The organism is Pseudoalteromonas sp. APC 3893 (assembly GCF_030408095.1).
GTDB lineage: Bacteria > Pseudomonadota > Gammaproteobacteria > Enterobacterales > Alteromonadaceae > Pseudoalteromonas.
This window is the reverse complement of sequence record NZ_JASDCD010000001.1, coordinates 865,071-907,474: the sequence shown is the minus strand read 5'-3', so window position 1 is coordinate 907,474 and position 42,404 is coordinate 865,071. Positions and strand designations below refer to the sequence as shown.

The window sequence follows — 42,404 nt, the reverse complement described above, 5'->3', positions numbered from 1 at the left end:
TAAAAAGGCTTTTGTTCTAGTTCGTGTGGGCTGTCGCTATTTTCCACACGAAAAACCACAAACGCCCCGCCATTAGGATATTTTGGCGGGGCGTTTTCTCAACATAACACGTTTCAAATTATAGGTTATGGTAATTATACATCAAAGGCTGTGTTTGTTACCCGCTTACATACCATTGCTATGTCCAATACTAGACGGTATCGGACATTAATGCGGTTTATTTCAAATAGTTGGGTTTATTGCGGTATCTTTCTTGAGCTTCATTATCGCTTAGCTTAGTATTGAAGCTACAATTTTAAGCTGTATCACAAGAAGTAAACAATATGGAATTTGTGCGCCCGTTAGAACCTATTTTGATTATTGATGATGTTCAAGATATTCGTGACTACTTAAATCAAATCTTAACTGAGTTAGGCTTTGAAGATATTTTAGAAAGCCGTGATTTTGAATCTGCAAAATCATTAATCAAAGAAAAATCTCCTAATGTCATCTTTCTCGATATTGAGTTACCAGATACTGACGGAGCTGAAATCCTCGAGTTTTTAAATGATAATTACCCAAACACCCATGTTGTGATGTGCTCTGGACATAATAGTTTAGAGAATGTGCAAAATACTTGGGAGCTTGGCGCCAAAGGTTTTATTGCCAAACCATTCAACGCGAAAAAAGTTGATACAGTAATGAAGCGATTAGAAATAGTCGAACATTTTTAAGGTTACTATGCACTCTACAGTTACAGCTATTATTGATGATTTATCACAGGTAATTTTTGGTAAAAAAACACAAATTAAACTCGCCTTAACCTGCTTATTTAGTCAAGGCCATTTACTCATTGAAGACTTACCAGGTATGGGTAAAACCACGTTATCACATGCACTTGCTTCTGTTTTAGGCTTGTCATATCAGCGAGTTCAATTTACCAGCGATTTACTGCCATCAGATATTTTAGGTGCGAGTATATTTAATTCAAATGAACACACTTTCACTTTTCATAAAGGGCCTGTTTTTAGTCAAGTAGTTTTAGCCGATGAAATAAACCGTGCTGGACCAAAAACACAAAGTGCATTGTTAGAAGCAATGGAAGAAAAACAAGTGTCGATGGATGGTGATATATACCCCCTACCAACACCATTTTTTGTTATTGCTACACAAAATCCTTTATATCAATCAGGTACTTACCCTTTGCCTGAGTCACAATTAGACCGTTTTATGATGCGGATAAGTTTAGGGTTTCCACCAAAAAAAGCGGAAAGAAAGCTTATTTTAGGTGCTAATAATCGTGATTCTGATGCGCTTCCTAAACGGATCAATTTCTCTCAACTAATTGATATACAGTCTGAAACTAAAAAAGTGACTATTTCAGAACCGATCGTTGATTACATTATTGAGCTTGTATCTTATACCCGAGAAAGCGGTGTTTTTGCTAATCCGCTATCGCCAAGAGCCAGTATAGCGATGGGTAAAGCTGCACAAGCTTGGGCTTATATTGAAGGTAGAGATTTTGTAACTCCCGATGATGTACAAACTGTATTTAAAAGTGTGGCAGCTCATCGATTAGGAATTGATGAACAAACAAGTGAATTACAAATAAAACAGTTATTAAACGCTGTTCCAGTGCCCTTGTAAAATATGCTATTTGCAAAAATGCGAAACAACAAAAAGAATGGTTTTTTATTTGCTGATTTTAAACAAGCACTCTTTACTAAGCTATTAAAAAATAAACATACAGGTAATACACTTACCCTAAAACATAATACGATTTATGTTTTACCTTCAAAAATGGGCTGCGGTTTTTTATTTGTCACAGTTTTGAATTTTATATTAGGAATTAATTATCAGAACAACTTAATTTTGGCTATGGCTTATTTAATGCTGGTTGTTTTGGTATTGGCTATTTTAATTGGTTACTCCAATGTAAAAGGTTTAACTCTACGCTTTAAAGTAAAGAATAATAACTACTCCCCTATTTCACCCCGCTTAGTTTTCGACGTTTCAACCGATAAGTTATGTCAGTCATTACTTATTCTTTATCAAAATAAATTATTGCATCATCTCGATAACATAAAAGGTAAAACAAGCATTACAGTATCCTTACCTTATAAAAACCGAGGTAGCTACCCGTTAAAACGCATAAAATTACTTAGCCAATACCCATTTGGTTTAGTTTCTGTTTGGAGTTATATGCAAATAGAAGAAACTGTTTTTGTGTATCCAGAGCAAGTAAATCCACAGAAAAATAATAACTTAATGGTTGATGAGTATAACGGTGACGGCGATTTAAAACATCCCAATGGAATTGACGAATTTGATACCTTGGTTGATCATCAACATGGTATGGGACTGCAAAGAGTATCGTGGAAACATTATGCAAAGACACAGCAACTGATGGTGAAAGAATTTGTTAACTTTGCCTCCACACCAATGACCTACGACTATTCTCAATTACAAGGTAATGCCGAAACAAGATTAAGCCACTTAAGCTATTTGATCACCCAAGCCCATTTGCATGATCATGCTTTTGCCCTTAAGTTAAATAATCAGCTTTATTCAATGTCTAAAGACTCAGATCATTTTAATGCATGTTTAATTGCATTGAGTCGTTTTAAGGTAAACTCTAAGAATCAAGATGCCGAACGTTCATAACGAAAAAGCAATAAATCTTACTTTGTCGATAGTTTATGGCTTGGTCGTTTTATTTATTATGTCTGAACTGACTCTTATATTTACTGCGTTATTGGCCTTGTTATGTGCTTGGAATTTTACAATCACTTTAATGAAGAAGCCTAAACCAAGTACATTATATGCTAATATTTTGGCCGCTCTTTCTCTTGTATTACTTCTTCACGATGTTGGATTTGGTGATACGGTAACTTTATTTGTTGCTATGCTTATTTTGTCCAGCTTGTTTAAATTGTTACAAGCCAAAACCAAAAAACATTATCAAACAATTGTATTATTGAGCTTTTTTAGTCTCTCTACCGTTTATCTTTTTTCGCAGTCAATCATTGCAACATTATGCGTAAGTATCTTGTATGTGTTAAATTTTGCAGCGCTTGCACTTATTGAAAATAAACACAGTTTAAAAATTGCTTCTAAACAAAGCGGGAAAATGTTGTTACTCGCTCTACCTATCGCTGTTTTTTTATTGTTATTTTTACCAAAAATGCCTGCCTTTTGGCAATTACCAGGGCCCAAACTTGCTAAAACGGGCTTGTCTGAAAGTGTTAACCCCTTTGATATTGCAAAGCTTTCTCGTTCAGACGAACTTGTTTTTAGAGCGAAATTAAGTATAAATAAGCCCCCTGCACCACCATACTATTGGCGAGCTATAATTCATGATGAATTTGATGGGACTACGTGGTTAGTATCGGACTTATTAAAAAGCCAGCAACGAAATAAAACATCTGTAAAGGATGCACCCCAATTTGAATCGCAGTACAACATTATTGCTGAGCCCTCATCAAAGCCATGGTTATATGGTATAGGCCAAGCTTATTCAACAAACTCTGATGTGAAAAGTACAGAACAAGGTTTGCTTATTCGCAAACGGTACTTAAGTAATAATATAAATTATGAAGTAAAGACTTCGTCTTTCAATGATTCGCTATTAAATAAAATTAATCGCTATCAAAACTTAACACTTGGAAATTCTGAGCTAAATAATGTGCAATCTCAGCAATTAGCGCTGTCTTTATATAAAAACAGTAACAACGACAGTGAATTTTTAACTGCTTTGACAGAGCATTTCTCAAATCAAGGCTTTGCTTATACTCTTACGCCAGAGCCTATGACGGGTGGTAATACTATTGATGAGTTTATGTTTAATAATAAACGGGGTTTTTGTGGTCATTATGCCAGTGCAGCAGCGTTTATGTTTAGAACGGTAGGTATTCCTGCCAGAGTTGTATCGGGTTATTTAGGTGGAGAGCTAAATGAGCAAGATGAATATCTAAGTGTGTACCAGTATGATGCCCATGCATGGGTTGAGGTATTTATAAAAGGTAAAGGTTGGCAAATTTTTGATGCAACCGCCGTTGTTTCGCCTGAGCGTTTAACTGGCTCACTTTCACAAATGCAATCCCTTAATAATGAGTTCACTAACAATTTAGAGTTTAGTTTACTGAGGTTCAATCAAATACCTGGGTTTAATTGGTTGCGTTTAAATTTAGAAAACTTAGATTACAAATGGACAAATTGGGTGCTTGGCTTTGATCAACAAAAGCAAAGTTCATTTTTGAAACGCTTGTTTGGTAATAACCAACTATGGAAAATTTCATTGTTTGTCATTTTAACTATCATCATTATTTTTATTAGCTATTTTGTTTATTTAAATTGGCCTAAAAAAGCAATGCTGAATGAGCATCTGCTCGCTACGCACTATAAAGAAATTCAATTTTGGTGCGCTAAAAATGGTTTTAACCAAAAAGCCAATCTCACTCCACTGCAATATCTTAATCTAGCTAGAGAGCATTTCACTGAGAAAGGTTCACTTTTCATGCAGTTTGCTCAGTTATACAGCGATGTAAGATATAAAGGTGAGGAATTTACTCCGCAACGTAAAAATCACAGCTATGATCTGGTAAAATCAATTAAAACAAAAGCTAAGAGATCTCTATGAACGCAGTTGTAATTGGTGTTTTATTAATGCTTGGGTTAACTCTAGCCCGTGTAAATGTTATTGTTGCTATGACCCTCAGTGCTCTCGTTGCTGGGTTAAGCGCAGGGCTTGGCTTAACCGAGACATTAAATGCTTTTAACGCGGGTTTGTCTGGCGGCGCTGAAATTGCGCTTAGTTATGCCATGCTGGGTGCGTTTGCTGTTGCGATTTCAAAATCAGGTCTTACCAGAATTCTCGCCGCAAAATTGTTATCGAAAGTGAACACTTCAAATAAAGGCGAAACCGCCCTTAGTTACTTTATATTATCGATAATACTAGTATGTGCTATTTCATCACAAAACCTTATTCCGGTGCATATTGCGTTTATTCCAATTTTGATCCCACCACTATTAGTTGTGTTTAATAAGCTGCGATTAGACCGTAGAGCCATTGCCTGTATTTTAACATTTGGTCTTGCAACTTCTTATATGGTACTACCCTATGGATTTGGTGGAATTTATTTATATTCAATATTACATAAAAACTTAGTTGAGAACGGGCTAGAAATTATAAATACGCAAGTACCTATGGCCATGATAATACCTGCAATTGGCATGTTTATCGGGCTCTTGATTGCGGTATTTATCAGCTACAGAAAACGCAGGACTTATAAAACAAATGAATTAGAAGATCAAACTATTAACGTAACAGTGCAGCAACCAAAAAAAGTTTTACTGGTCGGTATTACCGCGGTATTAACATCATTAATAGCGCAGAATGTAAGTGGCTCTATGATATTAGGCGGCCTTGTTGGTGTGATGATTTTCAGCTTATTTGGTATTGTTAAATGGGAGCAAAATAACGACGTATTTAGTAAAGGTGTTGCTATGATGGCAATGATTGGCTTTATTATGATCGCAGCTCAAGGTTTTGCTTCTGTTATGAAAGCAACCGGTGATGTTTCATCTTTAGTGCAAAGTGCCGCGGGGGTTATAGAAGGTAATCAACCTTTGGCAGCGGCATTAATTTTATTAGTAGGCTTAATGATCACCATGGGAATTGGTAGTTCATTTTCAACGGTACCAATAATAGCCACCCTTTTTGTTCCATTATGTTTAGAATTAAACTTTTCTGTTATGGCGACTGCTGCTCTTGTTGGTACGGCTGGCGCTTTAGGCGATGCCGGCTCCCCTGCTTCAGATTCGACATTAGGTCCAACATCAGGTTTAAATGCGGATGGTCAACACGACCATATTTGGGACTCAGTAGTGCCTACCTTTATTCACTTTAACCTACCACTGCTTGCTTTTGGTTGGCTAGCTGCCATGGTGTTATAATCGTTTTGATAGAATCAAACATCACTCTCTTTGACCTTCTATTTTTACCTTTTTACTCGGTGTTTAGATTATAAAATGCCAAGGAAAAGTATGATGTGTTCTTTTGTATCTATAATAATAGCACTCACAAGGAGTGCTATTGAATATTCTATAGTTTAAAAACCGTATATCATTTTATCGCACACAACCGGTGTAGGTCTGTGATTATCATCGACAGCTACGAAGGTAAAACTACCTGTAATGGCTGAATGCTTGTCATCTTTGTGCATTGTTTCAAGAAAAATTTCTACATCAACACGTAAGCTTGTATTTCCTACATGAACCACTTTAGAAATAAGTTCAGCAAACGTACCTGCTGGGATAGCTTCTTTAAAATCGACTCTGTCCGATGAAATGGTTACTAAGGGTTTACGGCAAAAACGTGTTGCAGCAATAAAGGCTACTTCATCCATCCAAGCAAGGGCATCTCCACCAAATAACGTATTGTGGTGATTTGTACGGCCAGGAAAAACAGTTTTTGTTACTGATGTAGTTGAGTCTTTAATACGCTGTGCAATGATTTCATCGTGATTAACTTCAGTTGTCATGTTCTCTACTTTTTATTGGCTAAGGTGTCTAACATCATAAGTGCTGGATCGAGGCGTTCGCCCTTCCAGTTAAATCGCCAGTCTAAATGCGGGCCTGTTACACGCCCTGTAGCACCTATTTCAGCTATTTTTTCACCACGTTTTATCTCATCACCTACTTTTACATCTAATTTACTTAAATGAATATAGGTTGATGTAACACTGTGTCCGTGGTCTAAAATCAGTGTACCGCCAGAATAATATAAATCATTATTAGCAAAAACCACCGTTCCACTTACTGGTGCATACACTGGACTACCGGTTTTATTAGCAATGTCCAGACCAAAGTGAGGACGACGAGGTTCACCATTAAAGTAACGTTGGCTACCATAAACACCTGAAATACGCCCTTGGGCAGGTTTATAAACAGGGTCTAAAAAATACGTTAAATCAGAATCAACTTTGCGGGCATTTCTAACAGCCACGGCTTCGCGACTAATTCGCTCACTGACTTCTGTAGGTGGTGACACATATTTTTTTGCTACACCGGTAATTTTATCAATATCGTAATCGCGTTTGGTGATCAACAAAGGCTGTTTATGAGATTTACCTTCAGTGTCTACCCAGCTTAATTCATGATTTAGCTTTGCATCTCGACCAAAGCCGAAAACAAATGTACCATTTGCCGTGGTTTTTAACTTTTCACCGTTAAAGCTCACTGATTTTGCACCATCAAGCTGGCCTGTCACTAAACCACCTTGAGTTAGATTACCTTTTAGTTCAACGCCGTGAGCAAAAACGCTCAATGACGTAAGTACACTGGCAAGAATCAATTTACGCATAACAAATAGACCCCTTAGCAACACCCTCGTACGCTGTCACTTTCACATCAGAGTCACTGTATTGCGCCTTAATCTGCTGTGCTAAATAAGATGCTATGCATTCTACAGTGGTGTCTACCGGTAAAATATCACAACGCTCACTACTTATAGCCATTTCAAAATAACCTTGTGCTGCGCTGTACGCAAAACACAGATCAGACTCTTTGGCACGAATATGTTTCAATTGTGAGGCTTCAATTTGGTCCTCTGCAGTGGCTAAATAAATATCTTGCCATTTGTCAGCCCATTGCTTTTGAATGCGCGGCATGGACATACCATTTAATGAAACGCCCAACTGAGAACGATGACCATGAATAATACGCTGACAATTACCATCATGCTTTTTAAGTCCATGACTATAATGATAATAAAAGCTTTTGCTATGCTCAGGTTTTAATTCAATTTCGATTTTATCAATATTGCTTGGTAACTGCGGCATAATAGTCGCTATTAAAAAATCTATTACGGCTTGCTCATTGATAACAGGAGCATCAATTAAACAGTATGCTTGATTAGGTGCACTCATCGCTAAGTGATGATCATCGCCAAATGTACAATCAAGTGTTTTATAGTCCCCATGAGATACAACTTCACCATTTATTTGTGAAGGTATCGCTAATTTATGGTCTATGCATTCATCAATTATGCCTTTGATTTGTTTTTTAACTAACCCAAAATCAAGCACCATAGACTCTTCATTTAATTTGCCATGCAAAGTTAAATCAACAATCCAGCTCTCGCCAACTGCGCCACGTTTATTACATAGATAAGAAAAATCAATTACTGTAAGTGCGTTAACAAAAAGGATCATAAACTTCCTTTATACTGGTTAAAAAATCAAAGTGATTATAATGATTTTTACTCGTAATTGCGCGTTCTAATCGCACAATTAGCAAGTTCTTTACCTAATCGATGATATTTCATGCAGAAATATTGTTTTTTTAACTGCTCCGAGTTGTTTAGCGTACAAGTGTACGCTAAAGTACTCTGCAATTTCTAAGCGACGAAAAAGTGTTATGGAACCTAAAAATAGCTATACAAAAGAAGAATTGGTCCTTTGTGGTCAAGGTGAAATGTTCGGTGAAGGCAACTGCCGTTTACCTAGTGATAACATGTTAATGATGGACCGGATCATCTCAATCACTGATGATGGGGGCGAACATGGAAAAGGTCAAATCGTTGCTGAACTTGATATAGATCCAAGCCTTTGGTTTTTCGATTGCCACTTTAAGGGTGATCCAGTCATGCCTGGTTGCCTAGGGCTAGATGCAATGTGGCAACTAGTTGGTTTTTTCCTAGGTTGGTCTGGTGGTCCAGGTTTAGGCCGCGCGTTGGGTGTTGGCGAAGTTAAGTTTACAGGTCAAATTTTACCGACTGCGAAAAAAGTGACTTACCGCCTAGAAATGAAGCGTGTTATAAAGCGTAAATTATTTATGGGTATGGCTGATGGTACTGTTGAAGTAGATGGCCGCGTTATCTATGAAGCAAAAGATTTAAAAGTAGGCTTATTCCAAGATACAAGCGCGTTTTAATTAAAATGCAGATACAAAAACGCCCTCAATCGAGGGCGTTTTTGCTTAAAATTCGTTTATAAAATTACGTTTTGTACATGTTGCGATTTTCTATCGCTTCACGCCAACCACCTAACCACTCTGATTTAGGGTCTACTTGTTGATAAGGGCAAATATCTTTTGAACGTCCTGCCAAACCTGCTTTAAAACCTTGAGAATGAGCTCTTTCTAACCGATCTCTTTTCTGTCTCTTCATAGGTAAATCCTCACCTTTTATATTTATAAATTTGTAGTGTTAATGACATCTACAATTAATGAATAGTTAATAAAACTGTTAAATTCAAATCATAAAAGCAATTAAATAAATTGACTTTAACTAAGCTGCTGATGCAAAGATGAATTAACATTAAAAAATCACAGTGGTCATACCACCGATGTACATTCAATATTTATATAAAAAAATTACGACTATCTAATCGCTAACATGCAGTATCCTGCTTTAAATGTGACTACCTATGTAACGCAAAAGTTCATCCATAAATTGTAATTATGACAACTTTATTGCAAGCATTTAAAAACTAGGCTTTTATTGTTTTATTATGTGAAATTTAAAATTATGTGCAAATAAAATACAAATTACTTGCATATATAAATACGATCGGTCTAATATGGGTTATGCAAACAAACGAGCAAAATCCACCCAGACGTGGTCGCCCACCAAAAGTAGCTCGTAGTAATGCAGATACCAAAGCATTACTTATCGCTACAGGGCTTGAAACATTAACAGAATTTGGTTTTAGTGCCACGGGTATAGACACTATCTTAAAAAAAGTAGGTGTGCCTAAAGGTTCTTTTTATCATTACTTTGAAAGTAAAGATGACTTTGGCTTAGCTGTAATAGACGCATACAATGATTATTTTATTGCTAAATTAAAGCGATACTTAAATCAAGATGATGTCCCTCATTTAGAACGGTTAATAAATTTTACCCAAAGCGCCGCAACAGGCATGCAAAAGTATAATTTCAGCCGGGGTTGTTTAATTGGTAATTTAAACCAAGAGCTTAATCATTTATCAGCTGAATTTAAAACCAAGTTATTACACAGTTATGAGCAGTGGCAACTACAAGTACAGCAGTGCATTGAAGGCGCACAAGAGCAAAAGTTAGTCAGTAAGCATATTGATGCCGCACAGATGAGTGAATTTTTTTGGGTTGGTTGGGAAGGCGCAGTTATGCGTGCAAAACTAGTCAAAAACTCACAACCTTTAATGCTATACACAGAAATGTTTTTACGTGCGCTACTTAGGTAGTGCCTTTTTTTATCAATTTAAAGACGATCGGTCTAAAAGGATTCGTAATGGAAAATTTTTTCAACGCTATTGTTATTAATAAATCAGACGATACCCCCTACTGTGCAAAGCTCGACACTTTAAGCACTAGTTCGTTACCCGATAACGATGTAAGTATCGATGTATTGTACAGTACACTTAATTATAAAGATGGGCTTGCTATCACTGGCAAAGGACCTGTTGTGCGCAGTTTCCCAATGGTGCCGGGAATTGATCTAGTAGGTAAAGTATCAAACTGCAAAACTGATGAGTTTCAATTAGGTGATACGGTAATTTTAAATGGTTTTGGAGTAGGAGAAAAACATTGGGGCGGACTTGCACAAAAAGCCAGTTTAAGTGCCGACTGGTTAATACCTAAGCCATCAGGTTTAACCGCAAAACAAACCATGCAAATAGGAACGGCAGGCTATACGGCGATGCTCAGTGTAATAGCGCTTGAAAAACAGGGTATCACCCCCGCTTCTGGTGATATTTTAGTTACAGGCGCAAATGGTGGTGTTGGTAGTTTTGCTATTTATTTACTTAACAAACTTGGTTTTAGTGTAATTGCAGTAACTGGTCGGCCAGAGCAAACAGACTATTTAACTCACCTAGGCGCAAAACAGATCATTCATAGAGATGAATTTTCAAAACCAGGCAAGCCTTTAGCAAAAGAGCGATTTGCAGCTGCTATCGACTCTGTTGGTAGTCATACCCTTGCTAATATTTGTGCATCATTAAAATACGGTGGTGTTGTAACAGCCTGTGGCCTTGCTCAAGGCATGGATTTACCTGCATCCGTAGCCCCCTTTATTCTACGCGGTGTTTCTCTTATTGGGATCGACAGTGTTATGCGTCCAAAAGCTGACCGAATAGAAGCATGGAATAGACTCAGTGCTTTAGTCAGCGCAGACTACCTAGATACCATTAGCAATGAAATAAGCTTAAAAGAAGTTATCAATTGTGCTGATGATCTAATGGACGCAAATCTAAGAGGCCGTGTTGTGGTCAATTGCCAAAAACTCTAACCCTCACTTTTTTATATGAAGCTGTTAAATAAATGACAGCTTTCTGTTTTAATTTCTACTATCTAATTATTGATTTAAAAATTATAATTACTGTATTAGAAATTGAAATGAGAGTGACCATGAGTAACGAAGAATTATTTGGCAATAACCCGTTGCAAGGCGTTAAACTTGAACAGGTAGTATCTGAGCTAGTTGATCAATACGGCTGGGAATTATTACATGCTTACTTGCAGCTAAATTGTTTTAAAAATAACCCGGATCTAAAGTCTGCGGTCAAATTTTTACGTAAAACTCAGTGGGCGCAAGACAAAGTTGAAAACTTTTATCTTTATCGTTTAAAAAACTTACCTAAACCTGATGATGTACAATATCAGCTACCACCACGTGACCGTGTAATTCCTGCTGATCATAAGCCAGGCGAACCATGTGAGTTAAGCTTTAGTGATGCCAAACGTATCCAAGCAAAAAAAGAAGCGAAAGACCGCGCTCGAACCCGTAAGCAACGCTCAAATGCAAGTAATCCGTGGGGTAACTAATCTCACTGGAATTATAATTTTAGCTGGCTTTGCTAGCTAAAAACATGTCACTAGTTAAATATTCCCTACCAATTTGGTGCATTTAACTATCCAGTTTTGTGCAGTAATAAAAAGCAAATTTATATTGCCAATAAATCATTTAGATAAAACCCTATTTATATCTTAAATATACATATCTTGGGTTAAAAGTGCATTCTCAACTCATTATTACTACGTGGTCAATATCTTGCATTAGCTGGATACAGCAATATCTGTTTTGCACTGGGCCATAAGGGGTATGAAGTGAGTAGTAGATCTATGTATTTGAATAAGGATGAAAAGGCTTGGTTGCCTTATTTTGGGCGAAATGGAAAAATAGCTTTAGGCTTAGCGTATTTTTTAAATCGTAATCGAACAACATTTATAAAAAATACCTTTGAAGGAATATCAAATACACGACTCGAGATTTTACAAGATTGGACTAACAGCCAATGGCAGTTTTTACAAAGTGTTGCCAGTGATATACAGCAAACCAGCCAAAATGAGTTTAGTGAATTATTAACCAGTAAACTTAAATACTCGAATGATATATCTGAATTATTTTTAATTACACAAACCGCTGAGGTGCTAGCTTCAAGTTATCAATCGCATATAGGGCAAAGTATTTTACCTTTGCCGGCCGTTCAACAAGGCTTTAAACACCCATTCCTTCATGGACCATACAAAGATAACCAAACAAAACAATTAGGTCCCACGTCTTCTAAGTTTCACGATGCCGTAACATTGATGTTTTATTTACCTATTGAACTGGCAAATAATCAAACATATTGCTTATGCGCAAGAGTACCAAATGATGTCATCGGCGATCTTATACAGCGTGAAGCTGGACATATATTTCAAGAGTCTGGTGATAACTACCTGTTCATGGTTAAAGCGAATTTTGATAAATCTATCGAAGCTGGTACTGCCCTATCTCGCTCTAGGTTTGAAGATCGTACATTCTCCTTAGGTGATAACCTTAAAGACGGCGTTAAAACTGATTGGGGTGTACTTAAAGTTAAGGAGCACACAGAACTAGAGCTAAAGTTTACCGACCCTGCAACAGGCCAATTACACCCTGGTGTACGTGAAACAATTAAAGCAGGTAGCAATGTATTTGTAGATTATCCAGGGTACTCAGACTACCGCCATGTTCCAGTGATAGGCAAAGGTGTTACATTCTCTCTTCCTGGCTCTAAAGATACATGGGGGATGATGTGTGAAGGCGATCTTGAAGAGGTTTATCGTAATCGCTCTATCAGTCATACGCTTTTACGCCAACACTTTATTTATAGCTCGATAGTTGCATTTACAGCACCCATTTGCCACGAAATTTTAGGCCTTAACTGGTTTGCATCTGCTGGTATGGCATTGGCTACTTTAACTATCACAAGTTTAATATTCGCAAAAAGCGGCCCTGCAACTGTAGCCAGTAAATTGCAAAAAATGACAGATGTAATTAGGGGTATAGCTGAGGGCGGCGGTAACTTAAAGCAACGTTTAGAAAGTCGGCTATTATCAAGTGATGAAACCGGTGAGTTAGGAAAATGGATAAACAGCTTTATTGATAGCCTTGATAGCACCGTTGGTAAAGTTATTAATGTATCTAACGATGTTCAACTCGCAAAACAAGTTTTAATAAAAAAACAAGATGAATTTAGTCTAAATGCCAATACTGTGTTAACTGAAACACAAAAGTTATTGTCTCGAATAGAAATTCAGCTTAATACTATCAATGACGCCACTAATGATGTTGAGATTATTCGAACGAATTTAGAAACTGCAGCAGCTCAAAGTGTCATGCAATTTCAAACAATAAGAGAACAAACTCAAGGTATCCATAACTCAATTGATAGTTCTAGCAATACTATTAAAGGGCTTCATAACCATGTAAATAATGTCGGTTCAGTGGTGGGGTTAATAAGCCAAGTTGCTGATCAAACTAATCTGCTAGCTCTAAATGCCGCAATTGAAGCAGCCAGAGCCGGTGAACAAGGCCGTGGATTTGCAGTTGTCGCTGATGAAGTAAGAAATTTAGCTGCAAGAACTGGCGAAGCAACAACAGAGATCAGTCAATTAATTAGCAAGATACAAAGTAGTGCTGCTCAATCAGTTGAAATTATGCAGTCAAGTATGCAAAGTGTAGAAAAAGATATGCTTTCAACGGAAGAAGTTATACATGATGATACTGAATTAAATGAAACCTTAGCCCATATGATTGATACGTTAACAGGAATAAATAAAGAAGGAACGCAGCAACTACAAAGTGCTCAACAAGTTAATGATATAAGCTCATTGTTACAAAACTCACTCCATGAAGTCCGCCTAGGAACAAGCTCTGTAGATAGAAGTGCCACTGAACTTGAGCGTTTAATTTCACGTTTTCAAGTAACAAGCAGCTAAAAATAGAAATTAACATTGGGCTAGACAATAACTACTTAGCTTCACAAGGTTTAGTGTCATTGAATGATATTTGGATCAATATTCATTACGGGAGATGAACCACCCATTGCACTTCCTGTTAATAAAAAGCGCATGATGGGAGGTGTGTGGGCTGAAGGAGACCTCCGACTACCCGATTATGTGTATTTTACTTTGCACCATGAGCAAATAATAAGTATCTTGGCGCAAACCCTTTAAATGTAACGCTACCTGATATATGAAGCATTACTCCTACAACAATAAAACCAATTATAAAACCAAGTTCGAATTGCTCAGTAAATAAGGCAAAAGTTAAGCTTACAACTCCGATCAGCGAGCACAGAAAAATGAATGCTGATAAAGTTCGTATTAACACACTTAATTTTTTAACATCTGACTCTGTCGGATACTTCATAATCTAGGAGATACACATAACAGCGTTTTACCAAGAATACCGATAAACACTTTATTAAAAGTGGCCGTATTCATGTCTACACGCATTAAAATTTATAATAATATTATTAACTTACTAACTTATAATAAAGATCGCAACAAAAACTCGTCACTCCCACAGCGAGAATTGAAATAAGCTATATACCGAGAATTTTAGTTTAATTTCTTTGTAAATAATTTAAGCTGTATAAATATACAGTGGTAATTTATTATCACCGCCCTACTACTATTATGGCTGAAACAATAAGCGGTAGCGCAAGAGAGGCTTGCGCTACGCATAACTAATTACTGCATAACATGCTCAAATGCGCCCACATCACCTGGGAAAACCACAGGTGATTCAATGCCGTCTTTATTCACTGCGGCGACACCAAAATAATAATTATCGATAACTACATTTTTAAGCGTTGCTTCGTTTACATCACCTACATAGCGGCTAAACTGCCATTGTGGCTCGCTGGTATAACGCCAGTAAATTCTGTAGCCAACGGTGGATTTATCTGTGTTTTTTTGCCATTTTAATGTTGTACTTGGTTTTACCGCACCAGATATTTCAACGCTTTTTGGGGGTGCGGGTGCCCAGGCCATGGCGGCTAAACTCACTGCATTAAGTGAGGTGAGTTTTGCGGTGTAGTCAAAATCTACGCCGTCGATGGTATCACCATAAACAATGCCGTTTTCTGTACGTAGGTCTTGATGTTGATGGTTATAGTTTTCGTTAGTTTCCATCACCCTGACGGCAGCATACCCCATGTCGTTGAAGGGTCTATGGTGGCCACCACGGGCAAAACGGTCGAGTCTGTAAACCAACATAGTATCTAAATTTGGAATGTATCTGTCGGCGATGGTATCAATATAACGCGCTAAGTTGCGGCTTGCTGAGTCTACTTCACCACCGGTAAAGCGGCGTTTATGAGCTTGCGCTTTGGTTTCTATGACCCGTGTGCCTTCAGAGAAAATACGGGCTGTTGTGTTATCGATTACACCATTAATGCCAGTGATATTGCCAATCATGTCGTTATTCAATACGCCATGAACTTGCCAACCTTGTTGCTGTGCATGCTTAGCGAGTATTTTACCACCAAAAAGTCCTTGCTCTTCACCTGAAAGTGCGGCGTAAACAATGGAACCATTAAATTTATAGTTTGATAAAACACGAGCGGCTTCAATAACACCTGCAACCCCAGTTGCATTATCGTTTGCACCGGGAGAGTCACTGGTAAAGTCCATTACGTCACTAACCCGTGAGTCTATATCCCCCGACATCATGACCATACGATTTGGCTCATCCATTCCACGTTGAATAGCAATAATGTTAACCACTTCAACAGGATTTGGTATACGTTTTTCACCAGAGATTGTATCTTTCACCTCAATCACTTCTAAGCAGCCACCACATTGTTTAGATATCGCCTCAAACTCAGCTTTTATCCAGCGTCTCGCTGCGCCAATACCGCGGGTATTAGATTTCGTTTCAGACAAGGTATGACGGGTGCCAAAATCAACCAAGGTTTGCACATCGCTCTCAAGACGCTTTGCTGAAACAGCACTGGCAATATTATGTAACTTTTGTTGATCTTGATAATCAAGTGGATCAGCCAATACGGTATGAGATACAAATAAACTGCTTAATAAAAGCGTGGTATTGATTACTGTCATTTTAGTTTTAATTCGGTCAGACATAGTTGAAACTCTTGCTATTAGTTACACTCACAGTACGTGAGCTTAAACTGATAGCAAAGTAGTTTGAGATAAATATCAAAATTATCCGATAAATAACAATACTGTGATGGCAACATGAATGAGTACCCAACTAAAACCTATTGGGCACTCTACTGGGGAGCACTTAATAACTAAACAACGCCTTGTTCAATCATCGCATCGGCAACACGCCTAAATGCGGCAATATTAGCGCCTAACACTAAGTTGTTTGGTTGGCCAAACTCTTTTGCGGTGCTGCTGGCTGTATCGAAAATGTTTTTCATTATTTGCTGAAGCTTTGTATCCACCTCTTCAAACGTCCATGTTTGCATACTTGCATTTTGAGCCATCTCTAACTGGCTTGTTGCAACCCCACCGGCATTAGCGGCTTTGCCGGGGCCATAAGCTATTTTTGCAGCTAAGAATACATTAATTGCTTCTTGGGTACAGGGCATGTTTGCGCCTTCGCTGACTAAAATACAGCCATTTTCAATCAGTGCATTGGCATCGGCTTGAGTCAGTTCATTTTGCGTCGCACAAGGGAAAGCCGCATCGGCATTAAAACGCCACACAGAGTGGCCATCTTCAGGATAGTCAGCACGTGGAATAAAACGCGCATCAGGATGAGAGTCAATATAAATAGCTAAACTGGCTCTATCACCTTCTTTAATTTGTTTGATCAGCGCTAAATCTATACCTGACTCGTGATATAAAGTACCACCTGAATCACTACAACTAATTGGCGTTGCACCAAGCTGATATAGCTTTTCTATGGCATATATAGCAACATTGCCCGCGCCCGACACTAAACAACGTTTACCTTCGAGTGTGTCGTTAGCTGCTTGTAGCATGTAGTTGGCAAAATACACTGCGCCATAGCCTGTAGCTTCTTTACGGACGAGTGAGCCGCCCCACGATAAGCTTTTACCGGTAAACGCGCCCTCATAACGACCTGTTAATCGTTTATATTGGCCAAACATATAACCAATTTCGCGCGCACCGACACCAATATCACCTGCGGGCACATCGGTAGTTGGGCCAATATGGCGATATAATTCGTTCATAAATGATTGGCAAAAACGCATAATTTCGCCGTCAGAACGACCTTTAGGATCAAAATTAGAGCCCCCTTTTCCGCCACCAATTGGTAAACCGGTTAATGCATTTTTAAATATTTGCTCGAAACCTAAAAATTTAATTATGCTGGCATTAACGCTCGGGTGAAAGCGTAAGCCGCCTTTGTAAGGGCCTAACGCTGAGTTAAACTCTATTCGATACCCTTTATTGACGTGTATCTTGCCTTTGTCATCAACCCACGGAACTCTAAACATGATCTGACGTTCAGGCTCGACTAAGCGTTCAATTATGGCATTGATTTGATAGTGTGGTATGTTCTCAAGAATTGGCTCAAGTGATTCTAGCACTTCTTCAACTGCTTGATAAAATTCGCATTGCGCTGGACTGGTTTTTTTTAGTTGTGCAATTGTACTATGGATATAATTCATATTTATTCTTCCGTGGTGATTTTTCAAATATTAAAATAGACGTAGTCAAGTTTAAAGATCATAGTTAGGTCGCCCCTATAAATGGTTTTCTTTCATAACCATACCATAATTTTTAAAAAGCCAAGTCATAACCAACGTGAATTTTTTTTAACTTACACACTAACCAATGATTATTTATTTTGAATAACTAGTTAGTATTTTTACATATTTAACGGGGTGTCATGACCTTCATGGTCACCGTTTATAGCTAAGCTGAATTAGCTATAAACATGATTATGGGAAAGTGTGAGCGCATATTAAGTCCTTTTAATATGTTAAAAATGATAATTAATTGCCGAGTACTTTGGCGGGATCAACGCGTGTTGCTTGCCATGCGGGGTATATAGTGGCGAGCACTGCCAATATAAAAGTCACAATAACGGTGATAACGATATCTTGCCAAAGCAATTTACTGGGTAAAAACTCAATAAAATAGACACCTTCTAGTGGGTTAGCACCTGCCAATTGGCTCAACCAAGTAAATAAACTACTTATATTCAAGGCTAAAAACACTCCAACAAAACCCCCTAAAACCACACCAACGAAGGCTTGAGTTAGCCCTTGCATAACAAAGGTTGCTAAAATAGTGCTGTCTTTTGCACCCATGGTTTTTAAAATTGCGATGTTTGCTTGTTTCTCACGCACTTCCATTACCAGCGAAGACACAATATTAAAACTGGCTACTGCGATAATTAAAAACACCACAATATACACAATGGTACGCACCATTTGAATATCTTGGTACAAACTGCCTTGGGTCCTAAACCAGCTGGAGATATACACATAATCAGGAATGGTTTGCCCCACTCTGAGCGCTATTTGATGTGCATAAAAAACATCATTAACCTGTAAACGTAAACCAGTTACTTGCTGCTGGCTATAGCCAAGTAGCGATTGCGCTTTAGCCAAATGAATAAACGCTGCTGTGCTGTCTATTGGCCCTCCCATTTTTACAATGCCTGCTAGAGTCAGGGTGACCCGTTTGGGTGCTAAAATATCGCTGCCGGTTTGGTTCACTTGAGGAATTAATAAGGTAACTAAATCACCTTGCTGTAACTGCAATTGCTTAACAATTTGCGCCCCTAAAATAACGTCATCAAGATCTAATTGGCTGATCAGTTTACCTTGGGTATATTGATTAATTGATGAAACGTTTTTTTCAAGTTCAGGACTAACGCCACGTACTTCAACCGCTTTTAGGTCACTTTTATATTGCGCCATGCCATTTACACTAATAAAAGGGGCTGCACCTGTTACACCCGGTTGTTTAGCTAGATTTTCAACCTTACTTGGCCATTGCTCAATCGGCCTATTTGGCGCAACATACTCTACTTGCGGTACCACACTTAACAAACGGTGGACGAGCTGCTGCTCAAATCCATTGATCACCGACAAAGCAACAATTAGCACAGCAACACCAAGCAAAATACCTATGGTCGATGCTTTAGCTATAAAGCTAACAAAACCATTTTGGCTTTCGTTTGAGCCAGAGTGTGCTCTAAACCGCTTACTTAAGAACGCACTAAGCAACATAACAGCTCTCTTTAATAGCGATTTTTCCTTCGTCTAAATAAGCTATTTTACCGAGCTTATCAGCTAACTCTAAGTCATGGGTTACCACCACAAAACTGGTATTTAAACTGGTATTAAGCTCTTTAATTAAGTCGTATATCTTTACTGCATTTTGTTTATCAAGATTACCTGTGGGTTCATCGGCAAGTACTAAGGCAGGTTGTGTGACCAACGCTCGTGCAATAGCAACTCGTTGTCTTTCTCCACCAGATAAGGCCGACGGTTTATGTAAACTACGATGAGAGAGTCCGACTTTGTCAAGCATTGCTAAGGCCTGAGTGTTTGCTTCTTTAGTATTCAACCCTTTGATAAGCAGCGGCATCGCGACATTTTCAACGGCATTAAATTCCATTAATAGATGGTGAAACTGATAAATAAAACCCAAATTTTCATTTCTAAATTTGGCTTGCTCTGTTCGAGACAAATCAGCAACACGTTGTCCTTTTATTTTAGCAACCCCATCACTTTGACTATCAAGTGTACCTAAAATATGCAGTAATGTGCTTTTACCCGAGCCTGAACTACCAACAATAGCGAGCATTTCACCTTGTTGAAGTGTTAGGTCAACCCCTTTTAAAACATCAACTTGGTTCTCACCATCTTGATAGGATTTACTTAATTTTTCACATTGAATAACCAAATCATTCATAACGCAATACCTCTGCGGGGCTAACTTTAGCGGCCTTTTTGGCCGGATATAAGGTCGCTAAAAAACTCATTGCGATGCTTCCCAGCGCAATCAAAACTAAACTTGTAACATCAAACTTGACCGGTAAGCGAATACCCGTTAATACATTCAAACCAACGGCCGACAGCACTTCGTTAATATTGGCACTCAGTAATAGCCCAAGCGCTGCACCAATGCTGGTGCCAATCACACCGTTGTATAAACCTTGAATCATAAATACATGTTGTACTTGGCTGGGAGTAAGGCCGAGAGTTTGTAAAATAGCCACTTCACTTTGTTTTTCGCTGACCATCATGGTCAACGCTGAGACAATATTGAACACAGCAACTAGCACAATTAAAGCGAGTAAAATCGACATAATTCGTTTTTCCATCGCAACAGCTGCAAATAATGTTCCTTGTGATTGGCGCCAATCAGTAACATCAAAATCAGTGAATAAGTTTGTACTTGCTGAAAAATCGTCCACTAAAAAGGGATCGTGTAATGAAATACTTAAATTAGGTGCTACAGTACTTGATTGCTTTAGCACTCGTTGTAATGACTCGCCACTGGTGAAAGCCAAGCCCATATCGATTTCTGAACCCGTTTCGTAGATTGCCGTAACGGTAAATAACCGCTGGCTAGGGACCCGACCTAGGGGCGTATAGGTTGACGCTCCTGGCATAATCACACGTACTTTATCGCCTAAACCAATCCCCAGTTTGCGAGTTAAATAACGGCTGACAGCAATGTTATAGCGTGAGGCAAGTACTTCGCTCCAATCACCTTGTACTATTTTATCGCTAATTTTATAAAGTGAGGCGTTATCATCATATAAACCTTGTAATAATACCCCATGTAAATCTTTGTTTGTTTGCAATATTGCCTCACCATGGCGGTAAAGGCTGGCGTGTTTTACATAAGCTGACGAAACAACATTATGTTGTAACGTTTGCATTTGTTGTTGAGTTTTATTCGTTGATGCAATTTCAACATGGGGGATCAAACCGAGCATATTCGATTTTAAATTATCCTCAAACCCATTCATTACTGAGCTGACGGTATAAAGCGCCATCAAGCCAATGGCAATTCCTGCAATGGAAAAAAAAGAGATAAACGAAATAAACGCATTCCCTTTAGAGGAGCGACTATATCTGAGTCCAATGAAAAGACTAACTGGTTGAAACATAATTAATTATGGTCACATTTGAGGCCAAATAAACTGCAATACTAGCATGGTTTTGTATTAAATTGGTATTAGGCTAACTGTAAAAAATAATTATAAATCTGATACTTGAACCTACCATTAATACTGACACTGCAATATAGGCTAATTTAGAGTTGCAACTAAATGATCCAACAAGGCTTTTACATTGGTTGCAACAAACTGCCGAGGTGGATACACCCCCCAAACCCCTTCCGGCTTGGGTTGATTATTGGTTAAAATTGGCACTAGGTTACCCGCGGTTAAATCATCTTCAATGTAGTAATTGGGTAACTGAACAATCCCCAATCCCTTTTTAGCAGCATCTGCTAACGCCCAACCACTATTGCACTGTAAGCGCCCTGCTATTTTAATATGTTTATCTAGCCCTTGTTCGCACACCCGCCAATAACTACTGTTACCTATTAAACATTGATGTTTGTGCAATTCAGCCAACGTGTGAGGCTCTCCAAACCGAGTTAAATAATCGGGTGAGCAGCAAATAACAAAACGCCGTGCACTCAAGCGTCGCGCTTTCAGGCTTGAGTCTTTTAAATGTCCTAATCGAATGGCTAAATCAAAGCCACCTTCTAACAAATTTTCTTGCTGATTACTCAGCGCCATTAACACTTCTACATCGGGGTGTTGTTTCATAAAGCTATGCACCGCAGGCATAACAAATGTTTCACCGTACATTACAGGGGCAGTGAGTTTAATTTTACCTTTTGGGGTATTTTGCTGTTGTGCAAGTAACGCCGTTGCATCGTCCATAGCATGTTGTAAGTGCTTTATTTGGTGTAAAAAGGTTTCACCTTCTTTAGTCAGTACAACTTTACGGGTAGTGCGTGTTAATAACTGCGTGTTTAATCGTTGCTCAAGTCCTGTCACTTGGCGGCTTATATGGGCAACCGATACATTTAGACTCGCAGCTGCGCGAGTAAAGCTGCCCTCTTCACCCACAGCAATAAATTCATCAATTCCTAACCAACGGCTCATTATTACCATACTGTAAAAGTGTTTTATTAAAATGAAGATTAACATTGTTTGAGAAACAAATAAAATAGCGCTATTGTTTTTATGTTTATAACGTCACTAACTAAATAAGCGAGTCACTATGTCAGAATTTATTAAATCAAAAGCTGCTATTGCCTGGGGTCCAAAACAACCACTGTCTATTGAAGAAGTAGATGTAATGATGCCTAAAAAAGGCGAAGTCATGGTTAAAATCACGGCTACTGGTGTATGTCATACCGATGCTTTTACCCTGTCAGGTGAAGATCCTGAAGGGATCTTCCCTGCTATCTTAGGTCATGAAGGTGCTGGTGTTGTGTATGCCATAGGTGAAGGCGTAACAAGCGTTGCTGTTGGGGATCATGTAATTCCACTTTACACCGCTGAATGTGGTGTTTGTAAAATGTGTACTTCTGGTAAAACAAACCTGTGCTCAGCAGTACGTGAAACCCAAGGCAAAGGTTTAATGCCTGATGGTACAACACGTTTTTATAAAGATGGCCAACCAATTTATCATTATATGGGCACATCTACATTCTCTGAGTACACCGTATTGCCTGAGATCTCACTAGCTAAAGTAAACAAAGAAGCGCCACTTGAGGAAGTATGCTTATTAGGTTGTGGTGTTACTACGGGTATGGGCGCCGTAACTAAAACTGCTAAAGTTCAAGCTGGCGATACTGTGGCTATTTTTGGTTTAGGTGGTATTGGTTTGTCTGCCATCATCGGCGCGAAAATGGCAGGTGCAGGTCGTATTATTGGTGTTGACATTAATACCTCTAAGTTTGATTTAGCGACCAAACTTGGCGCGACTGATTTAATTAACCCAAAAGATTTCGATAAGCCGATTCAAGAAGTCATCGTTGAAATGACCGATGGTGGTGTTGATTTCTCATTTGAATGTATCGGTAACGTTGACGTGATGCGCTCTGCTCTTGAGTGTTGCCATAAAGGTTGGGGCGAATCTGTGATCATTGGTGTTGCAGGCGCAGGCCAAGAGATTTCGACTCGTCCATTCCAATTAGTAACCGGTCGTGTATGGCGTGGTAGTGCATTTGGTGGTGTTAAAGGTCGTTCTGAGTTACCTGAAATTGTAGAACGTTATATGGCTGGTGAGTTTGCTTTAAATGACTTCATCACTCATACCATGGAACTTGAAGGTATTAACGAAGCATTCGACCTAATGCACGAAGGTAAAAGTATTCGAACAGTCATTCATTACTAATATCTCTTAATGATGCAAGCCATGAATCTGTTTCATGGCTTTTTAGCGAGGACAACATGTTAGATAATTTAACCTCAGTGAAAGTAAGCGGTGGCTGGCATAAACAATACAGCCATAGCGCCAGTAGCACCCATTGTAAAATGCGCTTTGCCGTATTTTTACCACCCGGTGCAAGCCAAACAAATAAGGTTCCGGTGCTTTATTGGTTGTCAGGTTTAACCTGTACTGATGAAAACTTCATGCAAAAAGCAGGTGCCTTTAAAAAGGCAGCAGAGCTTGGTATTGCTATTGTAGCCCCAGATACCAGCCCTCGCGGTGAAAATGTACCTGACGAAGACAGCTATGACTTTGGCCAAGGTGCAGGTTTTTACGTTAATGCAACCCAAGCCCCTTACAACACTCATTACAATATGTACGATTATGTTGTTAACGAACTACCAGCTTTAATAGAACAACATTTTCCTGTGTCTGATAAAAAAGCGATTAGTGGTCATTCAATGGGTGGACATGGCGCGCTGATGATAGCACTGCGTAATCCTAACAGTTACACCAGTGCATCGGCATTTAGCCCTATTACTAACCCGATGGCCTGTCCATGGGGAGAAAAAGCGTTTAGTCATTATTTAGGGAATGATAAAACAACGTGGGCGCAATATGACACATGCCAGCTTATGCAACAAGCGCAAGCAAGTGATTTTGTTCCAATGCGTGTTGATCAAGGTGAAGCGGATAACTTTTTGGTTGAACAGCTTAAGACCGAAAACTTATTTCAACAAGTAAATGAAAAAGACTACCCTGCACAAATTAATATGCATGCAGGTTATGACCACAGTTATTTTTTCATCAGTAGCTTTATAGACGAACACCTATTATTTCATCAACAGTATCTACTTGATTAGATTCTGTATCTGTGAGGTTGTGTGTTTTCACTTCCTCACAAATTTTCACTGATTTTGATACTCTTGTACACACAATGTCAGGTTCAACACCTTGCTGTACCAAATAATGAGTTTGAGCATTTTATTTTCCCTGTGATCAAAGCCTAGTTAACCTGAATAAGTACTTCGTTAGTAGCTATCAATTATAGGTGTAGACATTAATAAAGTATTAGTTAAAGTTTGTAATTAACTGTATGAAAACTTCGCTGAGTCTGTAAAATTTTCCCATTAAACTCGCCAACACAAAATAACAAATTGTTTTATATGAATTTATTATTGGATTGCTATTTGCTTAATAAATCTAATGGTAAATTTTTGGAACTAGCAAAAATGGAATTAGACTTACAGTGGAACGAAATTATTAAGAATTTAGTGCAATTAGGCATTGCTTACTTACTTTCATTGCCAATGGCATTTGATCGTGAGCGATCAAATCATGGTGCTGGTTTACGCACCTTCCCTTTAGTTGCGGTTGCTTCTTGTGGCTATGCACTGGTTGGCATGTCGGTACTGACATCGTCAGAAGCTGAATCAAAGGTACTTGAGGGCATAATTACCGGTATTGGTTTTATTGGTGGCGGCGCTATTTTAAAAAATAAAAACTCGACCTCTGGCACGGCCACCGCAGCAAGCATCTGGAATATGGGTTTAATTGGCATTGCAGTCGCATTTAGCCGATACGAAATTGCATTATTGATGGCTATTATTAACTTTGTGACACTTAGATATGTGAAGCGAATTAAACCATCAGTAAAATAACAAGAACAGCCAAACTGCCGTTCTTGTTTATTATAATGAATTACTGCGCCGCCTCTGCTTGGCTGGCCATAAATTCGTTAAATGTACCGTGGAAATTAACCACTTTTTTGTCACGAATATCAATAATACGTGTAGCCAGTGATGAAACAAATTCGCGGTCATGACTTACAAAAATCAATGTGCCTTCAAAATCTTTTAATGCATTATTAAGTGCTTCAATGGCTTCCATATCCATGTGGTTGGTGGGCTCATCCATAACCAATACGTTTACATCCTGCATCATCAGTTTACCAAACAATAATCGGTTTTTTTCACCACCTGAGCAATTTTTGGCTTTCTTATTGGCATCATCCGCTGTGAATAACAAACGACCCAACATACCGCGCACCATTAAGTCGTTATGTTTAGCTGTACGCCATTGTGACATCCAATCGAACAGTGTTAAGTCGTTGTCAAAGTCTTTACTGCTATCTTGCGGGCAATAGCCAATAGATGCATTTTCTGACCATTTAATAACGCCGTGGTTTGGCTCAAGTTCATTCACTAAACAGCGAATAAAAGTTGATTTACCCACACCGTTCTCACCAATAATAGCTAATTTTGAGCCAGCTTCTAAAATAAGCTCGCCACCTTCAAACAATACTTCGCCATCAAAACCATGACCAAACTGTTCCAGGATCAATGCTTGGCGATGCATTTTTTTGCCTTCATCAAAGTACAAAGAAGGTGCCATACGACTTGATGATTTAACCTCATCAAGGCTAATTTTATCCATTTTCTTAGCGCGAGAGCTTGCCTGTTTTGCCTTTGATGCATTTGCCCCAAAGCGATTTACGAAATCTTGTAGCTCATCGATTTCAGATTGTTTCTTGGCGTTTCCTGCTAGCAGCTGCTCACGAATGAGCGTTGAGGCTTCAATGTATTTTTCGTAATTCCCTGGATAGATACGTAATTCGCCGTAGTCTATATCTGCCATGTGGGTACACACAGCATTTAAGAAGTAACGGTCATGGGAAATGATGATCATGGTGCATTTACGCTGGTTAAGCTCATGCTCTAACCAGTTGATTGTATGTATGTCCAAGTTATTGGTCGGCTCATCCAGTAATAAAATGTCTGGATTAGCAAACAATGCTTGCGCAAGTAACACACGTAACTTCCAACCTGGAGCTACTTGTGACATTAAACCAAAATGAAACTCTTCTTCTATACCTGCTTTTAATAAAATATCGCCAGCACGGCTTTCAGCACTATAGCCATCCATTTCGGCAAAAATGCTTTCAAGTTCAGCCACTTTCATGCCTTCTTCTTCACTCATTTCAGGTAAAGAATAAATACGGTCACGCTCTTGCTTTACTTTCCACAGTTCAACATCACCCATGATCACAGTATCTACCACTGAGTATTGCTCAAAAGCAAATTGATCTTGACTTAGGTTACCTACTTTCAAACCCGGTGTAATTGACACATTTCCAGAAGTCGGGGTAAGTGCGCCACTCAAAATTTTCATAAATGTAGATTTACCGCAACCGTTAGCCCCTATTAGACCATAACGATTTCCGTTACCAAATTTAGCGGATATATTTTCAAATAACGGTTCGGCACCAAACTGCATGGTGATATTAGCGGTTGAGATCAAGATGAATTCCTAAGCAAAATGAGCAAGTAAACTCATCGTCAAAAATGAAGAGTTAATACAGGCAATAACACAATATAAAGAGGCCGCGAATTATACAGCCCACACACCATACAGTCGAGCTTTGTAAACAAGCTTAGTCAATATACTGAGGTTTAGTCGGGTTTTGGTAATAATCAAACAGCATACGGATATCTTCCTTTAGCACTCTTCCTGTTGAAAGTTCAGGTAAATTGTCTAAAGCAAAAAAGCCTGTGTCAGAGATTTCAATATTTATTTTAGCCTCACCACCAATGAAATCACATAAAAAGAATAGCTTATAAATATGCTGTACGGATACAGGCTGATAAGGGTGTAAAGCGCGGTCTTTTAATGCAATCAACCTTGGGTTCCTTACCTGATAACCAGATTCTTCGAGTACCTCGCGTATAACACCTTCACATGGTGCTTCATTAACATCAGCCCAGCCACCCGGTAAAGACCAACAATCGTCCGTGCGCTCTTTAACTAATAATATTTTATTATCTTTAATAACGCCTGCACGTAAATCAACTTTTGGTGTTGGGTAGCCTTGTTCAGCAATAAATAAATTAACCACTTTTTCAACTGGTTGCTCAGAAAGACTGGCTATCATTTTATAGCTTAATTGTTGTAATTGCTCGTAACGCTCCATGTCGTAATCGTCTTTAGTATACGCCTTCCCTGTTTGGCTAATTGCTTGAATTTGCTTAGCCCATGCAAGCCAATTTTGCATTTTTATGCTCCTTACTATTTTTATTTATTATACCGTAAAACGAAAAAAGCGAAGGCACTGCCTTCGCTTTTTAAATAACTGACCGTTTAAGCAAGTTTATCAGAAGCTACTTTATATTTAGGATCCTCAATAACATTCACTTCAACCAGATCACGTGCTTTATGCAGTAACTTAGTACAGTCTTGACTTAAATGACGTAGATGAAGTTGTTTTCCGGCTTTGGTGTATTTATCAGCAAGAGTATCAATTGCTTCTATCGCACTGTGATCAGCAACACGACTGTATTTAAATTCGATGATGACATCTTTAGGGTCGTTTCTAACATCAAATAATTCAGAAAAACTTTTTACTGAGCCAAAAAATAATGGACCATGTAATTCGTATACTTTAGCACCATCTTGATCGATATAGTTAGTCGTATAGATATGCTTAGCATGTTGCCATGCAAAGACTAATGCAGATACGATAACACCCACACATACTGCAATTGCTAAATCGGTCACTACAGTCACGCCTGATACTAATACAATAACAAACGCATCAGATTTAGGAACGCGCTTCATCATTTTAAAGCTAGCCCACTCAAACGTGCCAAGTACCACCATAAACATAACACCAACAAGCGCTGCTAGTGGGATCATTTCAATTAAGCCTGCGGCGAAAATGATAAAGCCCAGTAACATTAATGCAGCAGTGATCCCCGATAGACGAGAACGGCCGCCTGAATTAATATTGATCATAGATTGTCCAATCATGGCACAACCCCCCATTGCACCAAAGAAACCACACGTTACGTTTGCAGCACCTTGACCAATACATTCTTTATTACTTTGACCACGAGTCTCGGTTATTTCATCAATTAAACTTAACGTTAGTAGTGATTCAATCAAGCCTATTGCCGCTAAAATTAATGCATAAGGGAAGATAATCTTAAAAGTTTCAAAAGTGAAAGGCACCATAGGAACGTGAAACTCTGGTAAGCCACCAGCAATGGTTGCTGCGCTGTCACCTGTCATATCTTTTAAGAAATCGAGCACGGTACGCGCTTCAAGGTCTAAACCAATTACAATAAGCGTTACAGTTACAATCGCGACTAAGGTTGATGGTACCGCTGTAGTCAACTTAGGCAAAAAATGAATAATAGCCATGGTGAGTGCGACAAGCCCCAGCATGATCATCATTGGCTCCCCTGTCATCCATTGCATAGTCCCATCGGTAGCTGGGGACTTAAACTGACCCAGTTGAGCTAAAAATATCACAATTGCTAGACCGTTCACAAAGCCAAGCATAACTGGGTGCGGCACCATTCGAATGAATTTACCTAATTTGAAAATACCGGCGAGTATTTGCAGTATCCCCATTAATAGCACAGTGGCAAATAGGTATTCTACTCCATGGTCTAATACTAAACTTACCATTACTACAGCGAGTGCGCCTGTAGCGCCAGAGATCATGCCAGGACGACCACCAAAAATAGCTGTAATTAAGCCAACTATAAATGCAGCATACAAACCAACTAATGGTTCTACGTTTGCAACAAATGCAAAAGCAACGGCTTCAGGCACGAGGGCAAGCGCCACCGTTAAACCTGATAAAATATCATTTTTAGCAGAGCTTGGCGCTTTGCTGAGTAAGTTAAACATTGAGTTCCTCGTGGATGTAGGGATCAAAAAAAGCCCTGAATTCTATCAAATTAAGCAAAAGTTAACAATTGGTTATTGTAAATGCACTATTGAGTATAGTGCATTTGAACTGGAATGATTTTTACTATTTGATTAAATAAATAACCAATAATTTTATAGAGGAAGTGAAGTGCTACGCTTTACACACGTCATGGTCACGTTTGAATGAACTTCTTGCACAAACTCAAGATTTAATAAGTTATCACGTACAAATTGCTCATATCCTTCTATGCCCTTAGAGATAATTCGTAACATAAAGTCCATAGTACCTGCCATGCTATAACACTCAGTGACTTCGTCGTAACTCAAAATAAGGCGTTCAAATTCAGCCAAATTAGTACGGCCATGGTTAGATAAACGCACATGGGCATAAACTAACATATCAAAGCCAAGCTTTTTCTCATCGAGTAAAGCAACTTTGCCTTTGATATAGCCATCTTGTTCTAGCTTGGCAATTCGACGCCAACAGGGTGACTGAGACAATCCTACTTTATCAGCAATGTCAGCGGTTGAAAGGCTTGCATCTTGCTGTAACAGTGCCAATATTTGGCGGTCAACTTGATTTAGAGACATTTTATTTCTTTATTATTTTACTAAATTGATTAAATTATACATCGCTTTATCGGCTACGTCTTGTGTTTTTATGCATTTTTTATGCGTAACTAGCCAAACTTACCACTTATAAATGGATTCGATATGCGTTCAACGGCAATTTTCGTATCAGGTCCATGCCCTGATAAAATTCGAGTATCATCAGGAAGTGTTAACACTTGCTCTTTGATAGAGTTCAACAATTGCGCGGCATCGCCTTTTGGAAAATCTGTACGCCCTACTGAACCTTTAAATATTACATCGCCAACCAACACAACTTGATGGGTAGCTTCGTAAAAAACAATGTGCCCAGGGGTATGACCTGGGCAATGTCGCACTATAAAACTTAAATCGCCAATTGTATAAGTATCACCTGCTTCTAACCAAACATCAGGATAAAAAGTGTCTATTGTTTTAAATCCAAACATCTGTGCTTGCATCGGCAGAGCATCAAACCAGAATAACTCATCTTTTTGAGGGCCGATTATTTTAATGTCAAAGTGTTCAGCTAACTGTTTTGCTGCACCAACATGATCAAGGTGCCCATGTGTTAATAAAATACTTTTAACTTCTACAGGTCGTTTTTCAAGCTCAGCGATAATTTTCTCTGCATCACCACCAGGGTCAACGACCACAGCTTGGCGAGTTCGCTTACAAATAATAATGCGGCAATTTTGTGAAAAAGCGGTTACTGGGAGCGTTATTATATCCATTATTTATTTCTTATCGTTCAATTTAGTGTCAAACGCCATAAGTACTGGGTATTTTAGATACGCTTGATCATAGAATGGCGTTTTTTGATAAAGCCAATTTAAACGCGCTTGCGCATCTTTTGCAAACTTTGCGTCTTCACGAATTTTTTTATCAAACTCTAATGCAAGTGCTGGCTTATCTTTAAGCATTTGTCTGGCATAAGGTGTTAATGCGTAATTTTCCATGTATTCAGTGCGTTGAAAAATAGTATTGAACTCACCCCAAGCAAAAAACGAATCGGGCGCTTCTGGGTGTAATAAATGAGTTGCTAATTCGCCAAGCGGTTGCGCGGTTATTACTTTAGACCAACCAGTCACAACCTTTTCATTGAGTGGTTGGTAGTCAAATTCAGCCGTTACTCTAAAACGACCTTCAAATGGAGTTTTATCAAATTCATGCTTAGTCACCGCAGCCACTTTCAAACTAGATATTGCCGTTGTTTCAGTAACCTGCTGTACTTCAATACCGTGAAGCTTAAGCTTTTTAACTATTTCAGGATAAGCGGGTGGAATGTAAAATGCTTTTGGAACAGTTACTGTTTGCTGTATATCTTTTTGCCAATAGATAGGCAATGCCGAATACTCCTGCTTTTCCCCTAAATATTTCACCTCCATTTGACCACTTAAAGCACTCTCACTACGGCTATATTTTATGCCTTTAAACGCAAGGGTGTCAGGGTCTTTGGCATAGCCTCGCTTTACAATAAGTTGGCTAGGTAAAAAAGCATGCTCTTTAGTGACGGCTTCAGCAAGGTGTTGATGATGCTCTGATAATGCCGTAATTGCACCATCTAAAAATACATAAGTTCCTAAAACCCGCTGTTTGTATGGTTTAAGTGAGTGATTCTCTACTAGGATACTCGGTAATGAACGCAAGTCCCCCCAACCATTTGAATAACGTGGCGTTGCAACCCAGCCAGCAAGACCTTTTTTAAATTCACGTTTATCCATTACAAACACTAAAGGCCCTGGAATATGCCCTTGTTGTTCTAACTTAGCATCAATCACTGGTTTAAAGTACTGATCAAGTGCTTGCGACACACTAGGTGATTCACTTGCAAACACTGGGTTATAGCCATATGTCACGTCATATTGATAATCTGCACCATCAGTAACATGAACATCAATATATAAATCTGGCTTATATTGATTTATTACCTTCATTACACCGCGAACACCTGGGGTGTCTAATTTAGTGTAATCACGATTTAAATTTAAGTTATTGGCGTTTGTTCTAAACCCCATTTCAACCGGACCACGCTGGTTTATGCGATTAAACTGGTTGCGTCGCTCATGCCCATCTACATTTAAAATTGGAATAAATAAAATATTAACCTTACTTAAAATATCACGGCGTTTTCCCGTTGCGATATCTCTAAGTAGCATGAAAGTTGCGTCTTTTCCGTCGATTTCTCCAGCATGAATACCTGCTTGAATAAAAATAGTCGGCTTTGCACTATGACTTATTTGGCTCGCTGAAAAATCACCGTCTTCGCTGGCAATGAGCATTTTAATTGCACGCCCTGCATTACTTGTCGCAATAGTCTGAACTTGAAATTGAGTTGGGTTAGCCGCAACTAATCGCTCAACAAAGGCCATTGTTTGGTTATAATCTGGAGAGTTCAACCCGTTACTCAGTTCGAAGTCGGTTGTTAAAGGACCTTTATCTTGCATTAACTCTAAACTTTGGCCTTGCCAAGGTAAAAGTGGTGGCAAGTGACTATCCAAGGTAACGGTGGCACTTAACAATAATAAACTGGCGATCATAGGACTCTCTAGCATTAGCCTTTGTAATTACATGAAATTATAACAAGGATAAATGAAGGGTCGCGTAAACTGCGGTGATTCAACAAAAAAATGCAGCCAATGACATAGCGCAAGATCAAGGCATGAAAAAAGGCGCTGTAAAAAGCGCCTTGCCACTCAAGAATGTGCTTAAAACATATCTTGATAAGGATTCGTTTGACTCAAAGTAATGGATTTTTCAAAACCAGGGATTTGCATATCTTGCTCTGAGATGACGATGTCATTTTCATCAATCATGCCATCACCAAAACGGTAAATAAGCTCATAATTACCTAAATCGGCTTGTTGCTGGTAGTCAGCTTTAGCAACTTTAACCACTTGATGTAATTGCTGATAATTATTAATCGCAACTTCACCATGGCGTTTTTGTAACATATGCATAGTTACTGATGGTGATAATACGGTTGCAGTAGCATTGTTACCACCAAATCCTTTAGAGTTAATAAATGCAATATCCATTTGCCCGCAGTTATAGTGCTCTGTGCGAATATCTAAACGTTCGCTGTGCACGTCATCGGCTACTTTATCTATGGTTGTAATACCCGGCATAATATGATGTGTAAATACGCCAAGTGCCATTGCTAATTGATCGCCACTTGCAGGCGCAATTGTATGACCTACATATGCTTTAGGGGCCGCTACTTTCCAGTTATCAATGGCAAAGGTTTGTGCTAAGCGATGGTATATAAGTGATTCTGTAACGCGATTTTGCGGCGTGCTTGAGCCATGCGCTAGAATAAAACTTCGTTCTTGAACTGCTTCTTGGCCTAAAATACTCGTCGCTAATGCAACTGATTTAGCCATAGTAATATAATTTCCAGGGCCAGGTGCGGTAATTGATTTTTTAACACCATCTGCATTTACGTAAACATCTGGCACTGCTCCCATGATGTCAGCACCTAACTCAAGAGCAAGCGCATCATCCATTAATATCGCTACTTGTGCACCCTCACCAATAGTAAAACCACAGTTTTCACCAAAAGGACGACTAGTTCGACGATGGTCAACCACATCGGTGTTATCTAATCGTTTTAGCCCTTCTTCATTGGCTAATGCGCCCATATTACCAAAGCCTTCGATGATCTCAGGGGTAATTGCACATTCAGACGATGCAACAACCGCTACTCGCGTACGCCCTGCTTGAATATCATTAACCGCAGCACGTAAGTTATATAAGAATGTTGCACAAGCACCCGATGTAGTAAACGTTGTGCCTACATTACCAGTAACATATGCATTGATAAAATCGGTCGACATGGTATTTAAACCCAGTGCCAATTGCTTAGTACTTACACGTTCACCCTGTTGGCGAGAACGAATTAAACCACCAAATCCTTCATCGTTCACCTGTCCTGCAACAGAAGCTGAATAGGTACCAATTTGATCTGGTTGCACACTATTCATGATCTGTTGCCAATCAAGGCCAGTCGAGCGGATCGCATCTGTTGCTGCAAAAATAGTGGCTTGCAAACCACGAGGTTGATATCGGCTATTGTACATCACAGACGGATCAAACCCTGTTGGAAACTGGCCTGCAGCTTTAATTGGATTATCACGTGTACTGGCATGTTTTATGTCAATATCAGCCGCAATGGTCACTTTTACTTTTTTACCTTCTAGCTCCTCTACTTGCCAACTCGCAGGTATTGGTTGGGGTAAATCACGCGCGCGAGTTTCAAAAACAATCTTTTCATCATTTGACACACTTAAGGTCATTTTTTGCTGCCAAGACGTGGCATCAACATCAAAATGATTTTTTTCAATTTTACGGATCAACGTACCTGTAATAATCTGCTCACCATATAGTGCTTCGATATTAGCTTGCTCGACGGCTGCGCCATTTTGATCTACTAATTGGCCTTGCTCTAACTTAACGAGATTCATTAGTGAGGCTAAGCCTAAAAATGTTTCTTGGCGCGCTTTAGCATCTAAACGGTCTAACACGATACGACGATAACCTTGATGAAATGAAGTTCGGCCTGCGGCGTTGATTCCGCCCATACCGACAATAACGGGTAATGCTGTCATAATTTACCTTGGGAAAACGTGTTAATGAATATAACTGCAGTTTAGATGGATTCAACAAACTAAATTGTGCTTTAATAGCCAAATATCAGGCTTTAAATGCCAATACCAACTGGTCGGAGCAATTAAGTGGACAAACAAGAAGCCTATACACCATTAAAAATTAGTTTATTAGTCTATCAGCATTTATTGATAACCAGTTTAACCCTGCCAATTGAAATGCTCAGAGCAGGTGAAGCATTTGCTAAAAGTCACTTAGATAAAAACCAGTTTCGCCCTTTAGAAATTTACCTCGTTGCAGAGGAACAGCAGCCTATAAAAAATAGAACCGGTCTGGCTATCATTCCTGATTGCACGCCAAGCGATGCCCCAAAAAGTGACCTTATTATTGTGCCAGGTATATGGCGAAACCCTCGCCCTGTGGTCCGTGCTAACAACGCACTGGTCAATTGGCTTGAGCAAAGCTGGAAAAATAACAGTCAAATTATCGGGGTGGGCACAGGTAATTGCTTATTGGCACAAGCAGACCTGTTAGATGGTCATCCCGCGACAACTCACTGGCATTACGCCGAACAATTCAAACGTGATTACCCTAAGGTTCTACTTAAGCCTGACTTTTTTATCACTCAGTCAGAACGTCTGTATAGTGTGGCTAGTTTGAATGCTCTTGCCGATGTAATTGTGCACATTATTAGTCAATATTATGGACAACAAGCTGCGCAACATGTTGAGCGTAATTTTTCTCATGAAATTAGGAAGCCCTATGAAGATCAACGCTACCTTGAAGGTGCAGTTGATAAACACCCTGATGAACTGATTGCGCAAATACAGTTTTGGCTCAAAAACAACTTAGCTGGGGAGCATACTTTAACCGAAGTAGCTGAATTATTTGGTCTAAGTTATCGTACCTTCACGCGTCGATTTCGCCATGCTACAAATCAAAGCCCTGTTGAGTATTGGCAACAACTTCGGGTGCAATCAGCCAAAGAACTTTTAGCTTCATCTAATCTTTCAATCCAAGAGGTGGCATTAGAGGTTGGCTATAACGACCAAGGGCACTTAACACGTGTATTTAAAAAATATTTATCGCAAACCCCCACAGCTTATCGCACTATTGTTAGACGTAAGTTATTTGGTTAAACAAAGTTACATAAGCATAATTAATGTTTAGGCTCTGTTGATTTAGTCTGCCGATAGTAACGTTTAGAATAAATCTTAACTTGGCGATGTACGCCTTTACTTAAACTTTTAAATTGAGCTTCAAGTACGTCTACACCATATAAGATACCAACCACCAAAACTGACAGCTTTATAGCAGCCCCATGATACTGTGTCGCTATCATCACTCCTATTGATGCCAGTACCCAAATGGTTGCAGCCGAAGTCACTCCAACAACAGCTCCATCCTTAGCGAGCATAACTCCCGCACCTAAAAAACCAATACCAGTTATTATTTGCCCCACTACGCGAGAATGGTCAATCACATCACCATGGAGCATAAATGCAGATGCTAAAAACAAATAAGTACCCAGTATAATTAATACTGAAGTACGTATGCCCACAGGTTTTCCTCGCAACTGTCGCTCGGCTCCTATTAACGCACCACAAAAAGCAGCGGTGCCTATCGCGCTCCACGAATATGGGCTTACATCTAACACTTCATACAAAGTCACGTCATTATCCTTTAAAACTAAAAGCAATAGCCGTTTTCAGCCGGTTAGACCCAAAAGCAGCCTCTTTGAAAAATCAGTCCAGGCAATTGGCACATGTTGGCAATCTATCGCTAACTGTTGGTCAATTTCATAAAATGGGTCATGCACATATAAACAGTGTTCATCTAAATGCGTTATACACACCCAATGGGGTGATTTCTTACCATCAAAACGATAAGTGCTGATCAGTATAAGAATAGCCATATCTGCTGCTAACCATTTAGCGATATCTTCAAGCGTAAAATCTTGGTATTTCACATCAAGCTGTTGATTAATCGCTTCTATAACAAACTGATTATGTACAGTATGCATAATTGCTTTTTTTTTCTCACTCCTCACACCATCAATAAATAGACTCTCACGGGTATTGAGCAATACTTGGGCATTAAACCCACCCTTTTTTGCTGCCAAATAATGCATAAATAGAAACACCCATACAGCTAAGTGATGGTTGCAAACTCGCTCACTTAACAGGATGGGTGCTTTAGCATAAGCTACAGGTGATTTATAAATGCTTTTTGATTATTTGGCTAACGAATAATTTTTAGCGTCAGGATAAGTAAAATTTATCTACAGGATTTGTTCAATAAAAAGCAGTTGTGTTTTATCTGCAATGGTAAAACTAAGCTCATCCTCTTTTTGTTTATTCATTAACAAGGAGCCTAAAGGCGACTGCGGTGTTAACACATAAATAAGTTGTTCTTTAATGGTCACGCTAAGGCCACCTGATAGTGGCCCAATAAAATACCACTTAGTGTTTTCATCTTCATCACTCACACATACTAAAGACCCTATTGAAACTTTATTAGCTGATGGCTCTTTAAATACTTTTTCAAATTCAATGATACTCAAATGGCAGTCATTAACACGTTCGGCTTGCCCTTGTGCTAAATATGCAGCTTCAAGACCTAATGTATCGTATTTATTTTCAGCTATATTTTCTTCGTGAGTCGCGGCATCGTGAGCCGTTTTCGCTGCTGCTTGCGCTGTCGCCAATTGTGCTTCAAGCGCAAACCGTAAATGTTCAATAACGTGAGTTTTAATCATAGGATGTTATTTTAAATACCAGTAATGAAGAGTATAAAATGCTGTTAAAGTTTATCAACTTAAGATAAAAAAGCAGCTAAAAGCACGCATAATTGTGCTTTTAGCGATTAAGCCACGGGTTAGCTATTTAGTAATCCACGGGGTGACTTTTGTAAGGGAGGCTGAGACATCAAACGTTGTTTTATCGTCTTGCCAGTCATCAGTAACGCTCACGTGGCAAGTATTTTTTACACAATTAAAAGCTGCATCATCAATACTAACCGGATCTGCAAATGTGAGTACCACGCCTTTTTGCTCAGGGAGTAAAAAACTCATCAGTTTACTAACAAAAAACCCTGATAAATCAGAGAGTAATTCATCAAATTCATCATTCAATTTATAAAGTTGCTGCTTATTTAAATCGCTATTAGTAAATTCACGCGCTTCAATTTGTAATTTTAGCTGACAGTCATGGTTATCATTTTGTGGTTCAATAACAATCACAGCTTTGTCGGTATCAAGCTGCTTGTCATAAGGCAATAGCAACTGTGCTTGTTCTGTATAGTTAAGCGGATACTCTTGGCGTTCTGTTATGATGCGACCTGTTTTAATTAAGCACGCATCGTTTGAAACTATATCTGTAATATAAAAATTTACTTGAGCAAACTGAAAATCACCTTTATTAACCACTTTTAAACGATCATAAAAACCATCATACGATACAACAAATTCTTTTGCCTGAAGCGTTGCACTAACAAAAACGCTGCACAACAAACCCACAAGTAAAGTTACGTTACACTTATTCATCAAAATAGGCCTTATTATGATTAATCATTTGGTTTAGCTCTTCTATATAGGCTTCACCGCGCTCTGAATACGACATTAAACCATAGCTGAGTTTAGTGGCGGTAACTGGCTTTTGTTGACGGCGTAAATCAGCACGAATTGAACGTAGCTCTTTGTACGCTGCATGGGTGTTAATATTTTTAAAATAAGAAGCAACTGCGTCACGAACAGAATTAAATGCGGCCACTTCATGCGCTGCACCAGAATTACGACGATTGGGGATCATGCCACAGCCCTGGCTATAACACCATTGACCAAAAAAGTTCAAGCCTATACGGGCAAAACGTGATGTTCCCCAAGCCGACTCGTTTGCCGCTTGCATTAAGGCAAGCTCTTTCGGAATAATATCCACACGCCGTAGTGCTTGGTTTAGCGATAAATTATTTATTATATTAGGTAACTTATAACTATTTAGAATATTTTTTACTTGCTTCGTTTGTTTAGCGTTCAAGGGCTCGTCATATTGAAGCATCATTAACGCGATTTCTAACGTAGCACGTTGCTGACGAATTTGTTTGTTTTCAGCTTCAATATGTGGACGAATAAAATCAAAAAACGCGCGTTTTTTTTCTTTTACGTCAGTAAAGCTATTAAAATCAGGTAGCTTTACACTATGAAGTGGCTTTTCTTTTTCCTTGACGATTAATTTTTCAGTGCTTTCTTGCTCTTCGGGCTGAGTCGTTGTTTTAATAAATGGATAAACCAACGCCCAAATAAAAAATAGACTAACGAGTAATTTAACTAAGTACTTTAGCATGTATTCTCTCTAAAAAACTGATATTGATGCATGGCTATATTCACATGCATGTAGCCGCGCATTATACTTAATAACAGCTAATTTAGAAACATCAGCCAATTAATATAGAAACTTTCATCAACTGAATGATTTATAATCTACTAAAATCCGTTACAATATTTATATCAACTTGTTAGAAGTCAGTGGAAAACCAATTCATGGAATTAGATTGGCAAAGTAGGATCATAAAACAGCAGAAATCTCGACCTAATGATAATCGCTCTGCTTGGCAAGTAGACCGTTCACGGATAATACACGCAGCTGCGTTTAGGCGACTTCAGGCGAAAACCCAAATTATGGGTATCGGGCTTAATGACTTTCACCGTACCCGTTTAACCCATTCACTGGAAGTATCACAAATTGGTAGCGGGCTACTACGTCATTTAGAAAAACAACACCCTGATTTTAATCATTTTCCAGATCAAAGTTTATTAGAAACCTTATGCTTAGCGCATGATATAGGCCATCCCGCGTTTGGTCATGGTGGTGAAATAGCATTAAATTATATGATGCGAGATCATGGTGGCTTTGAAGGTAATGCGCAAACCCTGCGAATAGTGTCTCGATTAGAGCCCTATAGTGATGGCCATGGTATGAACTTGACTCGCAGGACATTATTAGGCTTTATAAAATATCCAGCTTTTATTGACGACCTATGGCATACAATTCCTGAACATGACTCTAGCAGAGCCTTTATAAAAGCAGATGATTGGCGACCAACTAAAGGCTTGTACACTGATGATAAAAGTACTTTTGAATGGATTATTGCCCCTTTATCAGACGCTGATAAAAACAATTTTAGTCAAGCAAAGCCTATTGACGAATACAGATCAAAGACACTGTTTAAGTCTCTTGATGCTGCAATTATGGAGCTAGCTGATGACATTGCTTACGCCGTTCATGATTTAGAAGACGCAATTGCCACTGAGCAAATAACCTTAAAAGAATGGCAGAACCATGCAATACCAGTATTACAAAGTGTTGACTGTGATTGGCTTGAAACAAGCAATATAACAGCGCGTCTTTTTTTAGGTAGTGAAGCTCAGCGCAAAGATGTCATTGGTGAATTAGTTAATTTGTTTATAACTCAATCTTCAATAACAAGCACCGATATTGTATTTGAGAATCCTATATTGAATTTTACCGTTGTATTACCAGAGTCTTACCAACACTTGCTTGAAGCACTGAAGTCATTTATCTACCATCGCCTAATTAGGGCTTCGCACATGCAGCAAATTGAATTTAAGGGTCAAAAATTAATTATTGAGCTTTTTGAAGCCTTTACCTGCGATCCACTGCGCTTATTACCCGAGACAACAGCAAACCTTTATCGTCACGTGCAGCAACAAAACGGGAATACTCATCGCGTAATTTGTGACTATTTAAGTGGCATGACCGATGAATACGCATTTAAAACACACCAGCGGCTGTTTTCAAGTAATAACTAACGATTAAAGTAAGAAGTAAGAATAGTAAAACGCCGAAACTATAGTTTCGGCGTTTTATATTAAGGTAAAAGTGTTTTTACAGTGACTTTATGCCCATGTTATACAATGTAAAACCATAGATATCTGCATACTGATCAATTATTTTACTCGTTGGTGTACCAGCACCATGGCCCGCATTAGTCTCTATGCGGATCAGATAAGGATTAACCCCAGCCCCTTTTGTTTGTAGTTCAGCGGCAAATTTATATGAGTGTGCAGGAACGACGCGGTCATCATGATCCCCTGTCGTAATTAATGTTGCTGGATATTCAACCCCTTGCTTAACATTGTGTACCGGTGAGTAAGCTTTTAAATAATCAAACATTTCTTTGCTTTGCTCGCTGGTGCCATAGTCATATGCCCAACCCGCTCCAGCGGTAAATGTATGATAACGAAGCATATCTAAAACACCCACAGCAGGTAACGCAACTTTAAATAGCTCTGGTCGCTGGGTCATTACGGCACCAACCAGTAAACCACCATTTGAACCACCACGTACAGCTAGGTAGTCACTTGATGTGTATTTTTTATCGTTTAGGTACTCTGCTGCTGCGATAAAATCGTCAAATACATTTTGTTTTTTCAACTGTGTACCGGCATCATGCCAGGCTTTACCGTATTCACCACCGCCCCGTATATTTGCCACCGCATAAACACCACCTTGTTCAAGCCATGCAGCAATTGTTGAGCTAAAACCAGGTGTCATACTTGCGTTAAAGCCACCATAGCCATATAAAATAGTTGGATTTTTACCATCAAGCTTGGTGTCTTTTTTGTATGAGATAATCATGGGTACCTTAGTACCATCTTTAGATGAATAAAAAACCTGTTCAGATGTATATTGCTCTGAATCAAATTGCGCCCCGGATTTACGATAAACGTCAGATGCGCCCGTTTTCACATTAAATGCATAGGTATTACCTGGCGTTGTGTAGTTAGCAAACGAGTAGTAGAGTGTGTCGCTTTGTTTTTTACCGCTAAAACCACGGGCAGTTCCCACCCCTGGAAGACTAATTTCACGAACTAACTCACCTGATTTATCAAATTGCTGAACTTTTGAGATTGCATCAACCATGTACTTTGCAAAAAAGTAATCGCCACCTTTAGACATACTTAATACATTATCTGTTTCTGCAATTAAGTCTTGCCAATGATCAGGAGTCGGGTTTGTAGCATCAACAGTCACCACTTTTTTATTAGGCGCATTAAGGTTGGTTACTAAAAATAGCTTGCTTTCGTCGTTATCAAGTAGGTAAGTGTCTGATTCTGTGTGCTCTAAAATTGTCGTCAATTGACTATCAGGCTTTGATAAATCTTTAATGAAAAGCTTATTTCCTGATGTAGATACACTGGCTGAGATCAGTAAATAACGGTTATCACGGGTAACTGACGCACCAACATAACGGTGCTTTTCATCATCAGTGCCTCCATAAACTAGTTCATCAGAGCTTTGTGCTGTGCCTAATTTATGAAAATATACTTTATGCTGATCTGTTTTAGCTGATAACTCGCTGCCTTTAGGTTTATCGTAACTTGAATAATAAAAACCTTCATTAGCTAACCACGAAATACCGCTAAACTTAACGTCAACTAAATTTTCTTCAACAGGCTGCTTCGTTCCTGTATTTATGATAATAATTTTTCGCCAGTCACTGCCACCTTCGGAGATTTGGTACGCAGCCAGTGAACCATCTTCGGAAAATGTAAGGCCAGACATAGACGTTGTGCCATCATCACTGAACGTATTCGGATCTAAAAATACCTCAGCTTCACCATCACCGAGTTTACGAAATAGAACGTATTGATTTTGTAGCCCATCATTTTTATAAAAATAAGTGTATTTACCTTCAATAAAGGGAGCAGTCACTTTTTCATAGTTCATCAACTTTTCAAGGCTGGCTTTTAATGTGTCACGATAAGGAATAGTGTCTAGGTAGGAAAATGTCGTATTATTTTGAGTCTCAACCCAGTGGGCTGTTTCATCGCTCATATC

38 protein-coding genes (1 of these 38 only partly in view) are annotated in these 42,404 nt (G+C 38.9%); 15 read left to right on the top strand and 23 right to left on the bottom strand.

The annotated features are described in order from the left end of the window. The first annotated feature begins 323 nt into the window (after positions 1-323). Genes QMA12_RS04110 through QMA12_RS04090 form a run of 5 tightly spaced genes read left to right on the top strand, consistent with a single transcriptional unit; the run spans position 324 to position 5,934 of the window. Positions 324-713, top strand: a complete 390-nt coding sequence (locus QMA12_RS04110) for a response regulator (protein WP_290208386.1) — start codon at positions 324-326, stop codon at positions 711-713. A 7-nt stretch (positions 714-720) separates the two neighbouring features. After that, on the top strand, positions 721-1,626 hold the full coding sequence (locus QMA12_RS04105; RefSeq protein WP_087533811.1) for a MoxR family ATPase: 906 nt from the start codon (positions 721-723) through the stop codon (positions 1,624-1,626). An 18-nt stretch (positions 1,627-1,644) separates the two neighbouring features. Then, positions 1,645-2,643, top strand: coding sequence for a DUF58 domain-containing protein (locus QMA12_RS04100; protein WP_290208387.1), 999 nt, complete (start codon positions 1,645-1,647; stop codon positions 2,641-2,643). Beyond that, entirely contained in the window at positions 2,627-4,618 is a 1,992-nt protein-coding gene (locus QMA12_RS04095; protein WP_290208388.1) for a DUF3488 and transglutaminase-like domain-containing protein, read from the top strand. The genes QMA12_RS04100 and QMA12_RS04095 overlap by 17 nt, the downstream gene beginning before the upstream one ends. After that, positions 4,615-5,934, top strand: coding sequence for a Na+/H+ antiporter family protein (locus tag QMA12_RS04090; protein WP_290208389.1), 1,320 nt, complete (start codon positions 4,615-4,617; stop codon positions 5,932-5,934). Before QMA12_RS04095 ends, QMA12_RS04090 begins: the two co-directional genes overlap by 4 nt. A gap of 155 nt (positions 5,935-6,089) precedes the next feature. Here QMA12_RS04090 and QMA12_RS04085 read toward each other — a convergent pair whose 3' ends face one another. From QMA12_RS04085 to QMA12_RS04075, 3 genes are read right to left on the bottom strand one after another with little or no spacing between them, the layout of a single operon-like run. After that, positions 6,090-6,521, bottom strand: coding sequence for an acyl-CoA thioesterase (locus QMA12_RS04085; protein WP_087533814.1), 432 nt, complete (start codon positions 6,519-6,521; stop codon positions 6,090-6,092). A gap of 5 nt (positions 6,522-6,526) precedes the next feature. After that, positions 6,527-7,342, bottom strand: a complete 816-nt coding sequence (locus tag QMA12_RS04080; protein WP_087533815.1) for a M23 family metallopeptidase — start codon at positions 7,340-7,342, stop codon at positions 6,527-6,529. Next, on the bottom strand, positions 7,335-8,192 hold the full coding sequence (locus tag QMA12_RS04075) for a 6-carboxytetrahydropterin synthase (RefSeq protein WP_290208391.1): 858 nt from the start codon (positions 8,190-8,192) through the stop codon (positions 7,335-7,337). Before QMA12_RS04075 ends, QMA12_RS04080 begins: the two co-directional genes overlap by 8 nt. A 205-nt stretch (positions 8,193-8,397) precedes the next feature. Between QMA12_RS04075 and fabA the strand changes: the two genes are divergently transcribed. After that, on the top strand, positions 8,398-8,913 hold the full coding sequence (fabA, locus tag QMA12_RS04070; RefSeq protein WP_087533817.1) for a bifunctional 3-hydroxydecanoyl-ACP dehydratase/trans-2-decenoyl-ACP isomerase: 516 nt from the start codon (positions 8,398-8,400) through the stop codon (positions 8,911-8,913). A 64-nt stretch (positions 8,914-8,977) separates the two neighbouring features. Here fabA and rmf read toward each other — a convergent pair whose 3' ends face one another. Continuing rightward, positions 8,978-9,148, bottom strand: coding sequence for a ribosome modulation factor (rmf, locus tag QMA12_RS04065; protein WP_058558798.1), 171 nt, complete (start codon positions 9,146-9,148; stop codon positions 8,978-8,980). A gap of 419 nt (positions 9,149-9,567) precedes the next feature. On the opposite strand from rmf, the gene QMA12_RS04060 reads away from it, so the two are divergent. The 4 genes from QMA12_RS04060 (at position 9,568) to QMA12_RS04045 (ending at position 14,206) form a co-directional block, all read left to right on the top strand. Next, complete coding sequence (locus QMA12_RS04060) at positions 9,568-10,203, top strand: TetR/AcrR family transcriptional regulator (protein WP_087533862.1); 636 nt, start codon at positions 9,568-9,570, stop codon at positions 10,201-10,203. A 47-nt stretch (positions 10,204-10,250) separates the two neighbouring features. Then, positions 10,251-11,249: an MDR family oxidoreductase gene (locus tag QMA12_RS04055; RefSeq protein ID WP_087533818.1), complete on the top strand. Its 999-nt coding sequence runs from the start codon at positions 10,251-10,253 to the stop codon at positions 11,247-11,249. Between the two features lie 119 nt (positions 11,250-11,368). Next, a complete protein-coding gene (locus QMA12_RS04050) occupies positions 11,369-11,785 on the top strand; it encodes a VF530 family DNA-binding protein (RefSeq protein ID WP_290208392.1) in 417 nt (138 codons plus the stop codon). Between the two features lie 282 nt (positions 11,786-12,067). After that, positions 12,068-14,206: a methyl-accepting chemotaxis protein gene (locus QMA12_RS04045; RefSeq protein WP_290208393.1), complete on the top strand. Its 2,139-nt coding sequence runs from the start codon at positions 12,068-12,070 to the stop codon at positions 14,204-14,206. Between the two features lie 756 nt (positions 14,207-14,962). Here the strand turns inward: QMA12_RS04045 and QMA12_RS04040 are convergent. The 6 genes from QMA12_RS04040 to QMA12_RS04015 all read right to left on the bottom strand — a co-directional run bounded on the left by QMA12_RS04040 (position 14,963) and on the right by QMA12_RS04015 (position 22,361). After that, complete coding sequence (locus tag QMA12_RS04040; RefSeq protein WP_290208830.1) at positions 14,963-16,336, bottom strand: M28 family metallopeptidase; 1,374 nt, start codon at positions 16,334-16,336, stop codon at positions 14,963-14,965. A gap of 194 nt (positions 16,337-16,530) precedes the next feature. After that, on the bottom strand, positions 16,531-17,883 hold the full coding sequence (gdhA, locus tag QMA12_RS04035; RefSeq protein WP_290208394.1) for an NADP-specific glutamate dehydrogenase: 1,353 nt from the start codon (positions 17,881-17,883) through the stop codon (positions 16,531-16,533). Positions 17,884-18,210: 327 nt separating this feature from the next. After that, positions 18,211-19,455 carry a lipoprotein-releasing ABC transporter permease subunit gene (locus QMA12_RS04030; RefSeq protein WP_290208395.1) on the bottom strand — a complete coding sequence of 415 codons (1,245 nt, stop codon included), beginning with the start codon at positions 19,453-19,455 and terminating at the stop codon, positions 18,211-18,213. Beyond that, positions 19,445-20,143 (bottom strand): lipoprotein-releasing ABC transporter ATP-binding protein LolD, encoded by a 699-nt coding sequence (lolD, locus tag QMA12_RS04025; protein ID WP_290208396.1) that lies wholly within the window; start codon positions 20,141-20,143, stop codon positions 19,445-19,447. Before lolD ends, QMA12_RS04030 begins: the two co-directional genes overlap by 11 nt. Further along, positions 20,136-21,350, bottom strand: a complete 1,215-nt coding sequence (locus QMA12_RS04020; protein ID WP_290208397.1) for a lipoprotein-releasing ABC transporter permease subunit — start codon at positions 21,348-21,350, stop codon at positions 20,136-20,138. Before QMA12_RS04020 ends, lolD begins: the two co-directional genes overlap by 8 nt. Positions 21,351-21,491: 141 nt before the next feature. Continuing rightward, entirely contained in the window at positions 21,492-22,361 is an 870-nt protein-coding gene (locus tag QMA12_RS04015; RefSeq protein WP_290208399.1) for a LysR family transcriptional regulator, read from the bottom strand. 118 nt (positions 22,362-22,479) lie between these two features. Between QMA12_RS04015 and QMA12_RS04010 the strand changes: the two genes are divergently transcribed. The 3 genes from QMA12_RS04010 (at position 22,480) to QMA12_RS04000 (ending at position 25,298) form a co-directional block, all read left to right on the top strand. Beyond that, complete coding sequence (locus tag QMA12_RS04010; protein WP_290208400.1) at positions 22,480-23,601, top strand: S-(hydroxymethyl)glutathione dehydrogenase/class III alcohol dehydrogenase; 1,122 nt, start codon at positions 22,480-22,482, stop codon at positions 23,599-23,601. 56 nt (positions 23,602-23,657) lie between these two features. Further along, positions 23,658-24,500 (top strand): S-formylglutathione hydrolase, encoded by an 843-nt coding sequence (gene fghA, locus QMA12_RS04005; protein WP_087533827.1) that lies wholly within the window; start codon positions 23,658-23,660, stop codon positions 24,498-24,500. A gap of 369 nt (positions 24,501-24,869) precedes the next feature. Beyond that, positions 24,870-25,298 (top strand): MgtC/SapB family protein, encoded by a 429-nt coding sequence (locus QMA12_RS04000; RefSeq protein ID WP_290208401.1) that lies wholly within the window; start codon positions 24,870-24,872, stop codon positions 25,296-25,298. 40 nt (positions 25,299-25,338) lie between these two features. Here QMA12_RS04000 and QMA12_RS03995 read toward each other — a convergent pair whose 3' ends face one another. From QMA12_RS03995 to QMA12_RS03965, 7 genes are all read right to left on the bottom strand, one after another. Then, entirely contained in the window at positions 25,339-26,937 is a 1,599-nt protein-coding gene (locus QMA12_RS03995) for an ABC-F family ATPase (RefSeq protein WP_290208402.1), read from the bottom strand. A 133-nt stretch (positions 26,938-27,070) separates the two neighbouring features. Further along, entirely contained in the window at positions 27,071-27,688 is a 618-nt protein-coding gene (locus QMA12_RS03990) for an NUDIX hydrolase (RefSeq protein WP_290208409.1), read from the bottom strand. A gap of 86 nt (positions 27,689-27,774) precedes the next feature. Continuing rightward, on the bottom strand, positions 27,775-29,331 hold the full coding sequence (locus QMA12_RS03985) for a SulP family inorganic anion transporter (protein WP_290208410.1): 1,557 nt from the start codon (positions 29,329-29,331) through the stop codon (positions 27,775-27,777). A gap of 153 nt (positions 29,332-29,484) precedes the next feature. Next, entirely contained in the window at positions 29,485-29,943 is a 459-nt protein-coding gene (locus tag QMA12_RS03980) for an Lrp/AsnC family transcriptional regulator (protein WP_058558840.1), read from the bottom strand. An 89-nt stretch (positions 29,944-30,032) separates the two neighbouring features. Continuing rightward, the gene (locus QMA12_RS03975; RefSeq protein WP_290208411.1) at positions 30,033-30,674 is read right to left on the bottom strand and encodes an MBL fold metallo-hydrolase; all 642 of its coding nucleotides are present in this window, start codon (positions 30,672-30,674) and stop codon (positions 30,033-30,035) included. Positions 30,675-30,677: 3 nt separating this feature from the next. Further along, the gene (locus QMA12_RS03970) at positions 30,678-32,480 is read right to left on the bottom strand and encodes a M14 family metallopeptidase (protein WP_290208412.1); all 1,803 of its coding nucleotides are present in this window, start codon (positions 32,478-32,480) and stop codon (positions 30,678-30,680) included. A gap of 168 nt (positions 32,481-32,648) precedes the next feature. Then, positions 32,649-34,547 (bottom strand): beta-ketoacyl synthase, encoded by a 1,899-nt coding sequence (locus tag QMA12_RS03965; protein WP_290208413.1) that lies wholly within the window; start codon positions 34,545-34,547, stop codon positions 32,649-32,651. A 126-nt stretch (positions 34,548-34,673) separates the two neighbouring features. Between QMA12_RS03965 and QMA12_RS03960 the strand changes: the two genes are divergently transcribed. Continuing rightward, on the top strand, positions 34,674-35,684 hold the full coding sequence (locus QMA12_RS03960; protein ID WP_290208414.1) for a helix-turn-helix domain-containing protein: 1,011 nt from the start codon (positions 34,674-34,676) through the stop codon (positions 35,682-35,684). 20 nt (positions 35,685-35,704) lie between these two features. Here the strand turns inward: QMA12_RS03960 and QMA12_RS03955 are convergent, their stop codons facing one another. From QMA12_RS03955 to QMA12_RS03935, 5 genes are all read right to left on the bottom strand, one after another. Further along, entirely contained in the window at positions 35,705-36,217 is a 513-nt protein-coding gene (locus QMA12_RS03955; RefSeq protein WP_290208415.1) for an MgtC/SapB family protein, read from the bottom strand. A 36-nt stretch (positions 36,218-36,253) separates the two neighbouring features. Beyond that, complete coding sequence (locus QMA12_RS03950) at positions 36,254-36,676, bottom strand: peptidase C39 family protein (RefSeq protein WP_356948014.1); 423 nt, start codon at positions 36,674-36,676, stop codon at positions 36,254-36,256. A 150-nt stretch (positions 36,677-36,826) separates the two neighbouring features. After that, complete coding sequence (locus QMA12_RS03945; RefSeq protein ID WP_087533837.1) at positions 36,827-37,303, bottom strand: GreA/GreB family elongation factor; 477 nt, start codon at positions 37,301-37,303, stop codon at positions 36,827-36,829. A gap of 123 nt (positions 37,304-37,426) precedes the next feature. Then, positions 37,427-38,089 carry a DUF2987 domain-containing protein gene (locus QMA12_RS03940; RefSeq protein WP_290208417.1) on the bottom strand — a complete coding sequence of 221 codons (663 nt, stop codon included), beginning with the start codon at positions 38,087-38,089 and terminating at the stop codon, positions 37,427-37,429. Next, positions 38,082-38,885: a glucosaminidase domain-containing protein gene (locus tag QMA12_RS03935; protein WP_290208418.1), complete on the bottom strand. Its 804-nt coding sequence runs from the start codon at positions 38,883-38,885 to the stop codon at positions 38,082-38,084. Before QMA12_RS03935 ends, QMA12_RS03940 begins: the two co-directional genes overlap by 8 nt. A 197-nt stretch (positions 38,886-39,082) precedes the next feature. Here QMA12_RS03935 and QMA12_RS03930 point away from each other — a divergent pair, with 197 nt between their 5' ends. After that, the gene (locus QMA12_RS03930) at positions 39,083-40,372 is read left to right on the top strand and encodes an anti-phage deoxyguanosine triphosphatase (RefSeq protein WP_290208419.1); all 1,290 of its coding nucleotides are present in this window, start codon (positions 39,083-39,085) and stop codon (positions 40,370-40,372) included. Between the two features lie 76 nt (positions 40,373-40,448). Here QMA12_RS03930 and QMA12_RS03925 read toward each other — a convergent pair whose 3' ends face one another. Further along, a protein-coding gene (locus tag QMA12_RS03925) for a prolyl oligopeptidase family serine peptidase (RefSeq protein ID WP_290208420.1) crosses the window boundary here: on the bottom strand, positions 40,449-42,404 show its 3' portion. The gene runs 201 nt beyond the window's last position; only the last 1,956 of its 2,157 coding nucleotides appear in the window; its start codon lies off the right edge, out of view; the stop codon is at positions 40,449-40,451.

Excerpts from the sequence above, each read along its gene's own strand:
- QMA12_RS04015 (WP_290208399.1), bottom strand. The coding sequence starts at position 22,361 with ATGAGCCGTTGGTTAGGAATTGATGAATTTATTGCTGTGGGTGAAGAG.
- QMA12_RS04090 (WP_290208389.1), top strand. The coding sequence starts at position 4,615 with ATGAACGCAGTTGTAATTGGTGTTTTATTAATGCTTGGGTTAACTCTA.
- QMA12_RS04000 (WP_290208401.1), top strand. The coding sequence starts at position 24,870 with ATGGAATTAGACTTACAGTGGAACGAAATTATTAAGAATTTAGTGCAA.
- QMA12_RS04080 (WP_087533815.1), bottom strand. The coding sequence starts at position 7,342 with ATGCGTAAATTGATTCTTGCCAGTGTACTTACGTCATTGAGCGTTTTT.
- QMA12_RS03940 (WP_290208417.1), bottom strand. The coding sequence starts at position 38,089 with ATGAATAAGTGTAACGTAACTTTACTTGTGGGTTTGTTGTGCAGCGTT.
- QMA12_RS03980 (WP_058558840.1), bottom strand. The coding sequence starts at position 29,943 with ATGTCTCTAAATCAAGTTGACCGCCAAATATTGGCACTGTTACAGCAA.
- QMA12_RS04085 (WP_087533814.1), bottom strand. The coding sequence starts at position 6,521 with ATGACAACTGAAGTTAATCACGATGAAATCATTGCACAGCGTATTAAA.
- QMA12_RS04075 (WP_290208391.1), bottom strand. The coding sequence starts at position 8,192 with ATGATCCTTTTTGTTAACGCACTTACAGTAATTGATTTTTCTTATCTA.
- QMA12_RS03945 (WP_087533837.1), bottom strand. The coding sequence starts at position 37,303 with ATGATTAAAACTCACGTTATTGAACATTTACGGTTTGCGCTTGAAGCA.
- QMA12_RS03930 (WP_290208419.1), top strand. The coding sequence starts at position 39,083 with ATGGAATTAGATTGGCAAAGTAGGATCATAAAACAGCAGAAATCTCGA.
- QMA12_RS03970 (WP_290208412.1), bottom strand. The coding sequence starts at position 32,480 with ATGATCGCCAGTTTATTATTGTTAAGTGCCACCGTTACCTTGGATAGT.
- QMA12_RS03935 (WP_290208418.1), bottom strand. The coding sequence starts at position 38,885 with ATGCTAAAGTACTTAGTTAAATTACTCGTTAGTCTATTTTTTATTTGG.
- QMA12_RS03950 (WP_356948014.1), bottom strand. The coding sequence starts at position 36,676 with ATGCATTATTTGGCAGCAAAAAAGGGTGGGTTTAATGCCCAAGTATTG.
- QMA12_RS04105 (WP_087533811.1), top strand. The coding sequence starts at position 721 with ATGCACTCTACAGTTACAGCTATTATTGATGATTTATCACAGGTAATT.
- QMA12_RS04055 (WP_087533818.1), top strand. The coding sequence starts at position 10,251 with ATGGAAAATTTTTTCAACGCTATTGTTATTAATAAATCAGACGATACC.
- rmf (WP_058558798.1), bottom strand. The coding sequence starts at position 9,148 with ATGAAGAGACAGAAAAGAGATCGGTTAGAAAGAGCTCATTCTCAAGGT.
- QMA12_RS04110 (WP_290208386.1), top strand. The coding sequence starts at position 324 with ATGGAATTTGTGCGCCCGTTAGAACCTATTTTGATTATTGATGATGTT.
- QMA12_RS04100 (WP_290208387.1), top strand. The coding sequence starts at position 1,645 with ATGCGAAACAACAAAAAGAATGGTTTTTTATTTGCTGATTTTAAACAA.
- QMA12_RS04020 (WP_290208397.1), bottom strand. The coding sequence starts at position 21,350 with ATGTTTCAACCAGTTAGTCTTTTCATTGGACTCAGATATAGTCGCTCC.
- QMA12_RS04030 (WP_290208395.1), bottom strand. The coding sequence starts at position 19,455 with ATGTTGCTTAGTGCGTTCTTAAGTAAGCGGTTTAGAGCACACTCTGGC.
- QMA12_RS04095 (WP_290208388.1), top strand. The coding sequence starts at position 2,627 with ATGCCGAACGTTCATAACGAAAAAGCAATAAATCTTACTTTGTCGATA.
- fabA (WP_087533817.1), top strand. The coding sequence starts at position 8,398 with ATGGAACCTAAAAATAGCTATACAAAAGAAGAATTGGTCCTTTGTGGT.
- gdhA (WP_290208394.1), bottom strand. The coding sequence starts at position 17,883 with ATGAATTATATCCATAGTACAATTGCACAACTAAAAAAAACCAGTCCA.
- lolD (WP_290208396.1), bottom strand. The coding sequence starts at position 20,143 with ATGAATGATTTGGTTATTCAATGTGAAAAATTAAGTAAATCCTATCAA.
- QMA12_RS04010 (WP_290208400.1), top strand. The coding sequence starts at position 22,480 with ATGTCAGAATTTATTAAATCAAAAGCTGCTATTGCCTGGGGTCCAAAA.
- QMA12_RS04040 (WP_290208830.1), bottom strand. The coding sequence starts at position 16,336 with ATGACAGTAATCAATACCACGCTTTTATTAAGCAGTTTATTTGTATCT.
- QMA12_RS03965 (WP_290208413.1), bottom strand. The coding sequence starts at position 34,547 with ATGACAGCATTACCCGTTATTGTCGGTATGGGCGGAATCAACGCCGCA.
- QMA12_RS03975 (WP_290208411.1), bottom strand. The coding sequence starts at position 30,674 with ATGGATATAATAACGCTCCCAGTAACCGCTTTTTCACAAAATTGCCGC.
- QMA12_RS04060 (WP_087533862.1), top strand. The coding sequence starts at position 9,568 with ATGCAAACAAACGAGCAAAATCCACCCAGACGTGGTCGCCCACCAAAA.
- QMA12_RS04050 (WP_290208392.1), top strand. The coding sequence starts at position 11,369 with ATGAGTAACGAAGAATTATTTGGCAATAACCCGTTGCAAGGCGTTAAA.
- fghA (WP_087533827.1), top strand. The coding sequence starts at position 23,658 with ATGTTAGATAATTTAACCTCAGTGAAAGTAAGCGGTGGCTGGCATAAA.
- QMA12_RS03985 (WP_290208410.1), bottom strand. The coding sequence starts at position 29,331 with ATGTTTAACTTACTCAGCAAAGCGCCAAGCTCTGCTAAAAATGATATT.
- QMA12_RS03990 (WP_290208409.1), bottom strand. The coding sequence starts at position 27,688 with ATGCAAAATTGGCTTGCATGGGCTAAGCAAATTCAAGCAATTAGCCAA.